Genomic DNA, 53,671 nt, shown 5'->3' on the forward strand with positions numbered 1-53,671 from the left:
GTGCTTCTCCGTCACCGACGCCGCCTACGGCGCCACCAGCCTGTGCCCGGACGGCACGGCCGAACAGGAGGGCCCCGGCAGCGCCGACGCCGGCAGCGGCCCGTGCACCACCGTGGGTACCGCCTGCTCCCACGGCACCCACGTCGCCGGCATCGCCGCGGGCAACGGAGCCGGCGTGACCGGAGCTCCGGCCCGCGGTGTCGCCCCCGGCGCGGACATCATCGCCATGCAGGTGTTCTCCAAGTTCACCTCCGACTCCTACTGCGGGCCGGGAGCCAGCCCCTGCGTCCTCAGCTTCACCAGCTCGCAGATCAAGGCGCTGGAGAAGGTCGCGGCGCTGAAGAACGCCGGCACCAACGTCATCGCCGCGAACATGTCCCTGGGCGGCGGCCGCTGGACCGCCGCGTGTGCGGCGGACCCCCGCAAGCCGATCATCGACACCCTGTTCAACCAGGGCGTCGCCACCGTCGTCGCGGCCGGCAACAACGGCTACGCGAACGCGGTCAACGCCCCCGGATGCGTGTCCTCCGCCCTCACCGTGGGCTCCACCACGGATGACGACCAGCTCTCCACCTTCAGCAACCGCGGCCCGCTCCTCGACCTGCTCGCACCCGGGACCGGCATCGTCTCCTCCGTCCCCGGCGGCGGGTACGCCTCCAAGAACGGCACCTCGATGGCCGCACCCCACGTGGCCGGCGCCCTCGCGATCCTCCGCCAGGCCCACCCCGGCAAGACCCTCGCCGAGCTGGAGGCCCTGCTGAAGGACAGCGGGACGCCCATCACGTACACCGGCGCGGTCACCCCCCGGCTCCGCATCGACCTCCCGCAGCCGCCGCCGCGCCCCCGCTTCACCGACCTCAACTGCGACGCCATCGAGGACACCGTCGTCGGTGACCCCAAGGCGACCGTCGGCGGTGACGCCGACGCCGGCGTGGTCCGCGTGATCTACGGCGGCGGCAAGGGCACCGCCGAGCTCCACCAGGACCTCCCCGCCGTCCCGGGCGACGCCGAACCCGGCGACTCCTTCGGCGAGAACCTGGCCACGTTCGACCACGACGAGGACGGTTGCAGCGACCTCGTCGTGGGCATCCCGAGCGAGGACGTCGGCGCCGAGGCCGACGCCGGCGCCGTCCACGTCTTCTACGGCGCCGCAGGCGGCCTGTCCACCGGCAAGGCCGCCCTCAACCTGGTCCAGGGCACGGGCGACGGCGCCATCAAGTCCTCGGCGCCCGAGGCCGGGGACCGCTTCGGCCACGCCGTCGCCGCCGGCCACACCAGCCAGGGCCAGCCCTACCTGGTGATCGGCGTACCCGGCGAGGAGGTCGGCACCGTCACGGACGCCGGCATCGCCTACTACCTGCGCGGTACCACCAACGTGGCCACCGACCAGAACAAGCCCGGCATGGACGGCGACAGCGAGGCCGGCGACCGGTTCGGCACGACCATCGCCGCCTCCGCGAACCACATCGTCATCGGCTCCCCGAACGAAGCCGTCGGCACCGCGACCGACGCCGGCAACATCCAGGTGCTCAACCACGAGTTGAACGCCGGCGGCCTGCCGACCCCCCTCGCGGGTCTCAACCAGAACGACCCCCTGGTCAGCAGCCTGGCCGAGGCCGGGGACCTGTTCGGAGGCTCCCTCGCCGCCACCGCCTACACCCCGGCCGGCGCGAGCGCCGCGACCGACACCGTCCTCGCGGTCGGCGTGCCCGGCGAGGGCCTGACGGTCGCTTCGGCCCCCGTCGACCACGCCGGCCAGGCCTACACCTTCCGCATCACCGGGGCGGGCGCCATCACGAAGGTCGCCTCCATCACCGCCGAGGTCGCCGGCGTGGCCGGCACGGCCGCGGCGGGTGACCGGCTCGGTCAGAGCGTGTCCCTGGTCAACCTCGCCCCCGACGCACCGGCCACCGCGTCGACCCTCGTCCTCGCGGTCGGCATTCCGGGCAAGGACATCGGCGGCGTCGTGGACGCGGGCGCGGTGCAGACCTTCGACCCGCTCGGCGTCCCCGGGGACACCGACCAGTGGATCCAGGCGGGCGACGCCTCCGGCCTTGGCGGCACTCCGACGGCCGGCCACGCCGTAGGCGCCCACCTGGCGGCCACCACGTCGGCACTCCACGTCGGCGTGGCCGACGCCACCCCCTTCGGCGCCGTCCACTCCCTCCCGTGGGGCAACACGACGGCCGGCCGCACCGGCCCCGCCGGCACGGTCACCACCCACCAGCCGGGCCAGAACGGCCTCCCGGCCGCCGGCGGCGCCTTCGGCTGGTCCATCGCCTGACCCCAGCCCCCAAGCGGCGCGGGTTCGATTCCTTTCTCCCGCTCGTGAGCGAAGTCCCAGGTCAGCGACCTGGGACTTCGTCGTTGTCCAGGGGCCCGAACCCCCTGGCGATCAACCACCCGGCCAGTCCCAACTCCCAGGCGAACACCGGGAGTGCGGCGGCCGCCCCCGCCACCGAGAGCTGGGCGTAGGCCCCGAACATCACGGCGACGGCCGAGGCGCAGATCAGTGGTCCGCCGACCAGTCCGAGCACGGCGAGGAAGCGGGGTACGAGCCGGGCGCGGTACGCCAGGTACGCGAGCAGGACGGTGTTCAGGCCGAGGGCGATGTTGGGCCCGAGCAGGAACGTCCACTCGTGCACGGCCACCAGCGCGGCGTCGGCGCCGTCCGCCGCCCCCGCGTCCCGCCGCAGGGTGACGAGCGCCAGGACGGCGACGATCCCGAGGGCGATGACGGCCGCCTCAAGGAGCCGCCCGAAGGCGTACCCGAGTGCGAGCCCCTCGCCGTGGCGACGCAGGACGGGGAACAGCGCCGCGCCGGTACCGGCCACCGCCGCCACCAGCACCATCTCGCAGAGCGCCCCGAGCAGTGCCCGCGTGTCGGCGCCCTGCGCGAGCCGGCCGTCCGCGGCGCCCAGGAGGGGGCGGTACAGGATCGCCCCGGCTATCGCGGCGGCCTCGGTCAACAGGAACAGCGACCCGGTGGCCACCGCGGTTCTCCGGTCCGGACTCATCTTCTCTCGTACCCCTCGCTCGATGGTGGTGTACGCCGTACACCTGACGGCGACCATAGGTGTACGACGTACACTCGTCAAGGAGAAGGCCGTCGCGGAGAAGGCCGTCGCGGAGAAGGCCGTCGCAGAGAAGGCCGTCGAGGAGGGAAGGGACCGAACCGGAATGACCCCGCAGGAAGCCACCCGCACGCAACGGATCCCCCTGAACAGGGACCGCGTCCTGCGCGCCGCCGTCGCGCTCGCCGACGCCACCGGCATCGACGCGCTCAGCATGCGCAGGCTCGCGCAGGAGCTGGGCGTCGTACCGATGGCCCTCTACAAGCACGTGGCCAACAAGGAGGAGCTGCTCGACGGCATGGTCGACGCCGTCGTCGGCGAGATCGACCCGCCGGCCGCGGGCCCCGACTGGCAGCCCGTGGTCCGGGGGCGGATCCTCTCGGCCCGGCGGGCCCTGCTGCGCCACCCCTGGGCGGTACGGGTCATCGAGTCGCGGACCGGCCCCACCCCGGCCGTGCTCGCGTACCTGGACTCGATGGCCGGGTGCTTCCGGGAGGGTGGCCTCTCCGCCGACCTCACGCACCACGTCATGCACGCGATGGGCAGCCGCCTCCTCGGCTTCAGCCAGGAACTGTTCGACACCTCGGGCCCCTCCGGCCCACCGGACCCCGGCCTTGCGGCGCGCTACCCGAACATCGCGGAACTGGCCGCGACGGCCGCCCACGACGGGGGCTCCGCGGTCGGTGGCGGCTGCGACGACCAGTTCGAGTTCGAATTCGCCCTGGACCTCCTCCTGGACGGCTTCGAGAACCTCCGCCGCCAGGGCTGGACGTCCGCGCGGAAGGCGTAGCGGGTGCGGAGGGGCTCCAGGCCGAAGTCCAGACGAAGCACGAAGCCCCAGGTCAGTGACCTGGGGCTTCGCGCTTGGCCGAACCGTGCCGCCCTGCGGCGGCGGTGCGTCAGTTCTGGGCGGGGTCGGCGGTCGTCTGCTCCGCGGCCTCGGCTGCGTTCGCCTTCTCGCGCATCTTGCGCACCAGCTCCGCCTTCTGGTCGGCCGCGCCCTGGCGGTCGAGGTTGCGGTGCGGGCCGTTGTTCTGCCGTTCGGCGCGGGACAGCCTCTTGCGCTGGCCGCCGCTCTGGCCCACGGGGTTGTTGATGTTCTTGCTGACGGTCACGGGTTCTCCCGGGGGTGATGTGAGGTGTTCTACGCATTCATCGGTGCTGGAAGAACATGGCAACGACGTTACCCGGCTCCACCGCCTCGCAAGGGATCGGGAGGGCCACCGGCAGCCGGGCCGGCGGCCGGGCCGGTGCGGTGCGGGCCGGGGGTCGCGCGGTGGCGGCCCGGCTGTTCATTCGCGGTGAATGAATACCTGTGCCCGCGGCCTGAGAATTTAGCCGCCCCCGCTCGGAGAGTTCTTGTCGGCAACACGCAGGGCCAAATATTCCACGCCCGCGGACGACGGCAACGTGCTACTGTCGAAAGCAGTTGCAGTTGTGGTACCCAAAGACTTCAGCGCCTCCGGTCGGCCGTACGCCGCACGGAAGCGCTTTGTATTTCCGGTCATTTCCGGGCAGGGCATCATCGCGGCGACACGGGCATCCGTACAGTACGGATGCCGGCGTACTGCCCCAAGGAGATATGACATGGCTGCTGGCACCGTGAAGTGGTTCAACGCGGAAAAGGGCTTCGGCTTCATCGAGCAGGACGGTGGCGGCCCCGACGTGTTCGCCCACTTCTCGAACATCGCCGCCCAGGGCTTCCGTGAGCTTCAGGAGGGCCAGAAGGTGACCTTCGACATCGCGCAGGGCCAGAAGGGCCCGACGGCCGAGAACATCGTCTCCGCCTGACGCTGACGCGTAATCGTAGCTGGGGCCCGCATCCCTCGGGGTGCGGGCCTCAGCTGCATGCACATTTCGCAGGTGCAGGATTTTCATGTGCACCTGCGTCTTTCGTATTTCTTCGCTCGCCCGCTCGCCCAATCTCACGCTCTCACGCTTCTTGCGCTCCTTGCGCTCCTCGCGTCGACCGTTTCTTTTCTGAGGCGAGCTGCCTGCTTTCGTATTTCATTCGGCCCGTGCCTGTGATTCCCAGCGCTGTACATCCGCTGCCGGAATTCCTCGATACGCGCCGTATCAAGGAAGGTTCTGAATGAACCCCACACGCACCAACAGCCGCTCCTCCCGTACCCGCCGCTCCGGCGGCCACGCGTACGACTCCTCCGCCGGAGCAAGCCGTGGCGGTCGCCCCGGTTCGTCCGCCGCGGGCCGGTCCGGCGGATACGGCCGGCGTCCCGCCGCCGTCCAGGGCGAGTTCGCCCCGCCGAAGACGATCACTCCGGCGCTGCCCGCCGTCGAGGCGTTCGCCGACCTCGACATGCCGAAGGTCCTCCTGGCCGCCCTCACCGCGCAGGGCGTGACCGTCCCGTTCCCCATCCAGGGCGCGACGTTGCCGAACTCCCTGGCGGGCCGTGACGTCCTGGGCCGCGGCCGGACCGGCTCCGGCAAGACCCTCGCCTTCGGCCTGGCCCTGCTGGCCCGTACCGCAGGGCAGCTCGCCGAGCCCCGCCAGCCGCTGGCGCTGGTCCTGGTCCCCACCCGGGAACTCGCCCAGCAGGTCACCGACGCGCTCACCCCCTACGCCCGCGCCGTGAAGCTGCGCCTGGCCACCGTCGTCGGCGGCATGCCGATCGGCCGCCAGGCGAACGCACTGCGCAGCGGCGCCGAGGTCGTCGTGGCCACCCCCGGCCGCCTCAAGGACCTCATCGACCGCGGCGACTGCCGGCTGAACCAGGTCGCCATCACCGTCCTCGACGAGGCCGACCAGATGGCCGACATGGGGTTCATGCCCCAGGTCACCGCGCTCCTGAACCAGGTCCGCCCCGAGGGCCAGCGCATGCTGTTCTCCGCGACCCTGGACCGCAACGTCGACCTCCTGGTCCGCCGCTACCTCACCGACCCCGTCGTCCACTCCGTGGACCCCTCCCAGGGCGCGGTCACCACCATGGAGCACCACGTCCTGCACGTGCACGGCGCCGACAAGCAGCGGTTGACCACCGAGATCGCCGCGCGCGACGGCCGGGTCATCATGTTCCTGGACACCAAGCACGCCGTGGACCGCCTCACCGAGGACCTCCTCAACTCCGGTGTCCGCGCCGCCGCCCTGCACGGCGGGAAGACGCAGCCGCAGCGCACCCGTACCCTCGCCCGGTTCAAGACCGGACACGTGACCGTCCTCGTCGCGACCAACGTCGCGGCGCGCGGCATCCACGTCGACAACCTCGACCTCGTCGTCAACGTGGATCCGCCGACCGACCACAAGGACTACCTCCACCGCGGCGGCCGTACCGCCCGGGCCGGTGAGTCCGGCAGCGTCGTCACCCTGGTCACGTCCAACCAGCGCCGCGACATGACCCGCCTCATGGCGACCGCCGGCATCGTGCCCCAGACCACCCAGGTCCGCTCCGGCGAGGAGGCGCTCGCCCGGATCACCGGCGCGCGGACCCCCTCCGGCATCCCCGTGACGATCACCGCGCCGCCCACCGAGCAGCGCAAGCGCGGCACGACCTCCCGCGGTCGGCGCGGCCCCGCCTCGGCCGCCCGGCGGGCCGGACGACGCCCCGCGACCGACGCGGCGGCCTGAGCCGTACGTGCACCCATCTCCCTTCTCTCCCTGTGAGGCATCGTGCGCTGTGTCATCGCCCGCTTTCCCTTCGACCTCACCAAGAGCGGCGTCCTGGACTCCATGAAGGGCGTCAAGCCCGAGGAAGTCATCGGTGAGTCCGTGATCATCGGCCGCCGGACCTACCCCGTGATGCAGGTCGGTCAGGTCGTCACCCGCCAGGACCGCCGCGACTTCAGCGCCGGCGAGGTGCTCCGCGCCATGACCAAGCTCGGCTTCACCTGCCGCGGCCTTCCGCAGGACACCGCGCCCGTCCGCGCCCTCAACCCCCTCCAGCACGCCTCCGCGATGCTCGGCGCCCCGGCGGGCCTGACCGCGGCCCCCGCCATCGTGGGCTGACACTCGGGCAGCGACAGCCAAGAGGGCCCGACCGGCACCCGCCGGTCGGGCCCTTTCGCGTATCCGTGGGCGGGTCTCCCCGTGAGCGGTACCCCGCAGTAGTGGTGTAGTAGTTCCTTCGGGGCCCTGGTGCCGTACGGCGCCAGGGCCCCTCCACGCGTTCCACAAAGAGGTGCAAATGACAGCAGATGACTCGTACGGCCGTCTCGACGACGACGACTACCCCGCCTACACCATGGGTCGGGCCGCCGAGATGCTCGGCACCACCCAGGGCTTCCTCCGCGCCATCGGCGAAGCCCGCCTCATCACCCCGCTCCGCTCGGCGGGCGGCCACCGCCGCTACTCCCGCTACCAGCTCCGCATCGCCGCCCGCGCCCGCGAACTCGTCGACCAGGGCACGCCCATCGAGGCCGCCTGCCGGATCATCGTCCTGGAAGACCAGCTCGAAGAAGCCCAGCGGATCAACGCCGAATACCGCCGCGCCGCCGCGTCCGACGCGCCGCCGGCCTCGGCTTGAGGCCGGTCCGCCCGCCGTCGCCGAGCCGGGCAGGCACCGCACGGGTGCCCAGCCCCTCCCCCCTGGACGCGTGACGGCCCGCCGGGGTGAGCCGGCGGGCCGTCACAAAACGATGGTGCAGAGGGCCCTCAGGCCGGTCCGTGCGTCAGCACCTCCGGTGCCACGCGGTGAGCGCCGTGGCGTGCGGGAACGGCGCCATGACGACGTAGGCGAAGATCTTGACGCACGTGTTCCTCTTCAATCTCGGCACACCACCGCCCTGCGCGCCCACCCCCTCGTACGGGGCGAGGTCCTGTCGGCTCTCGAACGGGAACAGACGGCGGCACCTCAGGGGCTCCGGCTCGCGCCGACCGGTCGCTCGCTGAGCTGAACTCCCGGGCCCGGCCCGGAAGAGACGGTCGGAGGGGGCGGCTCTTCGCGTCCGTAATCCAGGTGTCGCCCTCCGGGCGCTCCGGTAGCGTGCGCCCGCATGACATCGCAACTGGAACGGCCCCCACTCCGAGCGGACGAGCGCACCGCGATCATCGGCTGGTTGGAGCTCCAGCGGAAGATCCTGCGCTGGAAGTGCGAGGGGCTGAGGGACGAGGACGCGCACCGCTCGGTCCTTCCGGACTCGCCCGCCATGACGATGGCCGGTCTCGTCTCCCATATGCGCTGGACCGAACACGCCTGGCTGGAGATCGCGTTCCTCGGCGGCGACCCGAAGTCGAACCCGGCGTTCGACGAGTCGAGCGAGGACGCCGACTGGGACACCGGCGGCCGTCCGCTCGCCGAGCTCCTCGCGGAGTACGAGGCCCAGTGCGCCCGCAGTGACGAGATCGTCGCCGCGGCCTCCCTGGACGACGTCGGCCGCAACTCCGACTTCTACGCCGGCGGCGCCAACCTCCGCTGGATGCTGATCCATCTCGTCGAGGAGACCGGGCGCCACGCGGGCCACGCGGACATCGTCCGCGAGCTGCTCGACGGCGTGAAGGGCTACTACTAAGCCGCCCCCCGTCAGTACCCACCCGTCTGGAGCAGGGTCATCAGGGCGCGGGCCGCCGGGCTGGTCGTGTCCGGGGGCGGGAGCAGGGCCACCGTCTCGTAGACCGCCTGGCCCGTGCCCTTCAGGGGGATGGCGCTCAGGGCCTCGCGCTTGTGGCGGAAGTGGTGGGGGACGGCGGCGACGCCTAGGTTCTCGTCGATCAGGTCAAGGAGGCTGTGCACGTCGTTCACCTCCAGGGCGACCGTGCGGCGTACACCCGCCGCGGCGAACGCCGTGTCCGTGGCCTGGCGCGGCCCCCAGTCCGGGTGGAAGTCGACGAAGACCTCGCCTGCGACGTCCTCCGGCGAGAGCGCGGGGCCGGCCGTCGCGAGCGGGTGCTCGGGGTGGCACAGCAGGGTCATCGGCTCGGCCGCGAGCGACACCGAACGCAGCTGGTCGGAGTCGGCCCGGGTGCGGTACGCGAACGCCAGGTCGAGTCGGCCGGCCACGACCTCCTCGGCCAGGTCGGGCGAGCCCGACTGCCGCAGCCGGATCTCCACGTCCGGGTGCCTCCGCCGGAACGCCGCGAGCAGCCCGGGGGTACGCACCCCCGCGATGCACTGCTCGGTACCGAGCGCGAGCGTGCCGCGCAGCACGCCCTGCACGGCGGCCACCGCCTCGTGCGCCGCCCGCACCTGCGCCAGGATCCGCTCCGCCTCGACCAGCAGCGCACGCCCGGCCTCCGTCAGCGTCACCCGGCGGGTGGTCCGTACGAACAGCGGCGCCCGCAGCTCACGCTCCAGGGCCCTGATCGACGCCGAAAGGCCCGACTGGGACACCATGAGCCGCTCGGCGGCCCGGGTGAAGTGCCGGTCCTCGGCGACGGCGACGAAGTGCTGGAGATGTCGGAGTTCCACGATTCAGAAGCCTAGACGCTGAATACGATCGGATTCTCCTGTTGGACGCATGGCCCCAGGTCGGAGGAGATTGGACACCGCCTCCCCTCCTCCCTCCCCTGGAGTCGCGTTGTACGCCGCACACCCCGACCGCTACGCCGCCATGCCCTACCGGCGCACCGGACGCAGTGGCCTGAAGCTCCCCGCGCTGTCCCTCGGCCTCTGGCACAACTTCGGGCCCGACCGCCCCGCCGAGACCCAGCTCGCCATCCTGCGCCGCGCCTTCGACCTCGGCATCACCCACTTCGACCTGGCCAACAACTACGGGCCGCCGCCCGGCGCCGCCGAGTCCGCCCTCGGCGACGCCCTGCGGACGGACCTCGCGCCCTACCGCGACGAGCTGGTCATCTCCACCAAGGCCGGTTACCTGATGTGGCCCGGCCCGTACGGCGAATGGGGCTCCCGCAAGTACCTGCTCGGCTCGCTCGACCAGAGCCTGACCCGGCTCGGGCTCGACCACGTCGACGTCTTCTACTCGCACCGCTTCGACCCGGAGACTCCGCTGGAGGAGACGATGGGCGCCCTGCACTCCGCCGTCCAGCAGGGCAAGGCCCTCTACGTCGGCGTCTCCAACTACTCCGCCGAGCAGACCCGCGAGGCCGCCCGCATCCTCGGCGATCTCGGCACCCCACTCCTCATCCACCAGCCGCGTTACTCGATGCTCGACCGGCGCCCGGAGGACGAGGGCCTGCTCGACGCGCTCGACGAGCTCCAGGTCGGCTCCATCGCCTACTCCCCGCTCGAGCAGGGCCTGCTCACCGGCCGCTACCTGGACGGCATCCCCGAGGACTCCCGGGCCGCGAGCGACAGCCCCTTCCTGAACCGCGCCGCCGTCACCGAGGACCTGGTGGCCCGGCTGCGCACCCTGAACGAGATCGCCGCGGCCCGAGGCCAGAGCCTCGCGCAGCTCGCCCTCGCCTGGGTGCTGCGCGGCGGCCGCGTGACCTCCGCCCTGGTCGGCGCGAGCAGCACCCGCCAGCTGGAGGACAGCGTGGCCGCGATCGGCAACCTCGACTTCGAGGAGGAGGAGCTGGGGCGGATCGACACGGTCGTACGCCCCTGAGCCGTACGGGCGCCTCCGCCCCGGCAGGAGTCCGCGCGGCGCTTCCGTCGCTCCCCGCGCATGGCCCCCGGCAGAAGCGGGAAGCCGCCCCAAGCACCTCGCACACGGCGGCCGCGGCGGCTTCACGGGCAGCGGCCTCCGGCCGCCGGTGATGTGCCTGTCCGACCCCAGGAGGCGACCGTGCCAGCCCTGCGCACACAGACTCCCGCCACGCCGACGACGACACCGGCACCAGCACCGGCACCGGCCCCAGCACCTTCACCGGCACCCGCACCCGTATCGCCACACGCCCCCGCCGTGTCGCCGGTCAGCTCGCACAACGAGTGGGACCCGTTGGAGGAGATCGTCGTCGGCCGGCTCGAAGGCGCGACGATCCCCTCCAACCACCCGATCGTGTCCTGCAACGTCCCGCCCTGGGCCGGCCGCCTCCAGGGCCTCTCCGCCGGCTTCCGGTACCCGCGCATGCTGGTCGAGCGGGCCCAGCAGGAACTCGACGGGTTCATCGAGCTCCTGCGCTCGCTCGGCGTCACCGTCACCCGACCCGACGCGGTCGACCACCGGCAACGCTTCAGCACCCCCCACTGGACCTCCCGCGGCTTCTGCAACGCCTGCCCGCGCGATGTCCTGCTCGTGATCGGCGACGAGATCATCGAGACCCCCGGGGCCTGGCCGTGCCGGTACTTCGAGACCGGTTCGTACCGCACGCTCCTCAAGGACTACTTCCGGCGCGGCGCGCGCTGGACGGCGGCGCCGAGACCGCAGCTCACCGACGAGCTGTTCGACGAGGACTTCCGGGTCCCCGAGGACGGCGAGCCCATGCGCTACATCCTCACCGAGTTCGAGCCGGTCTTCGACGCGGCGGACTTCGTCCGCGCGGGGCGCGACCTCTTCGTGACGCGGAGCAACGTCACCAACCGCATGGGCATCGAGTGGCTGCGCCGCCACCTCGGCCCCGGCTACCGCATCCACGAGATCGAGAGCCGCTGCCGTACGCCGATGCACATCGACACGACGTTCCTGCCGCTCGCGCCCGGCAAGGTGCTGGTCAACCCCGAGTACGTCGACGTCGACCGCCTGCCCGACGTCCTGAGCTCCTGGGACGTCCTGATCGCCCCCGAGCCCGACCTGATCGACGAGCGCCTGCTGAGGCTCACCTCGATGTGCGGGAAGTGGCTCAGCCTGAACGTCCTCATGATCGACGAGAAGCGGGTGATCGCGGAGCGGAGCCACACCAGCACGCTCCGGGCGCTCGAACGGTGGGGCTTCGAGCCGATTCCCTGCGACCTCCAGCACTACGCGCCGTTCGGTGGCTCCTTCCACTGCGCCACGCTCGACGTACGGCGCCGGGGCACCCTCCAGTCGTACGTCGACTGATCAGCGATCGGCGATCAGCGATCAGCGATCTTGCGGTCCTGCGGGTCGCCCGTGGGAAAATGGGCCATGATCTATCACGTCGTGACCTCCGGTGAGTGGAACGCCCGCCCCGACGCGCCGTACGCGCCCGCCTCCCTCGCGGAGGAGGGGTTCGTCCACTGCACCCCCGACGTGAGGACGACCCTCGCCGTCGTCGACGCCTACTACCGGAGCGCGCCGAAGCCGCTCCTCGCGCTGCTCATCGCCGAGGACCGGCTCACGTCCAGGCTGGAGTTCGAGGCGGCGGCCTCCACGCCGCCGCCCGGGGTCGACGAGGACGTCCTGTTCCCCCATGTCTTCGGGCCGGTCGACCGGGACGCCGTCACCGAGGTCCTGGAGATCGAGTGGGACGAGGACGGGCGCGCCGCGGGGCTCACCCGCCCCCACTGACCCTCAGGCCGGCGGCGGCCTGACCCTCAAGGCGGCGGCTGCGCGTCTCCCCTGCCCCGGCGGCCGCCGCCGGGCGGCGGGGGCTCGCCCACCGGGCGGCGGACCGCGATGCACTCCACGTCGATCTGGTCGGCCAGGTCGCTCAGCTGCCGCGCCAGGGCGAGCGCGGTCGCGGGGTCGAGTTCCGCCCCGCCCGCCGTCCCGCCCGCCTCGGTCGTCCGCAGCCATCCGGCGGCGACCCGCCGCAGCAGCCCGGTCACCTTCGTGGCGGGGATCAGCAGCTCGCCGCGCGAGGCGTAGACCAGGGGTATCGACGCGTTGGACGCGTTCGACGCGTTCATGGTGAACCGACCTCCGCCGCAGAAGGAGTGACGTGACCTGGGTGCCGTGGTCCGGCCCTCGGGGGGCGGTTGCCCGGGACCGCCGGTACTACACACCCGGCCGGCGCGTGCGCCGACCGGGCGCCGCCGTTCACCGTGTACGTCACGCATCGGTACGTCAGGAATCGAGAAGCGCGGTGGGGCGTGCCGCACTAGCTTGACGCCATGGACCTCACCATTCACACCACCGTCCTTCCCCACGACGACCCGGACGCCTCCGTCGCCTTCTACCGCGACGCCCTCGGCTTCGAGGTGCGCAGCGACGTCGGCCAGGGCAGGACCCGCTGGATCACCGTCGGACCCGTCGGGCAGCCCGGCACGTCGATCCTGCTCGCGCCGCCCGGCGCCGACCCGGGGATCACCGAGGCCGAGCGGCGCACGATCGCCGAGATGATGGCCAAGGGCACGTACGGCTGGATCCTGCTGGCCACCCCGGACCTCGACGGCACGTTCGAGAAGATCCAGGCGGCCGACGTCGAGGTCGTCCAGGAGCCGACCGAACAGCCGTACGGCGCCCGTGACTGCGCCTTCCGCGACCCCGCGGGCAACCTCGTCCGCGTCCAGCAGCTCCGCTGAAGCCCGGCCGAAGCCCCGCCGAAGCTCCGCTGAAAGGGTTCTCCTCCATGTGTCATCCTGCGTGGATGAGCGCACTGAACGAGGCGCAGCGCCTGAGTGATCTCGCGCGGTTGCGCCGTGTCCGCGACCGGATGGACCGGGAGTACGCGCAGCCGCTGGACGTCGAGGCGCTCGCGCGCGGCGTGAACATGTCGGCGGGGCACCTCAGCCGGCAGTTCAAGCAGGCCTACGGCGAGTCGCCGTACTCGTACCTCATGACGCGGCGCATCGAGCGTGCCATGGCCCTGCTGCACCGCGACGACCTCAGCGTCACCGACGTCTGCTTCACGGTCGGCTGTTCCTCGCTCGGCACGTTCAGCACCCGGTTCACCGAGCTCGTCGGCGTGCCGCCCAGCGTCTACCGGCGCCAGGTCGCGGACGGCGAGGCCGGGCTGCCGTCGTGCGTGGCGAAGCAGGTGACGCGACCCGTCAGGAATCGAGAAGCACCGGCGGGCACCCCGCGCCTAGCGTGAATCCCATGAACGCCATCGCATCCGTCACCCTCGAGGTGGCCGACCTCCAGGCCGCCGACCGCTTCTACACCGCCTCCGGCCTCGGCGCCCATGTGCGCCTGCGGGCCTCGGACGTACCGACCACCGGCTTCCGCGGGTTCACGCTCTCGCTCACGGTGTCCCAGCCGGCCGACGTCCGACTGCTCGTCGACGCCGCCGTCGACGCCGGGGCCACCGTCCTCAAGCCCGTGTCCAAGTCCTTCTGGGGCTACGGCGGCGTCTTCCAGGCCCCGGACGGGACCATCTGGAAGATCGCCACCTCGGCGAAGAAGGACAGCGGCCCGGCCACCGGCCGCGTCGACCAGTTCGTGCTCCTCCTCGGGGCCGCGGACGTGGCCGAGAGCAGGAAGTTCTACGTCGACCACGGCCTCACCGTGGCGAAGAGCTTCGGCAAGAAGTACGTCGAGTTCGCCGCCGGGGACAGCCCGGTCAAGCTCGCCCTGTACGGGCGCCGCGCCCTCGCCAAGGACGCCGGTGTCCCGGTCGACGGCGAGGGATCCCACCGGATCGTGCTCGGCGGCGACGGCAGCGGCTCCTTCACCGACCCGGACGGGTTCGCGTGGGAGGCCGCCGCCGTGACCGCCGCGCCCTGAACCCACCCTTTGGCCTCACTCCCGTCTGCCTTTCGAGAGGAACCCGTCATGCCGAACACGCGGTCGTCCACCAAGAGCACCAGCGCCGGGAAGTACGACGGCTTCACCGAGGAGGAGCGCGCGGCGATGAAGGAGCGCGCCCAGGAGCTCAAGGCGACCGCGCGGCGCGACGCGCGCTCGGCCAAGGCCAGGGCCGACGGGGACGCCGAGGTGCGCGCGAAGATCGCCGAGATGCCCGAGGCCGACCGTGTCCTCGCCGAACGCATCCACGAGATCGTCGCGGCGAACGCGCCGGACCTGGCGCCGAAGACCTGGTACGGGATGCCCGCGTACGCCAGGGACGGCAAGGTCGTCTGCTTCTTCCAGAGCGCGGAGAAGTTCAAGACGCGGTACGCCACGCTCGGCTTCAGCGATCTGGCCCGGCTGGACGACGGCGCCCTGTGGGCGACCAGCTTCGCCCTGACGGAACTCGGCGCCGCCGAGGAGGCCCGTATCGCCGCGCTCGTGGCGGAAGCCGTCAGCTGACGCCGACTGCGCGCAGCCGGGCCGTGAGGTGTGACCCGCGTCACTCGCCCCGACGGCCCGGGGCGGTCGGCCCACGCGGGGGAATATGCCCGATCGCGTCGCGTGAATTCGGGGCGACGCGAGGTGGAAATTTGTCATGTAAACACACGGGATGGCGGCGCCCGCATTTCTTCACCGAGCGCACCCCGCGACACCGTGCTACTGTCGATATCAGTTGCAGTTGTGGGTCCCGAACGTACGAGTGCCCCTTCCGGTTCATCCGGCGCTGGGCACCCTTTTTCATTTCCGGACTTTTTCCGGACGGGGCGATCATCGCAGCGACACGGAGCACACAGGGTGTGGGCTCCGAGCACTGCCCCGAAGGAGAAATGACATGGCGACTGGCACCGTGAAGTGGTTCAACTCGGAAAAGGGCTTCGGCTTCATCGAGCAGGACGGTGGCGGCCCGGACGTCTTCGCCCACTACTCGAACATCGCCGCCCAGGGCTTCCGTGAGCTGCAGGAAGGCCAGAAGGTGAGCTTCGACATCGCGCAGGGCCAGAAGGGCCCGACCGCCGAGAACATCGTCCCCGCCTGACGCCAGGCGCTGACGCGTAGCACGAGCTGACGAGCTGAGGCCCGCACCTTTGGGGTGCGGGCCTCAGCTCTTTGCACCTCTCGCCGGGCTGCGGGAATTTCCTGCCCGGCCCCCTTCTGGACCGTTTCTGGACCACTTCTCCGCAGGAGTCACCATGCGCTGTGTCATCGCACGCTTCCCGTTCGAGCTGACCAAAGCCGGCGTCCTCGAATCGATGAAGGGCGTCAAGCCCGAGCCGGCCGTCGGTGACGTCGTCGTCATCGGACGCCGTCAGTTCCCCGTGAAGCAGGTGGGCGAGGTCGTCACCCGCCAGGACCGCCGCGATTTCAGCGCCGGCGAGGTCGTCCGCGCGATGACCAAGCTCGGCTTCACCTGCCTCACCGTCCCCGCCGAGCAGCCCCCGGCGCCCCCGGCGCCCTCGGACATCTTCTGACGCCTCCGACGTCCCTGACGTCCCTGACGTCTCCCGTGCGCCCCGGCAGTACGAGGCGGGCGGCGCCGGCTGCCGCGTGAGTACGGCTCCTCAGCCGCCGCCCGCAGTACGGGTACGGGGATCAGTGGTCGGAGTAGCTGAAGTCGCCCACCGTCCAGGCGCTGACGTCCGAGAGGGCGACCCGGTACATCCCGCCGGTCTCCGGGATGCCCACCGTCCCCTGGAGGATCCGGGCGAGGTGGAAGTGCAGGTGGGTGGGTGGCCCTTCCTCGCGTACGGAGGGGCTGAAGACGGCGGAGAACTCGGCGAGGCGGGCCGAGTCCGTCAGGACCTCCGACACGCGCTGTCTCCACAGGGCTTCCGGAGCCAGCCGACCGGTGAGGACCACACCCCCCACGACCACCGTCAGGGACATCTGATTGCTCTGCCCGGACTCCACCGTGGCGGCAATGTCAACGAGCAGCTCGTCAGGCTTCGACATGAAAGCCGATTCTAGGCGCCGCCACCGACGCCGGGGGAACGTCCCCACCCTCCGCCCTCGCTAGCGAGGTGCCGTGTCGTCCGCCGGGAACGCCGGACCGTGGCCCGGGACGATCACGTCGGCCGTGGCGAGGACGCGGAGACGCGAGTCCTTCAGGACGGTGTGGTCCGGGGCCACCGGGTCCTCCACCGGGCCGTTCGGGCGCCACCAGAGGTCGCCCACGAACGCGATGACACCGGCGTCGGTGCCCGCGAGGAGGGTGATGTCCTCGGGGCTGTGGCCGGGGGTACGGATCAGCCGCAGGGACGGGGCGAGTTCGTGGCCCTCGGCGTCCCGGTCGGTCCACTGGTCGTTCTCGTAGATCGCCTTGTGGTCGTGGACGCGGGCCCGGCCGAAGAGGCCGACGTTCATGGTGTTGTCGGGGTGGTGGTGGCTCAGCACCACGTCGGTGATGTCGTCGGGGCCGAGGCCGAGTGCGGCGAGCGGGCCCAGGATCCGGTCACGGCTCGCCACCATGCCGGGGTCGACGATCACATGCCGGTCGCCGTCCCGTACGTAGGAGACGGTGGCGGCGACCCCGGGGCCGGTGGAGAGCGTGTAGCCGGTGGTCAGGACCGTGTACGTGGCGGTGCGGCCGTGCGGCGCGTCGTCGTGGTGTGTCATGTCCCCGAGTCTTCTGCGGGGCGGGGATCTTCACGAGTGGCCGTCCTGCCAACGATCGCGGGAATCGTGCCAAGGCACCGCGCATGACCGCCGTGCCAGACTCGCCCCCATGCCGCCGCCCTTCGTGACCGTCGCCGCCTACGCCCCGCACGGGGTCGGCATGCTCGGCGCCGGCATCGTCTCCGAGGTGTTCGACGCGCGCGGCGGGGACCTGCCCCGCTTCGACTTCGCGCTCTGCACCGACCGGCCGGGCAACGTCCGCACCGACGTCGGGCTGCCGCTGGTCGTCGAGCACGGTCTGGAGCGGCTGGCCACGGCCGACCTGGTGATCGCCCTGCCCTGGGCGGAGTTCCGTACGCCCCCGGGCCCCGCCGTGCTCGACGCGCTGACCGCCGCGCACGCGCGCGGGGCCCTGGTCGCCGCCCACTGCGTCGGCGCGTTCGCGCTCGCCGCGGCCGGGCTGCTCGACGGACGGCGGGCCACCACGCACTGGCGGTTCGCCGGGCTCCTCGCCGAACGCCACCCGGACGTCACCGTCGAACCCGACGCCCTCTACGTCGACCAGGGCCCCCTCGTCACGGGCGCGGGCGCCGCCGCCGGCTTCGACCTGTGCCTGCACCTGCTGCGCCGGGAGTACGGGGCCACCACCGCCAACGCCATCGCCAGGGACCTGGTGCTCCCCTCCCACCGCGACGGCGGCCAGGCCCAGTACCTGGCCACGCCCGTCCCCGAGGACAGCCGGGACGAACGGCTCACCGACGTCCTCGCCTGGGCCAGGGAGAACCTCCACGAACCGCTCCCCGTCGCCGAGCTGGCCCGCCGGGCCCTGATGAGCCGGCGCTCCTTCGCCCGCCGTTTCGCCGCGTCCACCGGCACCACCCCGCACGCGTGGCTGCTCTCCCTGCGGCTCGGCCGCGCCGAGGAGCTCCTGGAGACCACGGACCTCCCGGTGGAGGAGGTCGCCCGCGCGGTCGGCTTCGGCAGCGCGGCGGTGCTGCGCGCGCAGTTCGTACGCCGCCGCGGCGTCCCGCCCCGGTCGTACCGGCGTTCCTTCACCCGTACGCCCGCCGTCTGAGGCGTCCGGGCCGTACGCGATCATGCCGTCATGAAGCTGCGCTGCGCCGTACTCGACGACTACCAGGGCGTCGCCCTCGCCTCCGCCGACTGGAGCCCGCTCGCCGACCGCGTCGACGTCCGCGTCCTGCGCGAGCACCTCACCGACCGGGACGCGCTCGTCGCCGCCGTCGAGGACTGCGAGATCCTCGTCGTCATGCGGGAACGGACCCCCGTGGACGCCGCGCTCCTGGCCCGGCTCCCCCGGCTCCGGCTCCTCATCACCTCCGGCATGCGCAACGCCTCCGTCGACGTCGCCGCCGCACGCGCGCGCGGGGTGACCGTCTGCGGCACCGCCAGCAGCCCCGCGCCGCCCACCGAACTCACCTGGGCGCTCCTCCTCGGCCTCGCCCGGCACGTCCCGGCCGAGGCGCGGGCCCTGCGGGAGGGCGGGCCCTGGCAGTCCACGGTCGGCGCCGACCTGGCCGGCCGGACCCTCGGCCTCGTCGGCCTCGGCAAGATCGGCGGCCGGGTGGCCGGGATCGGGCTCGCCTTCGGCATGGACGTGCGCGCGTGGAGCCCGAACCTGACGGAGGAGCGGGTGGCCGAGCACGGCGTACGGCTCGCGAAGGACAAGCGGGAACTGCTCGCGGACAGCGACTTCGTCTCGCTGCACATGGTGCTCTCGGGCCGCACCCGGGGGCTGATCGGAGAGTCCGAGCTACGGGCGATGCGCCCGCACGCGTACCTCGTCAACACCTCACGGGCCGGGCTCGTCGACGGCGGGGCGCTGCTGCGGGCGCTGCGCGAGGGGTGGATCGCGGGGGCCGGCCTCGACGTCTTCGAGACCGAGCCGCTGCCCGTGGACGACCCCCTGCGGTCCCTGCCGAACGTGCTCGCGCTGCCGCACCTCGGGTACGTGACGGAGGGGAACTACGGGCGGTACTTCGGGGAGGCGGTCGAGGACATCGAGGCCTTCCTGAAGGGCGCGCCCGTACGCGAGCTGGGCTGAGCCGATCAGGAAGAGACGCCCGGGCCCGTACGCGCCTCACCCCAGACTGGCACGCGCCAGTTCCACGAACTCCTCGTCCGTCAGGCCGAGTCCGCGTGCCTCCTCCGCCGCCTCGCGCAGCCGGGAGACCAGGCGGGCGCGGTCGGGGGCGGTGGCGCCGGGGACGATGACGGCGCCGCGGCCCCGGCGGAGTTCGATCAGGCCCTCCTCGCGGAGCCGCTGGTAGCCGCGGAGGACGGTGTGGACGTTGACGCCGAGGGAGTCGGCGAGTTCCCGGGCGGCCGGGAGGCGCTCGCCGGGTGCGGCGGAGCCGTCGGCGAGGGCGCCGCGGACGCAGGCGGCGATCTGGTCGCCGAGGGGCGCGGCGGAGGCCGGGTCGACACGGAAGAGCACGGTCAGACCCTCCCATGCCGGTCGGCGAGGGTGTTGAGGAGGGCGGCGGCGGTGTGCGCGTCGGGCACGGTGACCGCGAACTCGCGCCCGCTGTCCCGCCGTACGACGAGGGCCTCGCCCGTGTGGAGCACGACGCCGGTCCGGTGGGCCCGGACCCGGTAGCCCCAGCCGCCGAAGTCGCCGATCACGGCGGCGGTGTCGAGTTCCCTGACGCTCGCTCCCACGACCTCGTCGAGCGGGACCCTGACCCGGGGCCGGGGGACGAGCGAGGGCCGTACGGTGACGCCGCGCCGGTCGACGGTGACCCGGACCCGGGCGAGGGCGAGGCCCGGCACGCCGACGAGCAGGCCGAGCAGGGCGAGCAGGGCGGCGGGCCAGGGGGCGAGGAGCAGGCCGGCCGGGACGGCGGCGAGGGCGAGCGCGGAGAGGACGGTCAGCGGCCGGGAGCCGGTGGCCCGGGACCAGCCGGCGACCTCGCCCGCGCCGAGGGCGAGCCGGGGGGCGTCGGCCGCGCCGGGGCGTTCGACGGGCCCGCTGGGCCCGGCCTTGGGGACGAGCGAGGCCAGCGCCCATCCCGCGAGGGCGAACACGGCGGCGGCGGCCGCGCCGAGGAGCAGGTTGGTGAAGGGGGAGACGACCTGGGCGGCGGCGGTGGCGTCGAGGTTGTCCCGTACGAGGAGGACGAGCAGCGCTCCGGCGAAGCCGGCCGTCGCCCAGGCGCCCCAGAGGGCGGTACGGCGGACGAGGACCGTCCAGCCGCCGCCGAGGCCGAGCAGCAGGCCGGCGCTGACGACGGCGAACGCGGTGCGGCCGGTGAAGCCGTCGGCGCGGCCCCCGCCGGCGGCGGTGAAGTGGGTGGCGAGCGTGTCGGGGAGCCGGTCGTCCCAGAGGGCGAGCAGCAGCAGGTACGCGGCGAGGACGAGGGCGAAGGGCAGCGCGGCGAGGGCGCGGAGTCGGGGCGTGGCACGGTTCATGGAAACCTCCGTTGTTCGCACCAGGATAGAACAATTTGTTCGTACTCTGCTAGAACAACCCGGCTTCCCGTCCGGATGCGAAACCCGATCAACGACTGTTGACTGGGCCAAATGCACACGAATGGGGAGATAAGCATGCGCCGTCGGTCCACCACCGCCACCTTGACCGCCCTCACCGCACTCGCCGCCCTCGCCGCCGTGACGGTCACCGGCTGCGGCAGCGACGACGACGACAAGCCCGACCCGATGCGTGGCCAGCAGTGGGGCATCGACGCGCTCAAGCTGCCCGACGCGTGGAAGACCTCCCAGGGCGAGGACAGCGTCATCGCCGTCGTCGACACCGGCGTCGACCTCGACCACCCCGACCTCAAGGGCCGGCTCGTGGACGGCTACGACTTCGTCGACAACGACGACGAGCCCAAGGACATGAACGGCCACGGCACCCACGTCGCCGGCATCGCCGCCGCCCACACCGACAACGGCATCGGGGTCGCGGGCGGCGGCCCGGGCGCGAAGATCATGCCGGTCCGGGTGCTCGGCGCGGACGGCAGCGGCACCAACGCGAACATCACCAAGGGCATCGTGTGGGCCGCCGACCACGGCGCCCACGTCATCAACCTCTCCCTCGGCGAGTCCGGCCTGATGGCCCGGCTCCTCAAGGGCGGGGTCCTCAACCAGGCCATCTCCCACGCCGTCGGCAAGGGCGCGGTCGTGGTCGCCGCCGCGGGCAACGACTCCACCGTGCTCCAGCCCTACAAGATCGACACGCCGGTCCTGGTCGTCAACGCCGCCGACCGGAGCGGCAAGCCCGCCACCTTCACCAACTTCGGCGCGCAGAACGCCGTTTCGGCGCCGGGCGTCGACATCCTCTCCACCCTCCCCACGTACACGGTGAAGGAGACCCTGAAGAACACCTCCGGGTACGGGAAGCTCTCCGGGACCTCGATGGCCTCCCCGTACGTCTCCGCCGTCGCCGCGCTCCTGCACCACCAGGGCCTGAGCCCGGACGCCGTCATGAAGACGATCCGCGACTCGGCGGCCAACCCGGGGAACCTCGCCAAGCTGGGCCTCGGGAACGTCGACGCGGCGGCGGCCGTGAAGTCCGCCGCCGCGACTGCGGGCAACTAGCCGCCGCGTCGACGGGCGACCGGCGGCCGCGTCGGCCGGCGACCCGCCGTCAGCCCCGGTTCTCGTCCAGGGCCGCGCGCAGCGCCTCGGCGAACTCCGCCGGGGCGCCGTGCTGGCCGAACTCGCCTCCCAGGAAGCCGCCGTGGTGGCTGGGGAAGACGGCGAGCGGGATGCCGAGCCCGTCGGCGACGGCGGCCGCCGCGCGGGCGGCGAGCTCGCCCTCGGACTCCTTCCCCGCGGCGACGACGATCCGCGTCGGCGCGGCGCGCAGGGCGGCGAGGTCGGGGCGGTAGGAGGTGCAGCCGCGCATGTTCTGGCCGAGCAGCGGGTCGTCGCGCGAGCCGTCGTCCTCGGTCGGCAGACCGAACGCCGCCGGGGAAGGGGCGGGCTCCTCGGCCCAGTCCGCCGGGAACGGGCCCTTCCGGCTCGTCAGGGCGAGGAACTTGGCCATCCCCGGCCCCCAGCCCTCCCGCAGATAGGTCGCGTGCACGTCCGCGCAGGCCGCGAGGGCCGCCTCCCGGTCCGGTACGAGCTGCACCGCCGGCGGCTCGTGCGCGACGAGGGTGTGGACGAGGTCCCCGCGCCGGGCGACCAGGGCGAGGGCGTTGACGGCGCCGCCGCTGCTCGCGAAGACGTCCACGGGGCCGGCGCCGAGCGCCTCGATCAGCCGGGCCAGGTCGTCGGCGTGCTCGTCGGGGAGCGTCTCCGCGGCGCCGTCGGTGCGCTCGCTGCGGCCCACGCCGCGCGGGTCGTACGTGACGACGGTCCGGTCGGCGAAGTGGGAGGCGAGGGTGGTGAAGCCGGTCGCGTCCATGGGGGAGCCGATGAGCAGCAGGGGGCGGTCGTCGGTCCCGGTGCCGGGGCGCACGTCGTAGCGCAGGGTCGCGCCCGTGGTGTCCAGGGTCCGGGTGTCGGTCTCGGCCATGGGTCTCTCCTCGGTGGTGGGACGGTCATGGGGTAGACCCCCGCCGCCACCGGAACTCATCGGCCGCCCGGCGGTACTTCTTACACGGCGCCGCTTCTACTCGGCGCCGCAGTCGTGCTGGGCCGGGTCCACCACGACCCGGTCGAGCAGGCCGCGCAGGAGGGTCTGCTCCGCCGCGGTCAGATCGCCGAAGAGCTCGCGCTCGGCGGCGCTGACCGCCGCGTCGACCCGGTCGAGGGCCGCCGCGCCCGCCTCCGTGATCTCCACGATGTGCCGGCGCCGGTCGGCCGGGTCACGCCGCCGCTCCGCGAGCCCGGCGGCCTCCAACTCGTTGAGCACGGCCACCAGTTGGCTGGGGTCGATCTCCATCGCCGACGCCAGGTCCCGCTGGCTCATCGCCCCGGGGGCGAGCTGCATCAGCGTCATCGCGTTTCTCGGGTGCAGCCCGGCGACTCCCAGGGCGGCGCGGATGCGCGCGCCGGTGAGCTCACCGCGGAAGGAGAGGAGGAAGCCGAGGCGATCGGTCGGGAGAGCTGCCATGGCAACCACCGTAACAGCAGCCCTATTGTGGAGCGAGGGAAATCGTTGATACGGTTCAATGGTTCTTGGACGTGAATCATTGGAGCACCCCTATGTTCATCGGTTATGTGGTCGTGGCCGCGCTGCTCGCCTTCGCGCTCTCCGCCTCCGCCTTCCTGACCTTCACCCGCAACCCGCAGATCGTGGGCAGCATGACCAAGCTGGACGTGCCGGACGCCTGGCTGCCACGGCTGGCGACACTGAAGGCGGCCGGCGCGCTCGGCCTGCTCGCGGGCCTCGCCGTGCCGCTGCTCGGCGGGGCGGCTGCGATCGGCGTGTTCCTCTACTTCATCGGGGCTCTCGTCACGCACCTGCGGGCGAAGGACTTCGAGCTGGCGCCGGTCGCGGTCCTGACCGTCCTCGCGGTGGCCGCCCTGGTGTTGCGCATAGCCTCCGCCTGACGAGACGAAACGTCTTGCGGGGGGCCCGCTTCCGGCGTACCTTCGCAATAACGAGACGATACGTCTCGTTATTGCGAAGGTCGACGTACAGGAGGCCGCCCTTGTTCCGGGTCCAACTCACCGACGTCAGCAAGCGCTACGACGCCCCTTCCCCCTCCCCCTCCCCTGCCCGGACCGTGCTCGACCAGGTCTCCCTCACCGTCCGCCCCGGCGAACGCCTCGGCGTCGTCGGAGACAACGGCTCCGGGAAGTCCACCCTCCTCCGGCTCCTCGCCGGCCGTGAGCAGCCCGACAACGGCACGGTGACCGTCGACGCCTCCGGCGGCGTCGGGCACCTCGCGCAGACCCTGGACCTCCCCCCGACGGCCACCGTCGGTGACGCGACCGACCACGCCCTCGCGGACGTAAGGGAGTTGGAGCGGGCGATCCGCGCGGCCGAGGGCGCCCTCGCCGCGACCGGGGACCTCGCCGGGGTACGGGTCGACGGTCGGCTCCGGCTCGACGCGCTGCGCCTCGACGCGGGCGAGCGGCTACTGGTCACCGGGCCGAACGGCGCCGGGAAGACCACCCTCCTGAAGGTCCTGGCGGGTGAACTCGTCCCGGACGAAGGCACGGTGAGCGCCCCCGACCGGGTCGGGCTGCTGCGTCAGGAGACGGCCCCACCCACCGACCCCCGTGCGGTGGGCGAGGCCTTCGGAGCGGACCGCGCGGACGAACTGCTCGCCCTCGGTCTCTTCTCCGCCGGGGACCTGACGACCCCGGTCCGGTATCTGTCGACGGGACAGCGCCGGAAACTGGAACTGGCACGGCTCGTCACCGAGCCCGCCGATCTGCTCCTCCTCGACGAGCCGACCAATCATCTGGCCCCGGCGCTCGTGGAGGAGATGGAGGCCGCGCTCGCTCTGTACCGGGGCACGCTGGTCGTGGTCAGTCACGACCGGAGGCTCCGGGAGGGCTTCCGGGGCCGCCGCCTGGATCTGGCACCGGCCCCCGCCCTCACGACGATCGGAGGGATCTAATCGTCGTCGCCCTCGAGGTCGCCCTCGGTCTCCAGGAACACCTGCCGCAGGGCGGCCAGCGTCTCCGGGTCCGGCTTCTCCCACATGCCGCGCGACTCGGCTTCGAGGAGCCGCTCCGCGATGCCGTGCAGCGCCCACGGGTTGGCCTCCTTCAGGAAGGCCTGGTTCGCCGGGTCGAGGACGTACTCCTGCGTCAGCTTGTCGTACATCCAGTCGGCGACGACGCCCGTCGTGGCGTCGTACCCGAAGAGGTAGTCGACGGTCGCCGCCAGCTCGAACGCGCCCTTGTAGCCGTGGCGGCGCATCGCCTCGATCCAGCGCGGGTTGACCACGCGCGCGCGGAAGACCCGGGAGGTCTCCTCGACGAGCGTGCGGGTGCGGACGGTCTCCGGGCGGGTCGAGTCCCCGATGTACGCCTCCGGGGCCGTGCCCTTCAGCGCGCGGACGGTCGCCACCATGCCGCCGTGGTACTGGAAGTAGTCGTCCGAGTCGGCGATGTCGTGCTCGCGGGTGTCCGTGTTCTTCGCGGCGACCGCGATCCGCTTGTACGCCGTCTCCATCTCGGCGCGCGCCGGGCGCCCTTCGAGGCCGCGGCCGTACGCGTACCCGCCCCACACCGTGTACACCTCGGCGAGGTCCGCGTCCGTCCGCCAGTCGCGCGAGTCGATCAGCTGGAGGATGCCCGCGCCGTACGTGCCGGGCCGGGAGCCGAAGATACGGGTGGTGGCGCGCCGCTCGTCGCCGTGCTCGGCGAGGTCGGCCTGCGTGTGCGCCCGTACGTAGTTCTCCGACGCGGGCTCGTCCTCAAGACCCGCGACCAGCCGTACGGCGTCGTCGAGAAGCCCGATGACGTGCGGGAACGCGTCCCGGAAGAAGCCCGAGATGCGCAGCGTGACGTCGACGCGCGGGCGGCCCAGCTCCGCGAGCGGGATCGGTTCGAGGCCGTTCACGCGGCGCGAGGCCTCGTCCCAAAGCGGGCGGACGCCGAGCAGGGCGAGCGCCTCGGCCACGTCGTCGCCGGCGGTGCGCATCGCGCTGGTCCCCCAGAGGGAGAGGCCCACGGACGTCGGCCACTCGCCGTTGTCGGTGCGGTAGCGCTCCAGGAGGGAGTCGGCGAGCGCCTGCCCGGTCTCCCAGGCGAGCCGGGACGGCACGGCCTTCGGGTCGACGGAGTAGAAGTTCCGGCCGGTCGGCAGGACGTTGACCAGGCCGCGGAGGGGGGAGCCGGACGGGCCGGCCGGGACGAAGCCGCCGTTCAGGGCGTGCACGGCGTGCGTGAGTTCGTCGGTCGTCGACGCCAGGCGCGGCACGACCTGCTCGCAGGCGAAGCGGAGGACGGCGGCGACCTCGGGGCCGTACGCGGCGGCCAGGGTCGGCACCGCGTCCACCGACCAGTCCGCCGCCTCCATGGCCTCGACCAGCTCGCGGGCCTTGGCCTCCGCCTCGTCGGCGGTGGTGCGGGTCGCGGCCGACTCGTCGAGGCCGAGGGCCTCGCGCAGACCGGGAAGCGCCTGCGTGCCGCCCCAGATCTGGCGGGCGCGCAGGATGGAGAGGACCAGGTTGACCCGGGCCTCGCCCTCCGGGGCGCCGCCGAGGACGTGCAGACCGTCGCGGATCTGGGCGTCCTTGACCTCGCACAGCCAGCCGTCGACGTGCAGCAGGAAGTCGTCGAAGCCGTCGTCCTCCGGGCGCTGCTCCAGACCCAGGTCGTGGTCGAGCTTGGCGGCCTGGATCAGCGTCCAGATCTGGGCGCGGATCGCGGGCAGCTTCGCCGGGTCCATGGAGGAGATCTGCGCGTACTCGTCGAGCAGCTGCTCCAGGCGTGCGATGTCGCCGTACGAGTCGGCGCGGGCCATCGGCGGCACCAGGTGGTCGACAAGGGTGGCGTGGACGCGCCGCTTGGCCTGGGTGCCCTCGCCCGGGTCGTTGACGAGGAACGGGTAGATCAGCGGGATGTCGCCGAGGGCCGCGTCGGGGCCGCAGGCGGCGGACAGGCCGGCGTTCTTGCCGGGCAGCCACTCCAGGTTGCCGTGCTTGCCGAGGTGGACCATGGCGTCGGCGCCGAAGCCGCCGTCCTCGGCGCGGGCGGCGATCCACCGGTAGGCGGCCAGGTAGTGGTGGGACGGCGGGAGATCGGGGTCGTGGTAGATCGCGATCGGGTTCTCGCCGAAGCCGCGCGGCGGCTGGATGAGGATGAGCAGGTTCCCGCGCCGCAGGGCGGCGAGGACGATGTCGCCCTCCGGGTTGCGCGAGCGGTCGAGGAACATCTCGCCGGGCGCCGGACCCCAGTGCTCCTCGACGTGGGTGCGGAGCTCCTCGGGCAGGGTCGCGTACCAGCGCTTGTAGTCGGCGGCCGGGATACGGACCGGGTTGCGGGCGAGCTGCTCCTCCGTCAGCCAGTCCTGGTCGTGGCCGCCGGCCTCGATGAGGGCGTAGATCAACTCGTCGCCGTCGCCGGAGACGAGGCCGGGGAGGTCCTCCACGGGCCCGAAGTCGTACCCCTCCTCACGGAGGCGGCGCAGGAGGGAGACGGCGGACGCGGGGGTGTCGAGACCGACGGCGTTGCCGATGCGGGAGTGCTTCGTCGGGTACGCGGAGAGGACGAGCGCCAGCTTCTTCTCGGCGTTCGGGATGTGCCGGAGGCGGGCGTGCCGTACGGCGATCCCGGCGACGCGGGCGGCGCGCTCGGCGTCCGCCACGTACGCGGGCAGACCGTCCTCGTCGATCTCCTTGAAGGAGAACGGGACGGTGATCAGCCGGCCGTCGAACTCGGGCACGGCGACCTGGCTGGCGGCGTCCAGCGGGGAGAGGCCCTCGTCGTTCTCCTCCCACGCGGACCGCGAACCGGTCAGGCACAGCGCCTGGAGGATCGGCACGTCGAGCGCGGCGAGCGCCCCCGCGTCCCAGGCCTCCTCGTCGCCGCCGGCCTGCGCCTCGGCCGGCTTGGTGCCGCCCGCGGCGAGGACGGTGGTGATGATGGCGTCGGCGGTACGGAGACGGTCGAGCAGCTCCGGCTCGGGCGCGCGCAGGGACGCCACGTACAGCGGGAGCGCCTGCGCGCCGGTGTCCTCGATCGCCTCGCACAGAGTGCGGACGAAGCCGGTGTTGCCGCTCATGTGGTGGGCGCGGTAGTAGAGCACGGCGACGGTCGGGCCGCTGTCGTTCTTCGCGACCCGGTCCAGCGGGCCCCAGGTGGGGGCGGCGGCCGGGGCCTCGAAGCCGTGGCCGGTGAGCAGGACGGTGTCGGAGAGGAAGCGGGCGAGCTGCTCCAGGTTGCCGGGGCCGCCGTGCGCGAGGTAGGCGTGCGCCTCGGTGGCGACGCCGATGGGGACGGTGGACGCCTCCATCAGCTGTGCGTCGGGCGCCTGTTCGCCGCTGAGGACGACCACGGGCTTTCCGGCGGCGCGGAGCGCGTCCAGGCCCTCCTCCCAGGAACGGAGACCGCCGAGGAGCCGTACGACGACGAGGTCGGCGCCGTCCAGGAGGCCGGGCAGTTCGGCGAGGGGGAGACGGGCCGGGTTGGCGAAGCGGTACTCCACCGGGCCGCCGGCCGAGGCAGCGTTCGCCGCGCGGGCACTGAGCAGGTCGGTGTCGGAGTGCGACAGCAGCAGAAGCATGGCGAGCGCAGGCCTTCCTCGGGGTTGTCCGCGCCCCGGGTGGTCGTATGGACGGCAGGAGTTCCTGACTCACCCGTTCCGTCGTGCCTGGTACGGGCTCACAGTGGCGGGACCGCGCCGGAATCTCACCGGGCTTCCTCCCCGGGGTCCTGGGACCCCATGCCGATCTGCATCCTAGATCGTGCCGCCCGCGGCCCGGGGCGGGCCGCCGGGTCGGTCTGGTCACACCCGGTGGCCGCGCCGTTCCCCGTCGGTATGCTCGCCGCCATGCCGCCCACCCCACCCACGACGCCCGGAGCGGGCGAAGCTCGCATACGGGACCGTGGCGACGCCTGCCCCGGGGCGCTGCGCCTGCACCTCGCCGAGGACGGCCGCCTGGCCCGACTCCGCCTGCCCGCCGGACGCCTGACGCCTCGTCAGGTCGAGGTGCTCGCGGCCGCCGCGGAGACCCTGGGCGACGGGCGGATCAGCATCACCTCGCGCGGCAACGCGGAGCTGCGGGGCCTCTCGGACGACTGCGGGGCGGAGCTCGCGGCGCTCCTCGCGGAGGCGGGCCTGCTGCCCTCCCCCAGCCACGAACGCGTCCGCAACATCGTCGCCTCGCCCACCGCGGGACTCGACGGACTCGGCCACGGGGACGTGCAGTTGTGGGCGCGCCGGCTGGACGCCGCACTGTGCGCCGAGCCCCGGGCGGCGGCCCTCTCGGGACGGTTCCTGTTCGTCCTGGACGACGGGCGCGGTGACGTCGCCCCGCTCGGCGGGGATGTGAGCTTGGTCGCAGGAGAGGACGGGTCCGTCCTGCTGCGGCTCGGCCCGACGGTCTTCCGGCTCGCCGCCGCCGACGCCGTCCGTGCCGCCCTCGCCGCCGCCCTCGCGTTCCTCGACGCGGCCGAGGCGGCCGGCAACGGGGCCTGGCGCCCCCAGGAACTCCCCGACGACCACGCGCCGGACTGGGCGGGCGCCCTGACGGCGGCGGGCATCACGACGGAGCCCGTGGCCGACCCCGGCCGCGAACCCGTACGCGTACCCGAGCCCGTACCCGTACCGCCCCTGCCCGCGTCCCCGCCGCCCGCCCCCGGCGTGCTCCGGAGCGGCGCGCTCTACGTCCTCGCGCCGCTCGGCCGGCTGACCGCCGCTCAGCTGCGGGCCCTGCTTCCGGCCGACGAGGTGCGGCTGACGCCGTGGCGCGGGGTGGTCGTCGTCGGCGCCGGTACGCGTACGGCTCACGACCGGCTCGCGCGCCTTGAGTCGTACGGCCTGATCACCCGGCCCGACGCCCCCGGCGCCGGTGTCACCGTCTGCACCGGGCGGCCCGGCTGCGCCAAGTCTCTCGCCGACGTACGGGCGGACGCCCTCGCCGCGCCCGCGGGGCGGCTTCCCGTGCACTTCTCCGGGTGCGCACGCGGCTGCGGGCACCCGTACGGCGACCGGATCGAGGTCCTCGCCACCGGCGACGACACCTACCTGGTGGACGGCGTCCCCGCCTCCCGTACCTCCCTGTCAGAAGCCGTCGCGGCGGCCCGCGGCCCGGCAACCCCCACGAGATGAGCGAGAGCGACACCATGTTCGACTACGAGAAGGACGGGGCGGAGATCTACCGCCGGTCCTTTGCCACGATCCGCGCCGAGGCGGATCTCGCGGGCCTGCCCGCCGACGTCGCCCAGGTGGCGGTCCGGATGATCCACGCCTGCGGCATGACCGACCTCGTGCGGGACATCGCCTACTCCCCCGGCGTGGTCGCGAGCGCCCGCGCCGCCCTCCGCGGCGGCGCGCCGATCCTCTGCGACGCCCAGATGGTCGCCAGCGGTGTCACCCGCAAGCGGCTGCCCGCCGACAACGAGGTGATCTGCACCCTCTCCGACCCGTCCGTGCCGGGCCTGGCCGCCGAGCTCGGCACCACCCGCTCCGCCGCCGCCCTCGAACTGTGGCGGGACCGCCTCGAAGGCTCCGTCGTCGCCATCGGCAACGCGCCCACCGCGCTCTTCCACCTCCTGGAGATGATCGCCAAGGGGGCGGGGAAGCCCGCCGCCGTCCTCGGCATACCGGTCGGCTTCATCGGCGCCGCCGAGTCGAAGGACGCCCTGGCCGCCCAGGACCTCGGCCTTGAACACCTCGTCGTCCGCGGCCGCCGCGGCGGCAGCGCGATGACGGCCGCCGCGATCAACGCGCTCGCCCACGAAGCGGAGATCCAGCAGTGACCGCGCCCGGCAAGCTGTACGGCGTCGGCCTCGGCCCCGGCGACCCGGACCTGATGACCGTGGCAGCCGTGAAGGCCATCGCCGCCGCCGACGTGATCGCGTACCACTCGGCCCGCCACGGCCGCTCCATCGCCCGTTCGATCGCCGCCGAGCACCTCCGCGAGGACCACATCGAGGAGCGGCTGATGTACCCGCTCACCGTGGAGACCACGGACCACCCCGGCGGCTACCGGGGCGCCCTCGACGACTTCTACGAGGAGGCCGCGGCCCGCCTCGCCGCCCATCTCGACGCAGGGCGCACGGTCGCCGTCCTCGCCGAGGGCGACCCGCTGTTCTACGGCTCGTACCAGCACATGCACAAGCGGCTCGCGGACCGCTACGACACGACCGTCATCCCCGGCGTCACCTCGGTCAGCGCCGCAGCGGCCCGCCTCGGCGAGCCGCTGTGCGAGGCGGAGGAGGTCCTCACGATCATCCCCGGCACCCTGCCGGAGGACGAGCTGACGGCCCGGCTCGCGGGCACCGACTCGGCGGTCGTGATGAAGCTCGGCCGCACCTTCCCCACCGTGAAGCGGGCCCTGGAGCGGGCCGGCCGGCTCGACGACGCCCGGTACGTGGAGCGGGCGTTCATGGCGGGCGAGCGGACGGAGCGGCTGACGGACGTCGACCCGGCGTCCGTCCCGTACTTCTCCGTCGCCGTCCTCCCCTCCCGTATCGACCAGGCCCTTCCCGTACGGGAACGGGGCGAGGTCGTCGTCGTCGGCACCGGCCCGGCCGGCGCACCCTGGCTCACCCCCGAGTCGCGCGGCGCGCTCGTCAACGCGGACGTGCTCGTCGGCTACACCACCTACCTGGACCGGGTGCCGGTCCTGCGCCCCGGGCAGATCCGGCACGGCTCCGACAACAAGGTCGAGTCCGAGCGGGCCGAGTTCGCCCTCGACCTGGCCCGGCGCGGCCACCGGGTCGCGGTCGTCTCCGGCGGCGACCCCGGCGTCTTCGCGATGGCGACGGCCGTCCTCGAGGTGGCCTGCGAACCGGCGTACGCGGACGTGCCCGTACGGGTCCTCCCCGGGGTGACCGCCGCCAACGCGGCCGCCGCCGCCGCGGGCGCCCCCCTGGGCCACGACTACGCGACGATCTCGCTCTCCGACCGGCTCAAGCCCTGGGACGTCATCGCCGCCCGGCTGCGCGCCGCCGCCGACGCCGACCTGGTCCTCGCGCTCTACAACCCGGGCTCCAAGTCCCGTACGCACCAGGTGGCCGCCGCCCGCGACCTCCTGCTCGAACTCCGGTCGCCCGAGACCCCGGTGGTCGTCGCCCGCGACGTCGGCGGCCCCGAGCAGTCGGTCCGGGTGGTGACCCTGAAGACCCTGGAGCCGTCCGAGGTCGACATGCGGACCCTGCTGCTCATCGGGTCGAGCCAGACCCGGGCGGTGGAACGGCCCGACGGCCGGACGATCACGTGGACGCCGCGGCGTTACGGGTGACGGGTGCTCAGCGGCTTCGGGTGAAGGTGCCCAGGCCCTCCTGGTCCAGGTACTCGACGCGGACGGTCTTCCCGTCCGGGGAGAACGTGACGCCGGTGGGGCCGACGGCGTTCTCGCCGCGGGTCGGGAAGCTGAACGTGTCGCCTTCGTAGTGCGTGAGCCGGTACGTCTGGGGCTCCGGCCCCAGGCGCAGGACCAGGCCGCCGCCCTCCTCGGCCACCGTGAGCCTGCCGAAGTAGTCGCTGGTGTACGTGCCGGTGTAGGCGTCGGCGGCCTTCGCGGGGGCGGCGTCGGCGGGCCGCTTCGCATAGTCCGTCTGCGACCGGTCGGCGTCCGCCTGCTGCTGGTAGACCGCGTCGACGAGCGGCACCCAGTCGCGGCTCGGCCGGCCGTCCTGCACGGTGTCGAAGAAGCCGAGGGCGACGGCGTCCGCGACGCCGACCGGCGCCCCGTTGGTGAGGACGACGATCCCGAGCCGTTCGCCCGGCAGCATCGTCACGTTGGTGTGGGCGCCGAGCGCGAACGCGCCGGTGTGCGAGAGCCGCAGCCGCCCCTCGTCGTCGTACGACACGTTCCAGCCGAGCCCGTAGAAACCGGTCCGGCCCGCCGGCGCGTGCGCGGGCGAGGCGACGCTCTCGGGGTGGTGGGTGAGGTCGAGGGCGTCCTCGGCGACGATCCGCTTTCCGCCGAGGGTGCCGTTCGCGAGCTGGAGCCGCAGCCAGGTCGACATGTCACGGGCCGAGGAGCTGACGCCGCCCGCCGGGGACTGGGCGTCCGGGTCGCGTACGGACGGCTTCCAGGTCCCGTCGGCCTCCTTCACGTGGCCGACGGCCCGGTCGGCGTTCGAGGCGAAGTCCTGGAAGCGGGAGCTGGTGTCGTTCATGCCGGCGGGCTTGTAGAGCATGTCCTCGGCGAGCTTCTCCCACGGCACGCCCTTCTCCGCGGCGACGGCCTCGGCCGCCGCCGTCAGACCGAAGTTGGTGTACGCGTAGCTCGCGCGGAACGGTGCCAGGGGCTCGTACCGCAGGTGGGACAGGATGTACTCCTGGTCGTAGCCGAGGTCCTCCAGGAGGTCGCCCGCGTGGTCGGGCAGGCCGCTGCGGTGCGAGAACAGGTCGGCGACCGTCACATGGGAGGTCACCCACGGGTCCTTCAGCCGGAACTCGGGCAGTTCGGGGGCGACGGGCTTCTGCCAGCCCTCGACGCCGACGGCCGCCGAGACGACGGTGGAGGCGATCGGCTTCGACACCGAGGCCAGCTGGAAGACGGTGTCGGCGTCGACCTTGGTGGCCTTGCCCACCTCACGTACCCCGTAGCCCTTGAGGGCGACGACCTTGTCGTCGTACACGACGGCGACGGACGCCCCGGGGAGCCCGGTGCGTTTCATCATCGCCGTGACATCGGCGTCGAGGCGGCCGACGGCCCGGTCCACGTCCGCCCGGTCGAGGACGGGCGGCGGCTGCGCCGGGGGCGGTTCGGGCGTCGGGGTGGGCGAGGGGCTCGGAGCGGCGCCCAACACCAGCGCCGCGAGCCCCGCCGTGGCAAGCCATCGGACGGTTCCCATTCCTCCATTGAACGCCGGGGGGAATCGGCTGTCGCGCGGAGGGAAACGAGTGAGGAACCGGTCCGGAACCCGTGAGGAACAGGTCCGGGAGAGCCTTCTACCGCGACCGCGCCCAGGCCGCGGCCTCCTCCGCCGTCGCCGCCACCGGCACGCCCTCCGGGACCGGCGGTCGGCGGACCACGACGACCGGGATGCCCGCCTCGCGGGCCGCCGTCAGCTTCGGGGCGGTCGCCGCGCCCCCGCTGTCCTTCGTCACGAGGACGTCGATGCGGTGGCGGCGCAGCAGCTCACGCTCCCCGTCAAGGGTGAACGGCCCCCGGTCGAGCAGGACTTCGGCGCGGGCGGGCATCGGGGGCTCCGGGGCGTCGACCGAGCGGACGAGGAACCACTGCGGGCGGTCCGCGAAGGCCGCGAGGCCCATGCGGCCGGTCGTCAGGAACACCCGGTCGCCGAGGCCGTCGAGGGCCCCGGCCGCCGCCTCGAGGGAGGGCACCTCACGCCAGTCGTCGCCCTCGACCGGGACCCAGCCGGGGCGGCGCAGCGCCAGCAGGGGAACATGGGCGGTGGCGGCCGCCCGGGCCGCGTTGAAGCTGATCCGCTCGGCGAAGGGATGCGTGGCGTCGATGACCGCGTCCACGGCGTGCCCGCCGATCCACTCCACGAGCCCCTCGACCCCGCCGAACCCGCCGATCCGGACCTCGCCGGCCGGCAGCCGGGGACTCGCCACCCGCCCGGCGAGCGAGCTGGTCACCCGCACGTCGGTGTGGAGCAGGCCCGCCAGGGCGCGGGCCTCGGTGGTCCCCCCGAGAATGAGTATGTGCACAGGAGCCTCTTCGTGACTTCAGGCGGCGGGCGTGAGGCCCAACTCAAGCACACCGGTCTCCGCCCGGGCTGGACGACGGGTGCCTGCGCGACGGCGGCGACGACGGCCGCGTACACGGCGCTCCTGACCGGCGATTTCCCGGATCCGGTGACGATCACGCTGCCGAAGGGGCAGACGCCGTCGTTCGCGCTGACGGCGGAGTCGCTCGGGTCGGGTACGGCCATGGCGGCCGTGGTCAAGGACGCGGGCGACGACCCGGACGTCACGCACGGGGCGGTGATCCGGGCGACGGTACGGCTCCTGCCGGCGGGCTCGGGCGTGGTCTTCCGGGCGGGCGAGGGCGTCGGCACGGTCACCCTGCCGGGGCTGCCGCTCGACGTGGGCGAGCCGGCGATCAACCCGGTGCCGAGGCAGCTGATGCGCGAGCACGTCGCCGAGGTCGCGGCCCGGCACGGCGGCGGCGGGGACGTCGAGATCACCGTCTCCGTCGACAACGGCGCCGAGATCGCCCGCTCCACCTGGAACCCCCGGATCGGGATCCTGGGCGGCCTGTCGATCCTGGGGACGACGGGGGTCGTCGTCCCGTACTCGTGCTCGGCGTGGATCGACTCCATCCGCCGGGGCGTGGACGTGGCCCGCGCGGGCGGTCTCACGCATGTCGCGGGGTGTACGGGTTCCACATCCGAGCGCACGGTCGGCGGGCTCTACGACCTGCCGGAGATCGCGCTCCTCGACATGGGCGACTTCGCGGGCGCGGTCCTCAAGTACATCCGCCGCCACCCGGTCGACCGCCTCACGATCTGCGGCGGCTTCGCGAAGCTGTCGAAGCTGGCGGCGGGCCATCTGGACCTCCACTCGGCCCGCTCGCAGGTCGACAAGGCGTTCCTCGCGGACCTGGCGCGCACGGGAGGCGCCTCGGAGGCCCTGGCGGCGGAGATCACCACCGCGAACACGGGCCTCGCCGCCCTCCGCCTCTGCGAGGCCGCCGGAGTCCCCCTCGGCGACCTGGTAGCAGCCCGCGCCCGAGACGAGTCCCTGGCGGTCCTGCGGGGCGCGCCGGTGTCGGTGGACGTCATCTGCATCGACCGGGCGGGGGCGGTGGTGGGGCGGTCGGCGGTGGCGGGACCGGGGGCCCGGGCCTAAGCCGGCAGCTTCACTCCCATGACCGGGTAGCCGGTTTCCGCGATGGTCTCGGCCAGGTCGGCGAGCTCCACGTCCGGGTTGAGGGCGGCGACGATCTCGGGCGTGAGGGGGCGCAGGGCGAGGACGTGACGTACGGCTTCCAGGTCGAGCGAGGTCTCGTAGTAGTCCGTCGCCCACTCCGCGTACGCCTCCGCCGAGCGGTCGAGGAGCAGCTCGAAGAGGGTGTCGGAGCCGTCCGGCTCGCCGTCGCCCTCGGCGGGGAAGTCGATCGTGCCCGTCCGCCAGACCGGATCGGTCGTCTCACGCCAGAGGCACGCGGTGACGGCCGGCGACTCGCCCTGCTCCTCCTCCGGGACGTACGGCCGGAAGACCTCCGGCACGCCGTCGAGGACGCCCGGCCACACCTCCGGGACGTCCATGCGGGCCCAGGGGCTCATCGGCGCCTCGTGGGCGAAGCCGTGGACGAGGGCTCCCGCCGGGGAGAAGACGATCGTGTACTCGTCCCCCTGCCCGTCCCGCATCAGCGCCACCTCCTTCGCGAAGGAGTAGTACCGGTCCCCCCACTCGGGGCACACGATCGCCTCCACCATCGCAAGGCCCCGGCAGTGGTCCCGCAGTTCCTCGATGCCCGGCAGCGCCCGGGCCACGTCGTAGACGGTCACGGGCCCATTCAAGACCGTGCCACCGACATGCGGCCCTCCCTCCCCGAACCTAGGCTTGCGAGGGCACACCCCGCGAGCGAGAGGGAGTCCCATGGCGAAGCGAGGCAACAAGCGTCGGGCGCGGAAGAAGAAGAGCGCCAACCACGGCAAGCGGCCGAACGCGTAGGCCGTAGTAGGACGTGCGACGCGGCGGGGCCCCGGGAACGGATCGACTCCCGGGGCCCCGCCGCGTTCCGCTCTCGGGCCGCTCAGCAGACGTGCCGGTCCCGCGCCGGGTCGTACAGGTGGCTGTCCCGGAACTCCGACGCCGCGAGCGTGCGGCCGACGAGGATCACGGCCGTCTTCGTGATGCCCGCCGCCTTCGTCTGGGCCGCGATGTCGTCGAGCGTGCCCCGCAGCACGAGCTCGTCGGGCCGACTGGCCATCGCCACCACCGCGGCCGGGCAGTCGGCGCCGTAGTGGGGGACGAGTTCGGCGACGAGCCGGTCGACGTAGCGCGCGGCCAGGTGGAGGACGAGCAGCGCGCCGCTGCGGCCCAGGGTCGCGAGGTCCTCGCCCTCCGGCATGGGCGTGGCCTGCTGCGCGATCCGGGTGAGGATCACCGTCTGGCCGACCGTCGGGACGGTCAGTTCCCGCTTCAGCGCGGCCGCCGCCGCCGCGAACGCCGGGACGCCGGGCACGACCTCGTACGGGATGCCGAGCGCGTCGAGCCGCCGCATCTGCTCCGCCATCGCGCTGAAGACGGACGGGTCTCCGGAGTGGAGACGCGCCACGTCCTGGCCCGCCTCGTGGGCGGCGGCGATCTCGGCGACGATCCGGTCCAGGTCGAGGTTCGCCGTGTCGACCAGGCGCGTGTCCGGCCCGCACTCGGCGAGGAGTTCCGTCGGGACGAGCGAACCGGCGTACAGGCAGACCCCGCAGGCCGCGAGCGTCCGCGCCCCGCGCAGGGTGATCAGGTCGGCCGCGCCCGGGCCCGCGCCGATGAAGTAGACGGTCATGCTCGTTCTCCTGCTCTGGTGACGGACCACTGCGTGACCGGCATCGCCTGGCGCCAGCCGGTGAAGCCGCCGACGGGGACGGCGGTGGCGACGGCGAGCCGCACCAGTTCGCCGCCGTGGCGGCGGTGGCGCTCGGCGAGCAGCGCCTCGGACTCGAGGGTCACGGTGTTGGCGACGAGCCGGCCGCCGGCGGGGAGCGCGTCCCAGCAGGCGTCGAGGAGGCCGGGGGCGGTGAGGCCGCCGCCGATGAAGACCGCGTCGGGCGTGGGCAGGCCGGCCAGGGCCTCGGGGGCGGGTCCCGTGACCACGCGGAGCCCCGGCACCCCGAGGGCGTCGGCGTTGCGTCCGATGCGGGCGGCCCGCTCCGGGGACTTCTCGACCGTGATCGCCCGGCAGGAGCGGTGGGTCCGCATCCATTCGACGCCGATGGAGCCGGAGCCGCCGCCGATGTCCCAGAGGAGTTCGCCGGGGGCGGGGGCGAGGGCGGCGAGCGTGGCGGCGCGCACGTACCGCTTGGTGAGCTGCCCGTCGTGCTCGTACGCCTCGTCCGGCAGTCCGGGTACGGCGCCGAGTCGCAGGGCGTCCGGGTCGCGTACGCAGTCGAGGGCGAGGACGTGGAGGGCGTCGGTCCGCTCGAAGGGCCAGTCGGCGGCGGTCGCGTCGAGGATCCGCTCGCGGTCGCCGCCGAGCTGTTCGAGGACGCGGACGCGGGTGCCGCCCCAGCCGGTCGCGCGGAGGTACGCGGCGACGTCGGCGGGTGTCCCGGGGCCCTCGCCGAGGACGAGGAGCCGGCGCCCGGGGTGGAGTGCGGCGGCGAGGGCGGCGAGGGGCCGGGCGACGAGGGAGACGGTCTCCGTGCTCTCCAGGGGCCAGCCGAGGCGGGCGCAGGCGTACGAGACGGAGGACGGGTGCGGGTGGACGCGGAGGCGGTCGGCGCCGACGGTCTCGGCGAGGGTGCGGCCGATGCCGTAGAAGGACGGGTCGCCGCTGGCGAGGACGGCGATCGTCCGGCCCTGGTGGGCGGCGAGCAGTCCGGGGACGGCGGGGCGGAGCGGCGACGGCCAGGTGATCCGCTCGCCGGGGCAGGCCTCGCCGGGGAGCAGGTCGAGCTGGCGGGGGCCGCCGATGAGGACGTCGGCGGCGCCGAGGACCCGGCGGGAGGTCTCGGGGAGCCCGTCCCAGCCGTCCGCGCCGATTCCGACGACCGCTATCGCACCGTTCACGTCGGCGACTTTACGTGAGGCCGACGGGAGGCCCGCAGGAGGTCCGCGGGAGGCCCGCGGGAGGTCTCCGGGGGCCCGCGGGAGGTCCGGAATACGTCAGGGGGTCGCACCGTTGGACGTGATGGTTTAAGATTCAACCATCAGGCCCCGGGAAGCAGGCGGGGCGACAGGAACGCGAGAGGTGAGCACGATGCAGTTCGGGATCTTCACCGTCGGCGACGTGACGACCGACCCCACCACCGGCCGCACCCCCACCGAGCACGAGCGGATCAAGAACACCGTCGCCATCGCGCTCAAGGCCGAGGAGGTCGGGCTCGACGTCTTCGCGACCGGCGAGCACCACAACCCGCCGTTCGTCCCCTCCTCCCCCACCACCCTCCTCGGGCACATCGCCGCCCGCACCGAGAACCTGATCCTCTCCACCTCCACGACCCTCATCACCACCAACGACCCGGTGAAGATCGCCGAGGACTACGCGACCCTCCAGCACCTCGCCGACGGCCGCGTGGACCTGATGATGGGCCGGGGCAACACCGGCCCGGTCTACCCGTGGTTCGGGCAGGACATCCGGCAGGGCATCCCGCTCGCCATCGAGCACTACGCGCTCCTCCACAAGCTGTGGAGGGAGGACGTCGTCGACTGGGAGGGCAAGTTCCGCAGCGCCCTCCAGGGCTTCACCTCCACCCCGCGCCCGCTCGACGGCGTCCCGCCCTTCGTCTGGCACGGCTCCATCCGCTCCCCGGAGATCGCGGAGCAGGCCGCCTACTACGGCGACGGCTTCTTCGCGAACCACATCTTCTGGCCCAAGCAGCACACCGAGAAGATGGTCCGCCTCTACCGCCAGCGGTACGCCCACTACGGCCACGGCACCCCCGAGCAGGCGATCGTCGGCCTCGGCGGCCAGGTGTTCATGCGCAAGAACTCGCAGGACGCCGTACGGGACTTCCGCCCGTACTTCGACAACGCACCCGTCTACGGCCACGGTCCCAGCCTTGAGGAGTTCTCCCGGGAGACCCCGCTGACCGTCGGCTCGCCGCAGGAGGTCATCGAGCGCACCCTGTCCTTCCGCGACTACGTGGGCGACTACCAGCGGCAGCTGTTCCTCGTCGACCACGCGGGCCTGCCCCTCAAGACGGTCCTCGAACAGCTCGACCTCCTCGGCGAGGAGGTCGTCCCGGTCCTGCGCAAGGAGTTCGCGAACCTCCGCCCCGCCGGCGTACCGGACACCGCCCCGCTCCACCCCGCCGTCACCCGTACCGGCACGACCCAGGAGGCATGACGCCATGCAGACGCTGAAGCTGGTCGCGGTCTCCGCCGGGCTCAGCTCCCCCTCCTCCACCCGGCTGCTCACCGACCGGCTCGTCCAGGCCGCCCGGTACCGGCTCGCCGAGCAGGAGTACGCGGTCGACGTCCAGGTCGTCGAACTGCGGGACCTGGCCGTCGACATCGCGAAGAACCTCGTCACCGGCTTCCCCTCGGAGAAGCTGGAGGACGCGATCGACGCGGTGACGGGCGCCGACGGGGTCATCGCCGTGACCCCGGTGTTCACGGCCTCGTACAGCGGTCTGTTCAAGTCGTTCTTCGACCTGATCGACCCGGCCGCGCTGACCGGCACCCCGGTCCTCGTCGGGGCGACGGGCGGCACCGCCCGCCACTCCCTCGTCCTGGACCACGCCCTGCGTCCGCTCTTCGCCTACCTGCGGGCCCTCGTCGCGCCGACCGCCGTCTACGCGGCCTCGGAGGACTGGGGCTCGGGCGGGGACGCATACACGGATGGATTGCCGTCCCGGATCAACCGGGCGGGACGCGAGTTCGCGGACATGGTCGCGGCCCGTCCGCGCGGGCGGGCCGACGAGGACGAGATCATCCCGTTCGAACGCCAACTGGCCGACCTGCGCCTCGACTGACCGGATCGACGGTCGCTTCTCCAGGACACGCCGTGCGCCCGGACGCCGCCGGGCGCATGATGCCCTCATGGACATCAAGCTGGAACTGATCGGCGTGCCCGTCACCGACATCGACCGGGCCAAGGCCTTCTACGAGCGGGTGGGGTTCCACGCCGACCACGACGTCCCGGTCAGCGACGACATCCGCTTCGTGCAGATGACCCCGCCCGGCTCGGCCTGCTCGATCGCCTTCGGCAAGGGCATCACGGAGATGGCCCCCGGCTCCCTCGACAACATGCAGGTCGTCGTCACCGACATCGAGGAGGCCCACCGCGAACTCACCGCCCGGGGCGTCGAGGTCACCGAGATCGACGACCAGCCATGGGGGTCGTTCGTCTACTTCGCCGACCCGGACGGCAACCGCTGGGCGGTCCAGCAGACGACTCCGCGAGGCCGGTGACTACTTGCGGTTGTAGAGCCTCATCGTCACCGCGCCGAAGACGACGATCAGCAACGCCGACCAGCCGAGCGTCCAGGCGATGTCCGCCGCCGGCCAGTTTCCGGCCATCAACTCGCGTACGGCCGTCGCCAGATGGGTCACCGGGCTGTTGTTGACGAAGGCCTGGAGCCAGCCCGGCATGGTCCTCGGGTCGACGAAGACGTTGGACAGGAACGTCAGCGGGAAGATCACCATCATGCTGACGCCCATGACGGACTTCTCGCTGCGCAGCATCAGCCCGAACATGGTCCAGATCCACGAGAACGCGAACGAGAACACGATCAGCAGCGCGACGCCGAGCAGGACACCGACCACCCCGCCGTCCGGCCGGTACCCGATGATCATGCCGACCGTCAGCATCACGGCCGAGGCGATCAGATAGCGCACGACATCGCCGAGGAGATAGCCGACCATCGGCGCCGGCCGCCAGATCGGCAGCGTGCGGAAGCGGTCGAAGACACCCTTCTCGATGTCGGTGTTGACCGAGATCCCCGTGTACATCGTGATCATCACGACGCTCATCACGAGAATGCCCGGCAGCAGGAACTGGATGTACTCCGAGACCGAGCCGGCCAGCGCGCCCCCGAAGAGGTACGTGTACATCAGCACCATCATGATCGGGAACGCCGTCACGTCGAACAGCTGCTCCGGCACGTGCTTGATCTTGAGCATGGCCCGCCAGCCGAAGGTCAGCGAGGCGGAGAGCGCGCTGGGACGCGGCGGGCGTGACTGTCCGACGAGGAGCGCGGCCAGTTCCTCCGCCCGTGGGGCCTCGAACTCGAGGGCGTCGGCCGTCTGCGTGTCCTTGCTGGTCGAGACGGTGGTCATGCCCCCGCTCCCTTCCTGTCCGTCCTGTCCGCCCTGTCCGTCAGTGCCAGGAACACCTCGTCGAGGCTGGGCTGGCCGAGCGCGAAGTTGTCGACGGTGATCCCGGCCCGCGCCAGCTCCGCCAGGGCCCGCGCGGCCTGTTCGGCGGCGCCGAGGTCCGTGCCGTGGCCGTTGACGGTGGCGGTGAGCGCGACCGGGTCCGGTTCGAGCGTGACGGCCGCCTTGAGGGCGCCCTGGAGGACCCGCTCGGCCTCCGGTCGCTGCTCGGGGTCCCGGAGCCGTACGTGCACGGAGCCCGAGCCGACGGAGGCCTTCAGTTCGCCCTTGGTGCCCTCCGCGATGACCTTCCCGTGGTCGATGACGGCGATACGGGAGGCCAGCTGGTCCGCCTCGTCCAGGTACTGGGTGGTCAGCAGGACGGTGGTGCCCTGGGCGACCACGGCCCGGACGATGTCCCAGACCTGGTTGCGGCTGCGCGGGTCGAGGCCGGTCGTCGGCTCGTCGAGGAAGAGCAGGTCGGGGGTGTTGAGGATGGACGCGGCGATGTCGATACGGCGCCGCATGCCGCCCGAGTAGTTCTTGACCTGCCGGTCGGCGGCGTCGGCCAGCCCGAACGCGGCGAGCAGCTGCGCGGAGCGCTCGCGGGCGGCGGCCCTGGTGTGGCCGAGCAGCCGGCCGAGCAGGACCAGGTTCTCGGTGCCGGTCAGGTCCTCGTCGACGGAGGCGTACTGGCCGGTGAGGCTGACCCGGCCGCGTACGGTGTCGGCGTCCTTGACGACGTCCTTGCCGAAGACGCGGGCCGAGCCGCCGTCGGGGCGGAGCAGGGTGGCGAGCATCTTGACGGCGGTGGTCTTGCCCGCGCCGTTGGGCCCGAGGACGCCGTAGACGGTCCCGGCGGGGACGCGCAGGTCGATGCCGTCGACAGCGCGGTTCGTGCCGAAGACCTTGACCAGGCCCTCGGTCTCGATGGCGAGGTCGGTCATGCCGTTTCCCCTCCGGGGTCGGGGTCCGGGAGCACACTCCTGCCAGTCTCCGTCACCCGTGCGCGGATCGCCAGAGCGGCGTGAACGGGAGGGGGCCACCGGAGAGGGAGCCGCCGGACGGGGAGCCGCCGGAGAGGGAGCCGCCGGAGAGGGTCGCCCGAGGGCGGACCCGCCCTCCCCCGCCCGGCGGAGACGGACCGGCCGCCGGGGCGACGCCCGGGGCCGGGGCCCGGCGGGAGGCTGGCCGCATGATGAGAATCAACGCCCTCCCCGACGTACCCCGCTGGGCCGCCCTCGCCGCCCACGCCGTCCCGCTGGTCACCCTGCCGTCCGGCCTGTGGCGTCTCGCGCTCGTCGCCGGTCTCCCCGTCACGCACGACGCCGAACTCGGCGTGCTGAGCGCCGGCGAGACCGTGTACATCATCTCCCTGAGCGTGGTCTCCGAGCTGCTCGCCCTCCTCACCCTGGGGCTCGTCCGCTCCTGGGGCGAGGTCTTCCCGCGGTGGATGCCGTTCCTCGGCGGCCGCCGGGTGAACCCGGCCGCCGCGACGGGCGCGGCCCTCGCCGGGGTGGCGGGGCTGTGCGCCATCGCGGCCTGGGGCGTGTACGCCTCGTACGCGGGCCTCGGCCCGGGCGTCCCGGCCACGCCGGCCCAGGACGCCCTGCTCATCGCCTGCTACGCACCGCTCGCCGCCTGGCCGGTACTGCTCGCCGCCGTGGCGGTCGCCTACTACCGGCGGCGGCGCCACGCCGAGGGGCGCGGGGGCCGTGGGCGCCGTCAGTACGGCGCGGGACGGCCGGCCGCGTCCTCGTGGGTGTAGAAGGCGTAGTACGCGGCGGCCGCGTTCACCCCGGCCGCGGCGAGGCCGAGACCGCTCGACGACAGGACGCTGGCGCCGGACAGGCTGAAGAGGAAACCGACCGCGATGCCCGTGAGCGAGCCCCAGGCGACCGCCCGCAGCTCACGGGGCAGGGCGCGGCCGTAGCGGTGGAGCGTGTGGATCCCGACGGCGAGGACCACGGCCGAGACGAGGCCGAGCCACAACTGCCCCAGGGTGGTGTCGCCCCCGTGGCGCGCCACGGTCGACGCGTAGAGGCCGTACAGGACACCGACCGTGACCGGGAAGCCCCAGCCGTGCGTGCTGAACTGGCGCCGGGCAGGTACCGCTGCGTGTGCGGCCATGGCAGGAGCTCCTTCGGTCTCGCCCCCCTGCTGCTTCCCGCACCCTCAAGGGCACACCCGAGCCCGGCGCCCCGCAAGTGGATCAGGCGTGGTCAGCCGGCCGGCCGTACGGCGACGGCGTCGATCTCGAAGAGCATCCCGGGCAGGGCGAGCGCCGCGACCCCGCTGAGGGTCTGGGCGGGCAGCCGCTCGCCGAAGTGGGCGTGCAGGGCCTTGCCGAGGACCTCCAGCTTGGCCAGGTCGTGCTCGACGACGTACGACCCGAGGCGCACGACGTTCTCCAGGCCCAGACCGACGCCTTCCAGGGCGTGCCGCAGGTTCGTCAGGGACAGCTCGACCTGCGCGGCGAAGTCGCCGGGGACGGGGGCGCCGGTGGCGTCGGAGGCGTACTGGCCGCCGATGAAGACGAGTTCGCCGGGCGCGGAGACGGCGTGGCTGTAGCCGAAGGGGGTGGGGTCGTGGAGGGTGCCGGGGTTGGTGATGACCCGCTGGTCGGCGGGGGCGGGGGAGGTGGTGGAAGTGCTCTGCGCGGTCATGGCTGATCGTTCCTTCCGGGGTGTACGGAGAGGGTGGCCGGCGTCGGCGGGCGGCCGGGTCGGCGGGGTCAAGCCTGGGCGAACCAGTGGCGGAGCCGGTCCGGTGCGGTCGGCGCCTGGAGTTCGGCCCGTTCCCGGACGTCGTCCAGGGTCTGGGCCATGAGCTCCCGCCGCCAGGCCAGTTCGGCCCGCCCCATGGCTCCGGCGATGGCGCACTCGGCGGCGTACGACCCCGGGGGCCCCGCCCCGGGCCCCTGCTGCCGGATCTCGGTGCAGCGGAAGGCCTCGTCGGGGCCTTCGACGGCGGCGACGACATCCATCAGCGTGATCCGGTCCAGGGCGCGCGCGAGCCGGAATCCGCCCTTGGGCCCGGAGACCGAGGCGACGATCCCGGCGCGGGCGAGCGCCTGGAGCTGCTTGTTGAGGTAGGCGGGGGGCAGCTCGTGGTAGGCCGCGAGTCGTGCGGCGGTGACCGCCCGCTCGGGCCCGATCCAGGCCAGGTTCAGGCAGCTGTGCAGCGCCCACTCCACGCCGTCGCTCATCTTCACAATCCTGGACTCTACATATCCAGAATAGCCACGGCAACGGGAAACCTTCCGACCGGCAACGCTCCGACCGGAAGCCCTCCCCCCCGGCCGCCCGCTCAGACCCCTTCCCCCGCGAGCGCCGCCAGCCGGGCGAGCGCCTCGTCGAGGACGGCGTGCGACGGGGAGGCGAGGCCGACCCTGATCGCGTCAGGAGCCGTCCCCGCCCCCACCGCGAAGGCGCCGCCCGGCGTGACCGCCACGCCCGCGCGTGCGGCGGCGGCCGCCGTGAAGGTCTCGGCCCGCCAGGGCTCGGGCAGCTCCCACCAGCAGTAGTACGCGTACGGGGAGGCCCGGAGGGCGTGCCCGGCGAGCCGCCGCAGGACCAGGGCGTGCCGGGCCGCCGCGTCCGCCCGCTTCGCCGCGACCGCCTCGGCGACCGTGCCGTCCCCGGCCCAGCGGGTGGCGGCGGCGAGCGCGAGACCGCCCACCGTCCAGGCGCCGGAGCGCAGGGCCTCCGCGACCGCCGTACGCAGCCGGGCGGGCACCACGAGGTAGCCCGCGGTCAGGCCGGGGGCGAGCCGCTTGGACAGGCTGTCGACGAGGAGGACCCGTTCGGGCGCGTGCGCGGCGAGCGGGGCGGGCGCGTCGGGTACGAGGAAGGCCCAGGTGGTGTCCTCGACGGCGGTGAGGTCCAAGGCCCGCAGCAGCTCGGCCAGTTCGGCCCGGCGGCCCTCCCCCGCGGTCGAGGAGAGCGGGTTGTGCAGGGTCGGCTGGAGGTAGACGGCGGCGAGCGGCGCCGTCCGGTGGGCCGCCGCGAGCGCCTCGGGCCGTACCCCTTCGGCGTCGAGGGCGAGCGGTACGAGCCGGATGCCGAGCCGTTCGGCCACCGCCTTGACCAGCGGGTACGTGAGCGCCTCGACGCCCAGGCGGCCGCCGGGCGGGACGAGCGCGGCGAGGGCGGCGGCGATGGCCTGGCGGCCGTTCCCGGCGAAGAGCACGCTCGCGGGGTCCGGCGCCCAGCCGGGCCGGGCGAGGACGGCCGCCGCCGCGTCGCGGGCCTCCGGGGTGCCGGTGGCGGCGGCGGGCCGGGAGACGGCCTCGGCCAGGACGTCGGGCCGGCCGAGGGCCGCGAGAGCGCGCGCCATCAGCTCCGACTGGCCTTCGAAGGAGGGGTAGTTGAGCTGGAGGTCGACGGGGGCGGAGCCGGTCGCCTCGGTGAGCGCGGGCCCCGGCAGCGGGGGCGCGGCGCGGACGAAGGTGCCGCGTCCGACCTCCCCGACGACCAGGCCGCGGCGGGCGAGTTCCCCGTACACCCGGATCGCCGTCGAGTTCGCGATCCCGTGGCGGCGCGCGAAGACCCGCTGCGGCGGCAGCCGGTCACCGGGGCGCAGCCGCCCGCCGCGTACGGCCGCCTCGACGCGGTCCGCGATCCTGCGGTACTCCTCCACGTCCACCCCTCCCGTACAGCACCGAGCGAGCGCTGTTTCCGGCACCGAGCACTATTGCACCGAGAGCAAAGATCTTATTGCACCGAGCAGTTGCGGCTGCCTAGCCTGCGGACATGCCCGTCTCCACGACAGTCCACGCCGAGACCTTCTACGAGGACCGCGGCGCGGGACCCGCCCTCCTCCTCGTCCACGGCCACCCCTTCGACCACACCATGTGGCAGCCGCAGATCGAACGTTTCTCCCGTACGCACCGGGTCATTACCCCGGACCTGCGCGGCTACGGCGCCACCCCGCTGGGCGCGCACCCCCACTCCACCGACCTGGGTGTCTTCGCGGAGGACCTCGTCGCCCTCCTCGACGACCTGGGGATCGACGACTGCGTCCTCGCCGGCCTCTCCATGGGCGGCCAGATCGCCATGGAGCTCTACCGCCGCCACCCCGGGCGGATCCGGGGCCTCGTCCTCGCCGACACCTTCCCCGCCGCCGAGACCGACGAGGGCAAGGCAGCCCGGAACGCCATGGCCGACCGGCTCCTGCGGGAGGGCATGCGCGGATACGCCGACGAGGTACTGGACCGGATGGTCGCCCCGTACAACACCCACGCCGCACCCCACGTCCACCGCATGATGTGCGCCACCGACCCCGTCGCCGCGGCCGCCGCCCTGCGCGGCCGGGCCGAGCGCCCCGACTACCGGGAGACGCTCACCGCCGTGCCGTTCCCCGCGCTCGTCGTCGTCGGCAGGGACGACACGTACACCCCGGTCGCGGACGCGGAGGACATGTGCGCGCTCCTCCCCCACGCCACGCTCGCCGTCATCGAACGGGCCGCGCACCTGCCCAACCTGGAGCGGCCCGAGGAGTTCGACGCCGTACTGGCGGACTACCTCCGCTCACTCGTACGGACCAGCTGAAAGTTCGCAACCGTACGAACGCTCCGACGATGGGTCCATGAGCCAGAACACGGCACCACACCGCAAGCCGCACTCCTCCACCTCCTCCGGCGCCTGGGCGGCCGGCGGCACGCTCTTCGCGGGCGTCCTGATGCTGGTCACCGGCTTCATGGACGTCCTCCAGGGCATCGCCGGCATCGCCGAGGACGACGTCTACACCCGCGTCGGCGACTACGTCTTCAAGTTCAACCTCACCGCCTGGGGCTGGATCCACCTCATCCTCGGCGTCATCCTCGTCATCGCCGGCTACGGCATCCTCAAGGGCGCCGAGTGGGGCCGCGTCGCCGGCATCGCGCTCGCCTCCCTCAACGTGCTCCTCCACTTCCTCTTCCTGCCGTACCAGCCGTGGTGGTCGCTCTTCTCCATGGCCGTCTCGATCTTCGTGATCTGGGCGCTGGCCACGGACGAGGGTTACGGCCGCGACGCGAGGCTCTGAGGAACGGCCGGCATGAGACGCACCACGACCACGGCCATGGCGAGGACCCTCGCCCGCTCCCGCACCACGGCCCGGACCCGGACCCTCACCCTCACTCTCGCCGCCACCACGGCTCTCACCCTCACCGGGTGCGACGCCGCCAAGGACGCGGCGGGCGACGTCTTCTCCTCGGCGACGGCGGCCGTCGCCTCCGCCGCCGAGGACCGGATGAACGAGGTCAAGGACGGCGTGAACGCCACCGGCGACGTCACCGCGGCGCCGACGACGACCGACGGCGACCGCACGATCGCCGAGATCACCGCCACCAACCCGAAGGACAAGAACGCCGACTATACGATCATGGTCACCTTCCGCGACGGCGACGGGAACTTCCTCGACTCGGTCGTCCTGAACATCGACGGAGTCGAACCCGGCAAGCCCAAAACCGGTACGGCACGCAGCAATCGGACGCTCTCGGGCGATACGAAGGCGGAGATCGCACAGGCCCTGCGACACTGACGGTGTGGACCGAGTCCTGACCGCAGAGCCCGTGCGCAGCAGCCCCCAGCCGACCCCCGAGCCGCCCCTGCGGCCCAGGCACCGCGTCACGGCCTGGGCCGCGGGGCTGCTCCTGGCGGTACCGGCGCTGGTCGCGGCCTGCCGCGCCCTGGACACGGACGCGACGGCCCCCGTCCCCCAACTCCTCTCCTTCCTGCCCTGGTTGACCGTGCCCGCGGGCCTCGCGCTGCTCCTCGCCGCGGTGATCGGGCGCCGGGTGCTGACCTTCGCGGCGGTCCTCGTGCTCGTCGCCACCGCCTGGAGCTCCGTGCCGTACATGCCGCAGGCGGTCATCTCGTACGGGCTGCCGCTGGCGCGGGTGAAGGTCGTCGCGGCGAACGTCGAATTCAGCCAGGGGACGTCGGCGTTGAGCCGGGTCGTCGCACGGGAGGACCCCCAGCTCGTCTTCGTGACGGAATGCAACCGCTCGTGCCGGGACACCCTCACGAAGGCCTTCGCCGCACGGCTCCCCCACCACGCCTCCGTCGAGGGCGAGGGATCGGTCGGTTCGATCCTGCTCAGCTCGTACCCGCTGAGCGACCGGCGGACGATCCCGGGGTCCATGGGGATGCCGGGCGCGACGGCGGAGATCGCGGGGGTGCGGGTACGGCTCCAGCTGGTGCACCCGGTGCCGCCGCTGCCGGACCGGACGCAGCTGTGGAAGCGGGAGCTGGCCGCCATCGAGGAGTACGCCGCGACCGCGGCCGCGACCGCGACCGCCTCCTCTGAGGGCCTGGCCCCGGCCCTGATCGCGGGCGACTTCAACGCCTCCCAGGACCACGCGGCCTTCCGCGCGATCCTCGACGCGGGCGGCCTCCAGGACGCGTCGCGGCGGGCGGACCAGAGCCGTACCCCGACCTGGCCCATGGAGGGCCCGCTGCCGCCGTTCGTGCAGATCGACCACGTCCTCGTCAGGGACTTCAGCGTCCGCGAGGTCCGCTTCCTCGACCTGGCGGGCTCCGACCACCGGGCGGTCCTCGCGGATCTCGACCTGCGCGGCCCGCGCTGATCGGCCACGCTGGAAGACATGGACAACGAGGAGATCCTGGACGACATCGGTGCCCTCGTCGAGGAGGAACGCGCCCTCCGGCAGCGGACCGGCGGCCTCCTCCCGGAGGAACGCGCCCGCCTGGCCGACCTGGAGGTCCGCCTGGACCAGTGCTGGGACCTGCTGCGCCAGCGCCGCGCGAAGGCAGAGTTCGGCGAGGACCCGGACACGGCCACCCTCCGCCCGGCCACGGAGGTCGAGTCCTACCGCAACTGACCCGCCTCCCGACGACGGCGACGACCGGCGGCGGCGGAGCCCTGCCCGAGACCGTCCACGGAGCACCGCCCGAGACCGTCTAGGAGCACCCCAGTACCGTCCCCACCCACTCCTCCGAGAGCGGCATGTCCTGCGGCCGCCCGTTCACCAGCCAGCCGCCGTCCCACTCGACGCACCAGACGTCCCCCCGGTGGTTCTCGACCTCCACGAAACTGCCCGGAGCGCCTTCGAGGAGCGCCAGCTCCAGCAGCAGCACGTCCTGCGTGGCGAACCCGCGGGAGGCGCCGGTGCTGCCGCCGCGGGTCCGCGTGTTCTCGTACCGCATGCGCAGGTACGGGACCGGCGACCGGGTCAGGACGGTCGGTCGCAGCATGCGCTTGACCCGCATGACCGCCACCTCCGGGCTCTCGTCCCCGCGGAACTCGCACTGGTACGCCGGGAAGACCCCCGAGACGACCTCGTTCAGCTCCTCGTTCCGCCCGACGTGGTACCCGTGCACGGCCGGTGACGTCGCCGCGACGGCATCGAACCGGTAGTCCCCGTACGAGAACCCGGGAAGGACGGTGAGCGGTCGGGACTCCGGACCGCGGCCGAGCTGATGCTCCCGTGCGAACGCCAGAACGGCCCTGGTCAGGCCTTCGTCGTGCACATCGATCGAGTTCATCTGGTAGGCCCAGCGCCCGTCGTGGTCCATCGCGAGGGAGAACACGAACCGGGACATCGGCGACCACCGCCAGGCCATGGCCAGTCCCGGCACGTCCTGAGCGGTCCCGATCGCCGCCACGGCTTCCTCGATGTCCACGCCCCTCATCCTTCCCGCTTCCCGAGCCGGCATCGACGTTCCCGGCCCCTGACCCGCGAGCAGGCTGGTGACGTTCCCCACCGGCCGCCGGACAGACCGCCGGACCATGACCCCGCACACGGCCCCCGGCGGAGGCGTGCGCCCCCCAGGGCCGCGCCCCGCCCGTGATCGGCGTGACCCGGGCGGCGACGACGTACGTTGGTGACCATGGCTCGACCCGCAGGAACCGCCGTCCGGCTCTCCCCGCCCGCCTGGCTCACCGCCGGGCTCAAGCCCGCGCCCGCGCCGATCCCCTGGGCCGCCGCGCTCCGGGCCGCCGTCGCCCTCGCCGCGCCGCTCGCCGTGGGGCTGGCCGCCGGGCAGCCGGCGTACGGGGCGCTCGTGTCGATGGGCGCGCTGTCCGGGGTCATCGGCGACACCGCCGACGCCTACCGGATGCGGGTCTTCAACATCGCCGTGCCGCAGCTGTTCGGCGCGGTCGGTGTCACCCTCGGGACGCTCGTCTTCGGGCACGGCTGGCTCGCGGTCGCCGCGCTGACGCTCGTCGCGCTCGTCTCCGGGATGATCTCGTCGATCGGCGCGGTCGCCTCCGTGTCCGGGCTCCTCCTGCTCCTCAACGCCGTCGTCGGCGCCGGACTCCCCATGCCCGACCCCTGGTGGAAGGCGCCCCTCCTCCTCACCCTCGGCGGCCTGTTCGTCCTCGTCCTCACCCTCCTCGGCTGGCCGCTGCGCCGCACCGCCCCCGAGCGGGCCGCCGTCGCCGCGACCTACCGGGCCGTCGCCGACCTGTACGAGGCCACCGGCACCAGCTCGTACGACGAGAAGCGGCACGCCGTCACCGCCTCCCTCAACCAGGCCTACGACCTCGTCCTGGCCCGCCGCGCCCGCCAGCACGGCCGCGCACCCGTCCTCGTGCGGTTGCTCGCCCAGCTGAACGTCGTCATCCCGCTGGCCGAGGCCGCGCCCGCCGCCCATCTGCGCGCCCAGCTGTACGGGCCGCTCGACGCCACGATCCCGGTGACGGTGCGGCAGCTCGCCGACGCCGTCGAGGAGCGCCGCAAGCCCGGCGGCCACGGCTCGGGGGCGCCCGTACTCGAACTTCCGACCGCCGTACGGCCCGCCGAGAAGGCCGTCGACCACGCCCTGCGGCACGCGGCCGCCGTCGTCCACGAGGCCGACCCCGACCCGCACAACGTGGACGACCGGCTCGGCAGGCCCGCCGCGCTCCGGGTCCGCGCCCGCCGGGCCACCCGCTCCGTACTGCTCTCCGGGGCGTCCTGGCGGTACGGGCTGCGCCTCGCGCTCTGCATCGGCCTCGCGCAGGCACTGGTGTCGCTGATCGCCGTGCCCCGCTCGTACTGGGTCGCGCTCACCGTCACCTTCGTCCTCAAGCCGGACTTCGGCTCGGTCTTCTCCCGGGCCGTGCTCCGCGCCTTCGGCACCGCCCTCGGACTCCTCCTCGCCGCCCTCGTCCTCGCCGAGGTGCCGCGCGGCTGGTGGGACGTCCCCGTGATGTGCGCCCTCGCCGCCCTGATCCCCGTCTTCTCCGCGAAGGGGTACGCCTTCCAGACCGCGGCCATCACCCCGGTGATCCTGCTGCTCTCCGACACCCTCAACCAGCAGGGTTTCGGCCTGATCCTGCCCCGCCTGTACGACTCGCTCATCGGCTGCGGCATCGCGCTGATCGCCGGCTACCTCCTCTGGCCCGAGTCCTGGCACACCCGGATCGGGGACCGGCTCGCGGACGCCGTCGCCGACACCGCCGCGTACGTGACCTGCGCGTTCAGGGGGAACGGAGACGAGCAGGGTGCGCGTGTGCGGGCCCGGCGTAAGCTCTACCGGGACCTGTCGACCGTCCGCTCCGAGTTCCAGCGCGCCCTGACCGAGCCCCCGCCCACCGGCCCACGGGCCGCCGCCTGGTGGCCGCTCGTCGTCGCCGTCGAGCGGATCGTGGACGCTACGACGGCCGCCCGGATCCGCGTCGACCACGGCGCCCCAGGACCCGACCCGGACGAGGTCACGGCCGTGGAGCGGGAGCTGCGCGAACTCGCGGACGGACTGAGGGAGTCGGACACCCTCGTGGAAGTCCGCACCGACCTCGTCGGCGACGAGAACGGAGTCCTCGAACCCCTCCGCCAGGAGGTCCGCGCGGCCCGCGCCATCGCCGGTCCCGACCTGCGGTAAACCCTTTCCCGGGGGCGTACGGGAGGACTTACCGGCGGTCACCGAACGGAACCCTCCGCACCGCCGTTACCGGAATCCACCCGGGCGACTACGATGCGCTCGAAATCACCGTGATCCGCGCCCCCGGCCGTCGGCAACCGGCCCGGCGGACGGGCCACTTCGCCCTGCCTCACCCCCGCGCCCCGAGGACCCCGCCATGCGCACCACCACGAACAGAGGGCTCCAGCCCAATGTCCTCGGCACCTTCGACACGATCGTGATGGCCGTCGCCGGCAGCGCCCCCGCCTACTCGCTGGCCGCGACCACCGCCGTGCTCTTCGGCGCCGTCGGCTTCGCGGGCCCGGCGGCGCTGCTGTACTGCGCGATACCCATGTTCGGCATCGTCCTCGCGTACGCCCGGCTCGGCCGGATCGACGTCAACGCGGGGGCGGGCTACTCCTGGGTGGGCCGCACCCTGCACCCCTTCCTCGGCTTCCTCTCCGGCTGGGCACTCGTCTTCGCCGCGACCGTGTTCATGGTGGCGGGCTCGCTGCCCGCGGGCTCCCTCACGCTCTCCCTGATCGACCCGGACCTCGCCGACAACACCCCGCTCGCCACCGCCGTCGGCGCCGGCTGGTTCCTGATGATGCTGCTCGTGGTCCTGGGCGGCGCCCGGCTCACCGTACGAGCCCAACTGATCATGTCCGGCGTCGAGATGCTGATCCTGATCGGCTTCGTCCTCGCGGCCGTCGCCCACCGGGGGCAGGCCACCGCCTTCGACTGGTCCTGGTTCGGCCTCGGCCAGTTCGAGGGCCCGCAGGGCTTCGCCGCGGGCGCCCTCATCGCCGCGTTCTACTACTGGGGCTGGGACGTCACCAGCAACCTCAGCGAGGAGACCCGTAACAGCCGCCGCACCGCAGGGCTCGCCGCGCTCGTCGGCGTCGGGTTCGTCTTCGTCCTCTTCGAAGCCTTCACCGTCGCCGTGAACGTCCTGCTGACCGCCGACGAGATCCGTACCGCGGGACCCAACGTCCTCGCCGTCCTCGGCCAGGAGATCTGGCCGGGCATCGGCGGCAAACTCCTCGTCGTGGCCGTCGTCCTGTCGACCGTCGCCACCCTGGAGACCACACTCCTCCAGGTCACCCGCTCGCTCTTCGCGATGGGCCGCGACCGGACCCTGCCCGCCGCGCTCGGCACCGTGCACCGCCGCTGGAACACCCCCTGGGTCGCCATCGCCGCCGTCGGCGGCGCCGCCCTCCTGATGTTCGCCGCGGCGGCGGCCGCCGGATCCGTCCAGCAGATCCTCAGCGACG

General features: G+C 73.0%; 60 protein-coding genes and 1 riboswitch (2 of these 61 running past the window's edge). Of the genes, 37 read left to right on the forward strand and 23 right to left on the reverse strand.

Annotation, left to right across the window (positions count from 1 at the left end):
• Positions 1–2,284, forward strand: partial view of a S8 family serine peptidase gene (locus ABT034_RS03100; protein ID WP_351210653.1) — the 3' portion only. The gene continues 491 nt to the left of window position 1, outside the view; 2,284 of the gene's 2,775 nt are visible here — the last part of the coding sequence; its start codon lies off the left edge, out of view; its stop codon occupies positions 2,282–2,284.
• A gap of 61 nt (positions 2,285–2,345) precedes the next feature.
• On the opposite strand, the gene ABT034_RS03105 is transcribed toward ABT034_RS03100, so the two are convergent.
• Complete coding sequence (locus tag ABT034_RS03105) at positions 2,346–2,993, reverse strand: DUF4386 domain-containing protein (protein ID WP_351210655.1); 648 nt, start codon at positions 2,991–2,993, stop codon at positions 2,346–2,348.
• Positions 2,994–3,180: 187 nt separating this feature from the next.
• Here ABT034_RS03105 and ABT034_RS03110 point away from each other — a divergent pair, with 187 nt between their 5' ends.
• Entirely contained in the window at positions 3,181–3,864 is a 684-nt protein-coding gene (locus ABT034_RS03110; RefSeq protein ID WP_351211378.1) for a TetR family transcriptional regulator, read from the forward strand.
• Between the two features lie 109 nt (positions 3,865–3,973).
• Here the strand turns inward: ABT034_RS03110 and ABT034_RS03115 are convergent, their stop codons facing one another.
• Positions 3,974–4,189, reverse strand: a complete 216-nt coding sequence (locus ABT034_RS03115; protein WP_351210657.1) for a DUF6243 family protein — start codon at positions 4,187–4,189, stop codon at positions 3,974–3,976.
• Between the two features lie 472 nt (positions 4,190–4,661).
• Here ABT034_RS03115 and ABT034_RS03120 point away from each other — a divergent pair, with 472 nt between their 5' ends.
• The 5 genes from ABT034_RS03120 (at position 4,662) to ABT034_RS03140 (ending at position 8,537) form a co-directional block, all read left to right on the forward strand.
• Positions 4,662–4,865 carry a cold-shock protein gene (locus ABT034_RS03120; protein ID WP_351210659.1) on the forward strand — a complete coding sequence of 68 codons (204 nt, stop codon included), beginning with the start codon at positions 4,662–4,664 and terminating at the stop codon, positions 4,863–4,865.
• Positions 4,866–5,166: 301 nt separating this feature from the next.
• Entirely contained in the window at positions 5,167–6,657 is a 1,491-nt protein-coding gene (locus tag ABT034_RS03125) for a DEAD/DEAH box helicase (protein WP_351210661.1), read from the forward strand.
• A 42-nt stretch (positions 6,658–6,699) separates the two neighbouring features.
• Complete coding sequence (locus ABT034_RS03130; RefSeq protein ID WP_351210663.1) at positions 6,700–7,035, forward strand: SCO5918 family protein; 336 nt, start codon at positions 6,700–6,702, stop codon at positions 7,033–7,035.
• Between the two features lie 178 nt (positions 7,036–7,213).
• Positions 7,214–7,552 carry a MerR family transcriptional regulator gene (locus ABT034_RS03135; RefSeq protein ID WP_351210665.1) on the forward strand — a complete coding sequence of 113 codons (339 nt, stop codon included), beginning with the start codon at positions 7,214–7,216 and terminating at the stop codon, positions 7,550–7,552.
• Between the two features lie 469 nt (positions 7,553–8,021).
• Complete coding sequence (locus ABT034_RS03140) at positions 8,022–8,537, forward strand: DinB family protein (protein ID WP_351210667.1); 516 nt, start codon at positions 8,022–8,024, stop codon at positions 8,535–8,537.
• Between the two features lie 11 nt (positions 8,538–8,548).
• Here ABT034_RS03140 and ABT034_RS03145 read toward each other — a convergent pair whose 3' ends face one another.
• Positions 8,549–9,433: a LysR family transcriptional regulator gene (locus tag ABT034_RS03145; protein ID WP_351210669.1), complete on the reverse strand. Its 885-nt coding sequence runs from the start codon at positions 9,431–9,433 to the stop codon at positions 8,549–8,551.
• A gap of 109 nt (positions 9,434–9,542) precedes the next feature.
• Between ABT034_RS03145 and mgrA the strand changes: the two genes are divergently transcribed.
• The 3 genes from mgrA (at position 9,543) to ABT034_RS03160 (ending at position 12,338) form a co-directional block, all read left to right on the forward strand.
• Positions 9,543–10,535: an L-glyceraldehyde 3-phosphate reductase gene (gene mgrA, locus ABT034_RS03150; RefSeq protein WP_351210671.1), complete on the forward strand. Its 993-nt coding sequence runs from the start codon at positions 9,543–9,545 to the stop codon at positions 10,533–10,535.
• A 297-nt stretch (positions 10,536–10,832) separates the two neighbouring features.
• Positions 10,833–11,909, forward strand: a complete 1,077-nt coding sequence (locus tag ABT034_RS03155) for an amidinotransferase (RefSeq protein ID WP_351210673.1) — start codon at positions 10,833–10,835, stop codon at positions 11,907–11,909.
• 66 nt (positions 11,910–11,975) lie between these two features.
• Positions 11,976–12,338, forward strand: a complete 363-nt coding sequence (locus tag ABT034_RS03160) for a DUF952 domain-containing protein (protein ID WP_351210675.1) — start codon at positions 11,976–11,978, stop codon at positions 12,336–12,338.
• A 26-nt stretch (positions 12,339–12,364) separates the two neighbouring features.
• On the opposite strand, the gene ABT034_RS03165 is transcribed toward ABT034_RS03160, so the two are convergent.
• Positions 12,365–12,679, reverse strand: a complete 315-nt coding sequence (locus ABT034_RS03165) for a DUF6213 family protein (protein WP_351210677.1) — start codon at positions 12,677–12,679, stop codon at positions 12,365–12,367.
• A gap of 204 nt (positions 12,680–12,883) precedes the next feature.
• Here ABT034_RS03165 and ABT034_RS03170 point away from each other — a divergent pair, with 204 nt between their 5' ends.
• The 6 genes from ABT034_RS03170 to ABT034_RS03195 all read left to right on the forward strand — a co-directional run bounded on the left by ABT034_RS03170 (position 12,884) and on the right by ABT034_RS03195 (position 15,973).
• Positions 12,884–13,294, forward strand: a complete 411-nt coding sequence (locus ABT034_RS03170) for a VOC family protein (RefSeq protein WP_351210678.1) — start codon at positions 12,884–12,886, stop codon at positions 13,292–13,294.
• A 65-nt stretch (positions 13,295–13,359) separates the two neighbouring features.
• On the forward strand, positions 13,360–13,806 hold the full coding sequence (locus ABT034_RS03175) for a helix-turn-helix transcriptional regulator (protein WP_351210679.1): 447 nt from the start codon (positions 13,360–13,362) through the stop codon (positions 13,804–13,806).
• A 5-nt stretch (positions 13,807–13,811) separates the two neighbouring features.
• On the forward strand, positions 13,812–14,438 hold the full coding sequence (locus tag ABT034_RS03180) for a glyoxalase (RefSeq protein ID WP_351210681.1): 627 nt from the start codon (positions 13,812–13,814) through the stop codon (positions 14,436–14,438).
• Positions 14,439–14,486: 48 nt separating this feature from the next.
• Positions 14,487–14,963: an iron chaperone gene (locus ABT034_RS03185; RefSeq protein ID WP_351210683.1), complete on the forward strand. Its 477-nt coding sequence runs from the start codon at positions 14,487–14,489 to the stop codon at positions 14,961–14,963.
• A 373-nt stretch (positions 14,964–15,336) separates the two neighbouring features.
• Positions 15,337–15,540 (forward strand): cold-shock protein, encoded by a 204-nt coding sequence (locus ABT034_RS03190; protein WP_030210008.1) that lies wholly within the window; start codon positions 15,337–15,339, stop codon positions 15,538–15,540.
• Positions 15,541–15,694: 154 nt separating this feature from the next.
• Entirely contained in the window at positions 15,695–15,973 is a 279-nt protein-coding gene (locus ABT034_RS03195) for an SCO5918 family protein (RefSeq protein ID WP_351210685.1), read from the forward strand.
• 121 nt (positions 15,974–16,094) lie between these two features.
• Here ABT034_RS03195 and ABT034_RS03200 read toward each other — a convergent pair whose 3' ends face one another.
• Together ABT034_RS03200 and ABT034_RS03205 are read right to left on the reverse strand one after the other, a co-directional pair.
• Positions 16,095–16,454: a hypothetical protein gene (locus ABT034_RS03200; protein ID WP_351210687.1), complete on the reverse strand. Its 360-nt coding sequence runs from the start codon at positions 16,452–16,454 to the stop codon at positions 16,095–16,097.
• A 60-nt stretch (positions 16,455–16,514) separates the two neighbouring features.
• A complete protein-coding gene (locus ABT034_RS03205) occupies positions 16,515–17,117 on the reverse strand; it encodes an MBL fold metallo-hydrolase (protein WP_351210689.1) in 603 nt (200 codons plus the stop codon).
• Between the two features lie 109 nt (positions 17,118–17,226).
• On the opposite strand from ABT034_RS03205, the gene ABT034_RS03210 reads away from it, so the two are divergent.
• Positions 17,227–18,192, forward strand: a complete 966-nt coding sequence (locus ABT034_RS03210) for a GlxA family transcriptional regulator (protein ID WP_351210691.1) — start codon at positions 17,227–17,229, stop codon at positions 18,190–18,192.
• Positions 18,193–18,222: 30 nt separating this feature from the next.
• Positions 18,223–19,182 carry a D-2-hydroxyacid dehydrogenase family protein gene (locus tag ABT034_RS03215; RefSeq protein WP_351210693.1) on the forward strand — a complete coding sequence of 320 codons (960 nt, stop codon included), beginning with the start codon at positions 18,223–18,225 and terminating at the stop codon, positions 19,180–19,182.
• Between the two features lie 36 nt (positions 19,183–19,218).
• Here the strand turns inward: ABT034_RS03215 and ABT034_RS03220 are convergent, their stop codons facing one another.
• Entirely contained in the window at positions 19,219–19,575 is a 357-nt protein-coding gene (locus ABT034_RS03220; RefSeq protein ID WP_351210695.1) for a GntR family transcriptional regulator, read from the reverse strand.
• Positions 19,576–19,577: 2 nt separating this feature from the next.
• Positions 19,578–20,549 (reverse strand): hypothetical protein, encoded by a 972-nt coding sequence (locus ABT034_RS03225; RefSeq protein ID WP_351210697.1) that lies wholly within the window; start codon positions 20,547–20,549, stop codon positions 19,578–19,580.
• 135 nt (positions 20,550–20,684) lie between these two features.
• Here ABT034_RS03225 and ABT034_RS03230 point away from each other — a divergent pair, with 135 nt between their 5' ends.
• Positions 20,685–21,677, forward strand: coding sequence for a S8 family serine peptidase (locus ABT034_RS03230; protein WP_351210698.1), 993 nt, complete (start codon positions 20,685–20,687; stop codon positions 21,675–21,677).
• Positions 21,678–21,726: 49 nt separating this feature from the next.
• Here ABT034_RS03230 and ABT034_RS03235 read toward each other — a convergent pair whose 3' ends face one another.
• Both ABT034_RS03235 and ABT034_RS03240 read right to left on the reverse strand, forming a co-directional pair.
• Complete coding sequence (locus ABT034_RS03235; protein ID WP_351210700.1) at positions 21,727–22,602, reverse strand: alpha/beta fold hydrolase; 876 nt, start codon at positions 22,600–22,602, stop codon at positions 21,727–21,729.
• 96 nt (positions 22,603–22,698) lie between these two features.
• Positions 22,699–23,142, reverse strand: coding sequence for a MarR family winged helix-turn-helix transcriptional regulator (locus ABT034_RS03240; RefSeq protein WP_351210701.1), 444 nt, complete (start codon positions 23,140–23,142; stop codon positions 22,699–22,701).
• Positions 23,143–23,234: 92 nt separating this feature from the next.
• Between ABT034_RS03240 and ABT034_RS03245 the strand changes: the two genes are divergently transcribed.
• Positions 23,235–23,582, forward strand: a complete 348-nt coding sequence (locus ABT034_RS03245; protein WP_351210703.1) for a DoxX family protein — start codon at positions 23,235–23,237, stop codon at positions 23,580–23,582.
• Between the two features lie 71 nt (positions 23,583–23,653).
• Complete coding sequence (locus ABT034_RS03250; RefSeq protein WP_502972788.1) at positions 23,654–24,601, forward strand: ATP-binding cassette domain-containing protein; 948 nt, start codon at positions 23,654–23,656, stop codon at positions 24,599–24,601.
• On the opposite strand, the gene cobN is transcribed toward ABT034_RS03250, so the two are convergent.
• A complete protein-coding gene (gene cobN / locus ABT034_RS03255) occupies positions 24,598–28,218 on the reverse strand; it encodes a cobaltochelatase subunit CobN (protein ID WP_351210705.1) in 3,621 nt (1,206 codons plus the stop codon). The genes ABT034_RS03250 and cobN overlap by 4 nt on opposite strands.
• Positions 28,219–28,257: 39 nt before the next feature.
• A riboswitch (cobalamin riboswitch) is annotated at positions 28,258–28,397 on the reverse strand.
• Between the two features lie 88 nt (positions 28,398–28,485).
• Here cobN and ABT034_RS03260 point away from each other — a divergent pair.
• From ABT034_RS03260 to ABT034_RS03270, 3 genes are read left to right on the forward strand one after another with little or no spacing between them, the layout of a single operon-like run.
• Positions 28,486–29,766, forward strand: coding sequence for a ferredoxin-like domain-containing protein (locus tag ABT034_RS03260; protein WP_351210707.1), 1,281 nt, complete (start codon positions 28,486–28,488; stop codon positions 29,764–29,766).
• Positions 29,763–30,416 carry a precorrin-8X methylmutase gene (locus ABT034_RS03265; protein WP_351210709.1) on the forward strand — a complete coding sequence of 218 codons (654 nt, stop codon included), beginning with the start codon at positions 29,763–29,765 and terminating at the stop codon, positions 30,414–30,416. Before ABT034_RS03260 ends, ABT034_RS03265 begins: the two co-directional genes overlap by 4 nt.
• Positions 30,413–31,903: a precorrin-2 C(20)-methyltransferase gene (locus ABT034_RS03270; RefSeq protein ID WP_351210711.1), complete on the forward strand. Its 1,491-nt coding sequence runs from the start codon at positions 30,413–30,415 to the stop codon at positions 31,901–31,903. The genes ABT034_RS03265 and ABT034_RS03270 overlap by 4 nt, the downstream gene beginning before the upstream one ends.
• Positions 31,904–31,910: 7 nt before the next feature.
• On the opposite strand, the gene ABT034_RS03275 is transcribed toward ABT034_RS03270, so the two are convergent.
• Both ABT034_RS03275 and ABT034_RS03280 read right to left on the reverse strand, forming a co-directional pair.
• On the reverse strand, positions 31,911–33,467 hold the full coding sequence (locus tag ABT034_RS03275; protein ID WP_351210713.1) for a serine hydrolase: 1,557 nt from the start codon (positions 33,465–33,467) through the stop codon (positions 31,911–31,913).
• A 97-nt stretch (positions 33,468–33,564) separates the two neighbouring features.
• On the reverse strand, positions 33,565–34,290 hold the full coding sequence (locus ABT034_RS03280) for a cobalt-precorrin-6A reductase (RefSeq protein ID WP_351210715.1): 726 nt from the start codon (positions 34,288–34,290) through the stop codon (positions 33,565–33,567).
• Between the two features lie 12 nt (positions 34,291–34,302).
• Between ABT034_RS03280 and ABT034_RS03285 the strand changes: the two genes are divergently transcribed.
• Entirely contained in the window at positions 34,303–35,433 is a 1,131-nt protein-coding gene (locus ABT034_RS03285) for a cobalt-precorrin-5B (C(1))-methyltransferase (protein ID WP_351210717.1), read from the forward strand.
• Here the strand turns inward: ABT034_RS03285 and ABT034_RS03290 are convergent.
• Positions 35,430–36,095, reverse strand: a complete 666-nt coding sequence (locus tag ABT034_RS03290) for a hypothetical protein (protein WP_351210719.1) — start codon at positions 36,093–36,095, stop codon at positions 35,430–35,432. The two genes, ABT034_RS03285 and ABT034_RS03290, sit on opposite strands and share 4 nt — an antisense overlap.
• Positions 36,096–36,186: 91 nt before the next feature.
• Here ABT034_RS03290 and ABT034_RS35285 point away from each other — a divergent pair, with 91 nt between their 5' ends.
• Positions 36,187–36,261 carry a 50S ribosomal protein bL37 gene (locus ABT034_RS35285; protein WP_383431233.1) on the forward strand — a complete coding sequence of 25 codons (75 nt, stop codon included), beginning with the start codon at positions 36,187–36,189 and terminating at the stop codon, positions 36,259–36,261.
• Between the two features lie 82 nt (positions 36,262–36,343).
• Here ABT034_RS35285 and cobM read toward each other — a convergent pair whose 3' ends face one another.
• A complete protein-coding gene (cobM, locus tag ABT034_RS03295; RefSeq protein WP_351210721.1) occupies positions 36,344–37,093 on the reverse strand; it encodes a precorrin-4 C(11)-methyltransferase in 750 nt (249 codons plus the stop codon).
• On the reverse strand, positions 37,090–38,316 hold the full coding sequence (gene cbiE / locus ABT034_RS03300; RefSeq protein WP_351210723.1) for a precorrin-6y C5,15-methyltransferase (decarboxylating) subunit CbiE: 1,227 nt from the start codon (positions 38,314–38,316) through the stop codon (positions 37,090–37,092). The genes cobM and cbiE overlap by 4 nt, the downstream gene beginning before the upstream one ends.
• Positions 38,317–38,506: 190 nt before the next feature.
• Between cbiE and ABT034_RS03305 the strand changes: the two genes are divergently transcribed.
• From ABT034_RS03305 to ABT034_RS03315, 3 genes are all read left to right on the forward strand, one after another.
• Entirely contained in the window at positions 38,507–39,595 is a 1,089-nt protein-coding gene (locus ABT034_RS03305) for an LLM class flavin-dependent oxidoreductase (RefSeq protein WP_351211382.1), read from the forward strand.
• A gap of 4 nt (positions 39,596–39,599) precedes the next feature.
• Positions 39,600–40,223, forward strand: a complete 624-nt coding sequence (locus tag ABT034_RS03310; RefSeq protein WP_351210725.1) for an FMN reductase — start codon at positions 39,600–39,602, stop codon at positions 40,221–40,223.
• A gap of 67 nt (positions 40,224–40,290) precedes the next feature.
• Positions 40,291–40,662: a VOC family protein gene (locus ABT034_RS03315; protein WP_351210727.1), complete on the forward strand. Its 372-nt coding sequence runs from the start codon at positions 40,291–40,293 to the stop codon at positions 40,660–40,662.
• Here ABT034_RS03315 and ABT034_RS03320 read toward each other — a convergent pair whose 3' ends face one another.
• Positions 40,663–41,529, reverse strand: a complete 867-nt coding sequence (locus ABT034_RS03320; protein WP_351210729.1) for an ABC transporter permease — start codon at positions 41,527–41,529, stop codon at positions 40,663–40,665.
• Positions 41,526–42,512, reverse strand: coding sequence for an ATP-binding cassette domain-containing protein (locus ABT034_RS03325; RefSeq protein WP_351210731.1), 987 nt, complete (start codon positions 42,510–42,512; stop codon positions 41,526–41,528). Before ABT034_RS03325 ends, ABT034_RS03320 begins: the two co-directional genes overlap by 4 nt.
• Positions 42,513–42,760: 248 nt before the next feature.
• Between ABT034_RS03325 and ABT034_RS03330 the strand changes: the two genes are divergently transcribed.
• Positions 42,761–43,333, forward strand: coding sequence for a hypothetical protein (locus ABT034_RS03330; protein ID WP_351210733.1), 573 nt, complete (start codon positions 42,761–42,763; stop codon positions 43,331–43,333).
• On the opposite strand, the gene ABT034_RS03335 is transcribed toward ABT034_RS03330, so the two are convergent.
• The 4 genes from ABT034_RS03335 to ABT034_RS03350 all read right to left on the reverse strand — a co-directional run bounded on the left by ABT034_RS03335 (position 43,291) and on the right by ABT034_RS03350 (position 46,206).
• On the reverse strand, positions 43,291–43,695 hold the full coding sequence (locus ABT034_RS03335) for a hypothetical protein (protein ID WP_351210735.1): 405 nt from the start codon (positions 43,693–43,695) through the stop codon (positions 43,291–43,293). The two genes, ABT034_RS03330 and ABT034_RS03335, sit on opposite strands and share 43 nt — an antisense overlap.
• Positions 43,696–43,787: 92 nt before the next feature.
• The gene (locus ABT034_RS03340) at positions 43,788–44,231 is read right to left on the reverse strand and encodes a RidA family protein (protein WP_351210737.1); all 444 of its coding nucleotides are present in this window, start codon (positions 44,229–44,231) and stop codon (positions 43,788–43,790) included.
• Positions 44,232–44,299: 68 nt separating this feature from the next.
• Positions 44,300–44,773, reverse strand: a complete 474-nt coding sequence (locus ABT034_RS03345) for an RrF2 family transcriptional regulator (protein WP_351210739.1) — start codon at positions 44,771–44,773, stop codon at positions 44,300–44,302.
• 101 nt (positions 44,774–44,874) lie between these two features.
• Entirely contained in the window at positions 44,875–46,206 is a 1,332-nt protein-coding gene (locus ABT034_RS03350; protein WP_351211384.1) for an aminotransferase-like domain-containing protein, read from the reverse strand.
• A 113-nt stretch (positions 46,207–46,319) separates the two neighbouring features.
• Between ABT034_RS03350 and ABT034_RS03355 the strand changes: the two genes are divergently transcribed.
• Genes ABT034_RS03355 through ABT034_RS03375 form a run of 5 tightly spaced genes read left to right on the forward strand, consistent with a single transcriptional unit; the run spans position 46,320 to position 49,393 of the window.
• A complete protein-coding gene (locus tag ABT034_RS03355) occupies positions 46,320–47,117 on the forward strand; it encodes an alpha/beta fold hydrolase (RefSeq protein ID WP_351210741.1) in 798 nt (265 codons plus the stop codon).
• A gap of 37 nt (positions 47,118–47,154) precedes the next feature.
• Positions 47,155–47,592 carry a DUF7144 family membrane protein gene (locus ABT034_RS03360; RefSeq protein WP_351210743.1) on the forward strand — a complete coding sequence of 146 codons (438 nt, stop codon included), beginning with the start codon at positions 47,155–47,157 and terminating at the stop codon, positions 47,590–47,592.
• 12 nt (positions 47,593–47,604) lie between these two features.
• Positions 47,605–48,090, forward strand: coding sequence for a hypothetical protein (locus ABT034_RS03365; protein WP_351210745.1), 486 nt, complete (start codon positions 47,605–47,607; stop codon positions 48,088–48,090).
• Between the two features lie 4 nt (positions 48,091–48,094).
• Positions 48,095–49,138, forward strand: coding sequence for an endonuclease/exonuclease/phosphatase family protein (locus ABT034_RS03370; protein WP_351210747.1), 1,044 nt, complete (start codon positions 48,095–48,097; stop codon positions 49,136–49,138).
• An 18-nt stretch (positions 49,139–49,156) separates the two neighbouring features.
• On the forward strand, positions 49,157–49,393 hold the full coding sequence (locus ABT034_RS03375) for a DUF2630 family protein (RefSeq protein ID WP_351210749.1): 237 nt from the start codon (positions 49,157–49,159) through the stop codon (positions 49,391–49,393).
• A 79-nt stretch (positions 49,394–49,472) separates the two neighbouring features.
• Here ABT034_RS03375 and ABT034_RS03380 read toward each other — a convergent pair whose 3' ends face one another.
• A complete protein-coding gene (locus ABT034_RS03380) occupies positions 49,473–50,195 on the reverse strand; it encodes a hypothetical protein (protein WP_351210751.1) in 723 nt (240 codons plus the stop codon).
• Positions 50,196–50,402: 207 nt separating this feature from the next.
• Here ABT034_RS03380 and ABT034_RS03385 point away from each other — a divergent pair, with 207 nt between their 5' ends.
• Entirely contained in the window at positions 50,403–52,379 is a 1,977-nt protein-coding gene (locus ABT034_RS03385) for an FUSC family protein (protein WP_351210753.1), read from the forward strand.
• Between the two features lie 196 nt (positions 52,380–52,575).
• Positions 52,576–53,671, forward strand: partial view of an APC family permease gene (locus ABT034_RS03390; protein WP_351210755.1) — the 5' portion only. Its footprint extends 380 nt past the window's final position; 1,096 of the gene's 1,476 nt are visible here — the first part of the coding sequence; its start codon is at positions 52,576–52,578; its stop codon lies off the right edge, out of view.

Source organism: Streptomyces sp. NPDC002773, from assembly GCF_040295605.1.
GTDB lineage: Bacteria > Actinomycetota > Actinomycetes > Streptomycetales > Streptomycetaceae > Streptomyces.

Bases quoted from the DNA above. Each gene is read 5' to 3' on its own strand.
- ABT034_RS03110 (WP_351211378.1), top strand. From the start codon at position 3,181: ATGACCCCGCAGGAAGCCACCCGCACGCAACGGATCCCCCTGAACAGG.
- ABT034_RS03120 (WP_351210659.1), top strand. From the start codon at position 4,662: ATGGCTGCTGGCACCGTGAAGTGGTTCAACGCGGAAAAGGGCTTCGGC.
- ABT034_RS03125 (WP_351210661.1), top strand. From the start codon at position 5,167: ATGAACCCCACACGCACCAACAGCCGCTCCTCCCGTACCCGCCGCTCC.
- ABT034_RS03135 (WP_351210665.1), top strand. From the start codon at position 7,214: ATGACAGCAGATGACTCGTACGGCCGTCTCGACGACGACGACTACCCC.
- ABT034_RS03140 (WP_351210667.1), top strand. From the start codon at position 8,022: ATGACATCGCAACTGGAACGGCCCCCACTCCGAGCGGACGAGCGCACC.
- ABT034_RS03160 (WP_351210675.1), top strand. From the start codon at position 11,976: ATGATCTATCACGTCGTGACCTCCGGTGAGTGGAACGCCCGCCCCGAC.
- ABT034_RS03165 (WP_351210677.1), bottom strand. From the start codon at position 12,679: ATGAACGCGTCGAACGCGTCCAACGCGTCGATACCCCTGGTCTACGCC.
- ABT034_RS03170 (WP_351210678.1), top strand. From the start codon at position 12,884: ATGGACCTCACCATTCACACCACCGTCCTTCCCCACGACGACCCGGAC.
- ABT034_RS03175 (WP_351210679.1), top strand. From the start codon at position 13,360: ATGAGCGCACTGAACGAGGCGCAGCGCCTGAGTGATCTCGCGCGGTTG.
- ABT034_RS03180 (WP_351210681.1), top strand. From the start codon at position 13,812: ATGAACGCCATCGCATCCGTCACCCTCGAGGTGGCCGACCTCCAGGCC.
- ABT034_RS03185 (WP_351210683.1), top strand. From the start codon at position 14,487: ATGCCGAACACGCGGTCGTCCACCAAGAGCACCAGCGCCGGGAAGTAC.
- ABT034_RS03190 (WP_030210008.1), top strand. From the start codon at position 15,337: ATGGCGACTGGCACCGTGAAGTGGTTCAACTCGGAAAAGGGCTTCGGC.
- ABT034_RS03195 (WP_351210685.1), top strand. From the start codon at position 15,695: ATGCGCTGTGTCATCGCACGCTTCCCGTTCGAGCTGACCAAAGCCGGC.
- ABT034_RS03200 (WP_351210687.1), bottom strand. From the start codon at position 16,454: ATGTCGAAGCCTGACGAGCTGCTCGTTGACATTGCCGCCACGGTGGAG.
- ABT034_RS03205 (WP_351210689.1), bottom strand. From the start codon at position 17,117: ATGACACACCACGACGACGCGCCGCACGGCCGCACCGCCACGTACACG.
- ABT034_RS03210 (WP_351210691.1), top strand. From the start codon at position 17,227: ATGCCGCCGCCCTTCGTGACCGTCGCCGCCTACGCCCCGCACGGGGTC.
- ABT034_RS03215 (WP_351210693.1), top strand. From the start codon at position 18,223: ATGAAGCTGCGCTGCGCCGTACTCGACGACTACCAGGGCGTCGCCCTC.
- ABT034_RS03225 (WP_351210697.1), bottom strand. From the start codon at position 20,549: ATGAACCGTGCCACGCCCCGACTCCGCGCCCTCGCCGCGCTGCCCTTC.
- ABT034_RS03230 (WP_351210698.1), top strand. From the start codon at position 20,685: ATGCGCCGTCGGTCCACCACCGCCACCTTGACCGCCCTCACCGCACTC.
- ABT034_RS03235 (WP_351210700.1), bottom strand. From the start codon at position 22,602: ATGGCCGAGACCGACACCCGGACCCTGGACACCACGGGCGCGACCCTG.
- ABT034_RS03240 (WP_351210701.1), bottom strand. From the start codon at position 23,142: ATGGCAGCTCTCCCGACCGATCGCCTCGGCTTCCTCCTCTCCTTCCGC.
- ABT034_RS03245 (WP_351210703.1), top strand. From the start codon at position 23,235: ATGTTCATCGGTTATGTGGTCGTGGCCGCGCTGCTCGCCTTCGCGCTC.
- cobN (WP_351210705.1), bottom strand. From the start codon at position 28,218: ATGCTTCTGCTGCTGTCGCACTCCGACACCGACCTGCTCAGTGCCCGC.
- ABT034_RS03260 (WP_351210707.1), top strand. From the start codon at position 28,486: ATGCCGCCCACCCCACCCACGACGCCCGGAGCGGGCGAAGCTCGCATA.
- ABT034_RS03265 (WP_351210709.1), top strand. From the start codon at position 29,763: ATGAGCGAGAGCGACACCATGTTCGACTACGAGAAGGACGGGGCGGAG.
- ABT034_RS03275 (WP_351210713.1), bottom strand. From the start codon at position 33,467: ATGGGAACCGTCCGATGGCTTGCCACGGCGGGGCTCGCGGCGCTGGTG.
- cobM (WP_351210721.1), bottom strand. From the start codon at position 37,093: ATGACCGTCTACTTCATCGGCGCGGGCCCGGGCGCGGCCGACCTGATC.
- ABT034_RS03305 (WP_351211382.1), top strand. From the start codon at position 38,507: ATGCAGTTCGGGATCTTCACCGTCGGCGACGTGACGACCGACCCCACC.
- ABT034_RS03310 (WP_351210725.1), top strand. From the start codon at position 39,600: ATGCAGACGCTGAAGCTGGTCGCGGTCTCCGCCGGGCTCAGCTCCCCC.
- ABT034_RS03315 (WP_351210727.1), top strand. From the start codon at position 40,291: ATGGACATCAAGCTGGAACTGATCGGCGTGCCCGTCACCGACATCGAC.
- ABT034_RS03320 (WP_351210729.1), bottom strand. From the start codon at position 41,529: ATGACCACCGTCTCGACCAGCAAGGACACGCAGACGGCCGACGCCCTC.
- ABT034_RS03325 (WP_351210731.1), bottom strand. From the start codon at position 42,512: ATGACCGACCTCGCCATCGAGACCGAGGGCCTGGTCAAGGTCTTCGGC.
- ABT034_RS03330 (WP_351210733.1), top strand. From the start codon at position 42,761: ATGATGAGAATCAACGCCCTCCCCGACGTACCCCGCTGGGCCGCCCTC.
- ABT034_RS03335 (WP_351210735.1), bottom strand. From the start codon at position 43,695: ATGGCCGCACACGCAGCGGTACCTGCCCGGCGCCAGTTCAGCACGCAC.
- ABT034_RS03340 (WP_351210737.1), bottom strand. From the start codon at position 44,231: ATGACCGCGCAGAGCACTTCCACCACCTCCCCCGCCCCCGCCGACCAG.
- ABT034_RS03345 (WP_351210739.1), bottom strand. From the start codon at position 44,773: ATGAGCGACGGCGTGGAGTGGGCGCTGCACAGCTGCCTGAACCTGGCC.
- ABT034_RS03355 (WP_351210741.1), top strand. From the start codon at position 46,320: ATGCCCGTCTCCACGACAGTCCACGCCGAGACCTTCTACGAGGACCGC.
- ABT034_RS03360 (WP_351210743.1), top strand. From the start codon at position 47,155: ATGAGCCAGAACACGGCACCACACCGCAAGCCGCACTCCTCCACCTCC.
- ABT034_RS03365 (WP_351210745.1), top strand. From the start codon at position 47,605: ATGAGACGCACCACGACCACGGCCATGGCGAGGACCCTCGCCCGCTCC.
- ABT034_RS03375 (WP_351210749.1), top strand. From the start codon at position 49,157: ATGGACAACGAGGAGATCCTGGACGACATCGGTGCCCTCGTCGAGGAG.
- ABT034_RS03385 (WP_351210753.1), top strand. From the start codon at position 50,403: ATGGCTCGACCCGCAGGAACCGCCGTCCGGCTCTCCCCGCCCGCCTGG.